The 45235-nt window shown below is 67.7% G+C and carries 29 protein-coding genes, 3 tRNA genes and 3 pseudogenes (1 of these 35 running past the window's edge); 16 read left to right on the top strand and 19 right to left on the bottom strand.

Annotation, left to right across the window (positions count from 1 at the left end; translation table 11 throughout):
* From dnaN to CQY20_RS12390, 9 genes and pseudogenes are all read left to right on the top strand, one after another.
* A protein-coding gene (dnaN, locus tag CQY20_RS12345) for a DNA polymerase III subunit beta (RefSeq protein ID WP_174814704.1) crosses the window boundary here: on the top strand, nt 1-640 show its 3' portion. 554 nt of this gene lie to the left of the window's left edge; the window shows 640 of its 1194 coding nt (coding positions 555-1194); the start codon falls outside the window, past its left edge; the stop codon is at nt 638-640.
* 74 nt (nt 641-714) lie between these two features.
* Nucleotides 715-1611, top strand: a pseudogene (gene gnd, locus CQY20_RS12350) (phosphogluconate dehydrogenase (NAD(+)-dependent, decarboxylating)); the annotation flags it as partial.
* Between the two features lie 39 nt (nt 1612-1650).
* Nucleotides 1651-2796 (top strand): DNA replication/repair protein RecF, encoded by a 1146-nt coding sequence (gene recF / locus CQY20_RS12355; protein ID WP_097940378.1) that lies wholly within the window; start codon nt 1651-1653, stop codon nt 2794-2796.
* The gene (locus tag CQY20_RS12360; protein WP_097940379.1) at nt 2796-3380 is read left to right on the top strand and encodes a DUF721 family protein; all 585 of its coding nucleotides are present in this window, start codon (nt 2796-2798) and stop codon (nt 3378-3380) included. The genes recF and CQY20_RS12360 overlap by 1 nt, the downstream gene beginning before the upstream one ends.
* A 229-nt stretch (nt 3381-3609) precedes the next feature.
* Nucleotides 3610-5664, top strand: a complete 2055-nt coding sequence (gyrB, locus tag CQY20_RS12365; RefSeq protein ID WP_097940380.1) for a DNA topoisomerase (ATP-hydrolyzing) subunit B — start codon at nt 3610-3612, stop codon at nt 5662-5664.
* Nucleotides 5665-5711: 47 nt separating this feature from the next.
* A complete protein-coding gene (gyrA, locus tag CQY20_RS12370; RefSeq protein ID WP_097940381.1) occupies nt 5712-8216 on the top strand; it encodes a DNA gyrase subunit A in 2505 nt (834 codons plus the stop codon).
* 19 nt (nt 8217-8235) lie between these two features.
* Nucleotides 8236-9117 (top strand): DUF3566 domain-containing protein, encoded by an 882-nt coding sequence (locus CQY20_RS12375; RefSeq protein ID WP_097940382.1) that lies wholly within the window; start codon nt 8236-8238, stop codon nt 9115-9117.
* 59 nt (nt 9118-9176) lie between these two features.
* Nucleotides 9177-9250: transfer RNA gene (locus CQY20_RS12380), tRNA-Ile, on the top strand.
* Between the two features lie 122 nt (nt 9251-9372).
* Nucleotides 9373-9445: transfer RNA gene (locus tag CQY20_RS12390), tRNA-Ala, on the top strand.
* 130 nt (nt 9446-9575) lie between these two features.
* Here the strand turns inward: CQY20_RS12390 and cwsA are convergent.
* Entirely contained in the window at nt 9576-10010 is a 435-nt protein-coding gene (gene cwsA / locus CQY20_RS12395) for a cell wall synthesis protein CwsA (RefSeq protein ID WP_097940384.1), read from the bottom strand.
* Nucleotides 10011-10109: 99 nt separating this feature from the next.
* On the opposite strand from cwsA, the gene CQY20_RS12400 reads away from it, so the two are divergent.
* Nucleotides 10110-10655 (top strand): peptidylprolyl isomerase, encoded by a 546-nt coding sequence (locus CQY20_RS12400; protein WP_174814703.1) that lies wholly within the window; start codon nt 10110-10112, stop codon nt 10653-10655.
* Between the two features lie 15 nt (nt 10656-10670).
* Here the strand turns inward: CQY20_RS12400 and CQY20_RS12405 are convergent, their stop codons facing one another.
* Both CQY20_RS12405 and crgA read right to left on the bottom strand, forming a co-directional pair.
* Nucleotides 10671-11099, bottom strand: a complete 429-nt coding sequence (locus tag CQY20_RS12405) for a PH domain-containing protein (RefSeq protein ID WP_097940385.1) — start codon at nt 11097-11099, stop codon at nt 10671-10673.
* A 155-nt stretch (nt 11100-11254) separates the two neighbouring features.
* Nucleotides 11255-11518, bottom strand: a complete 264-nt coding sequence (gene crgA, locus CQY20_RS12410) for a cell division protein CrgA (protein WP_097940386.1) — start codon at nt 11516-11518, stop codon at nt 11255-11257.
* A gap of 106 nt (nt 11519-11624) precedes the next feature.
* Here crgA and CQY20_RS12415 point away from each other — a divergent pair, with 106 nt between their 5' ends.
* Nucleotides 11625-12395, top strand: a complete 771-nt coding sequence (locus CQY20_RS12415; protein ID WP_097940387.1) for a DUF881 domain-containing protein — start codon at nt 11625-11627, stop codon at nt 12393-12395.
* A gap of 53 nt (nt 12396-12448) precedes the next feature.
* Nucleotides 12449-13123: an aminodeoxychorismate/anthranilate synthase component II gene (locus CQY20_RS12420; protein ID WP_097940388.1), complete on the top strand. Its 675-nt coding sequence runs from the start codon at nt 12449-12451 to the stop codon at nt 13121-13123.
* Here the strand turns inward: CQY20_RS12420 and pknB are convergent.
* The 7 genes from pknB to CQY20_RS12460 all read right to left on the bottom strand — a co-directional run bounded on the left by pknB (nt 13101) and on the right by CQY20_RS12460 (nt 22969).
* Entirely contained in the window at nt 13101-14972 is a 1872-nt protein-coding gene (gene pknB, locus CQY20_RS12425; protein WP_097940389.1) for a Stk1 family PASTA domain-containing Ser/Thr kinase, read from the bottom strand. The two genes, CQY20_RS12420 and pknB, sit on opposite strands and share 23 nt — an antisense overlap.
* Entirely contained in the window at nt 14969-16273 is a 1305-nt protein-coding gene (locus CQY20_RS12430; RefSeq protein ID WP_097940390.1) for a protein kinase domain-containing protein, read from the bottom strand. Before CQY20_RS12430 ends, pknB begins: the two co-directional genes overlap by 4 nt.
* On the bottom strand, nt 16270-17745 hold the full coding sequence (pbpA, locus tag CQY20_RS12435; RefSeq protein WP_097940391.1) for a D,D-transpeptidase PbpA: 1476 nt from the start codon (nt 17743-17745) through the stop codon (nt 16270-16272). Before pbpA ends, CQY20_RS12430 begins: the two co-directional genes overlap by 4 nt.
* Nucleotides 17742-19154 (bottom strand): peptidoglycan glycosyltransferase RodA, encoded by a 1413-nt coding sequence (locus CQY20_RS12440; protein ID WP_097940392.1) that lies wholly within the window; start codon nt 19152-19154, stop codon nt 17742-17744. Before CQY20_RS12440 ends, pbpA begins: the two co-directional genes overlap by 4 nt.
* On the bottom strand, nt 19151-20650 hold the full coding sequence (locus CQY20_RS12445) for a PP2C family protein-serine/threonine phosphatase (RefSeq protein WP_097940393.1): 1500 nt from the start codon (nt 20648-20650) through the stop codon (nt 19151-19153). The genes CQY20_RS12440 and CQY20_RS12445 overlap by 4 nt, the downstream gene beginning before the upstream one ends.
* A gap of 52 nt (nt 20651-20702) precedes the next feature.
* On the bottom strand, nt 20703-21170 hold the full coding sequence (locus CQY20_RS12450) for an FHA domain-containing protein FhaB/FipA (protein WP_097940394.1): 468 nt from the start codon (nt 21168-21170) through the stop codon (nt 20703-20705).
* A gap of 332 nt (nt 21171-21502) precedes the next feature.
* Entirely contained in the window at nt 21503-22969 is a 1467-nt protein-coding gene (locus tag CQY20_RS12460; protein WP_097940396.1) for an FHA domain-containing protein, read from the bottom strand.
* Between the two features lie 226 nt (nt 22970-23195).
* Here CQY20_RS12460 and CQY20_RS12465 point away from each other — a divergent pair.
* Nucleotides 23196-23281: transfer RNA gene (locus tag CQY20_RS12465), tRNA-Leu, on the top strand.
* Nucleotides 23282-23449: 168 nt separating this feature from the next.
* Here the strand turns inward: CQY20_RS12465 and CQY20_RS34485 are convergent.
* Entirely contained in the window at nt 23450-23758 is a 309-nt protein-coding gene (locus CQY20_RS34485; RefSeq protein ID WP_133119066.1) for a hypothetical protein, read from the bottom strand.
* A gap of 84 nt (nt 23759-23842) precedes the next feature.
* On the opposite strand from CQY20_RS34485, the pseudogene CQY20_RS12470 reads away from it, so the two are divergent.
* Nucleotides 23843-25167: pseudogene (locus tag CQY20_RS12470) on the top strand (ISL3 family transposase).
* Between the two features lie 244 nt (nt 25168-25411).
* On the opposite strand, the gene CQY20_RS12475 reads toward CQY20_RS12470, so the two are convergent.
* The 7 genes from CQY20_RS12475 to CQY20_RS12505 form a co-directional block, all read right to left on the bottom strand.
* A complete protein-coding gene (locus tag CQY20_RS12475) occupies nt 25412-27502 on the bottom strand; it encodes a UvrD-helicase domain-containing protein (protein ID WP_097940397.1) in 2091 nt (696 codons plus the stop codon).
* A gap of 16 nt (nt 27503-27518) precedes the next feature.
* Nucleotides 27519-31613, bottom strand: a complete 4095-nt coding sequence (locus CQY20_RS12480; RefSeq protein ID WP_097940398.1) for an Eco57I restriction-modification methylase domain-containing protein — start codon at nt 31611-31613, stop codon at nt 27519-27521.
* Nucleotides 31610-34498, bottom strand: coding sequence for a DUF8741 domain-containing protein (locus CQY20_RS12485; RefSeq protein ID WP_097940399.1), 2889 nt, complete (start codon nt 34496-34498; stop codon nt 31610-31612). Before CQY20_RS12485 ends, CQY20_RS12480 begins: the two co-directional genes overlap by 4 nt.
* Complete coding sequence (locus tag CQY20_RS12490) at nt 34495-39630, bottom strand: DEAD/DEAH box helicase (RefSeq protein ID WP_097940400.1); 5136 nt, start codon at nt 39628-39630, stop codon at nt 34495-34497. The genes CQY20_RS12485 and CQY20_RS12490 overlap by 4 nt, the downstream gene beginning before the upstream one ends.
* An 85-nt stretch (nt 39631-39715) precedes the next feature.
* Nucleotides 39716-40945 (bottom strand): DUF6880 family protein, encoded by a 1230-nt coding sequence (locus tag CQY20_RS12495; protein WP_234816217.1) that lies wholly within the window; start codon nt 40943-40945, stop codon nt 39716-39718.
* Nucleotides 40946-41187: 242 nt separating this feature from the next.
* On the bottom strand, nt 41188-41343 hold the full coding sequence (locus CQY20_RS34490) for a hypothetical protein (RefSeq protein ID WP_163700186.1): 156 nt from the start codon (nt 41341-41343) through the stop codon (nt 41188-41190).
* Nucleotides 41344-41611: 268 nt separating this feature from the next.
* Nucleotides 41612-42436, bottom strand: coding sequence for a hypothetical protein (locus tag CQY20_RS12505; RefSeq protein WP_097940402.1), 825 nt, complete (start codon nt 42434-42436; stop codon nt 41612-41614).
* Nucleotides 42437-42617: 181 nt separating this feature from the next.
* Between CQY20_RS12505 and CQY20_RS12510 the strand changes: the two genes are divergently transcribed.
* Both CQY20_RS12510 and CQY20_RS12515 read left to right on the top strand, forming a co-directional pair.
* Complete coding sequence (locus CQY20_RS12510) at nt 42618-44012, top strand: ATP-binding protein (protein ID WP_097940403.1); 1395 nt, start codon at nt 42618-42620, stop codon at nt 44010-44012.
* Nucleotides 44009-44608 (top strand): hypothetical protein, encoded by a 600-nt coding sequence (locus tag CQY20_RS12515; RefSeq protein WP_097940404.1) that lies wholly within the window; start codon nt 44009-44011, stop codon nt 44606-44608. The genes CQY20_RS12510 and CQY20_RS12515 overlap by 4 nt, the downstream gene beginning before the upstream one ends.
* A 453-nt stretch (nt 44609-45061) precedes the next feature.
* On the opposite strand, the pseudogene CQY20_RS36200 reads toward CQY20_RS12515, so the two are convergent.
* Nucleotides 45062-45145 (bottom strand): annotated as a pseudogene (locus tag CQY20_RS36200) (antitoxin VbhA family protein); the annotation flags it as partial.
* Between the last annotated feature and the right edge of the window lie 90 nt (nt 45146-45235).

Consider the following 45235-nt stretch of genomic DNA (forward strand, 5'->3'; position numbering starts at 1 on the left):
GGTTCGCGAGTTGACATGGTCGACGGAGGCCACCGATGTCGAGGCCGCGGTGCTGGTCCCGGCCAAGACATTGGCCGAAGCCGCCAAGACCGGCAGCGGCACAGGCGATGTGCATCTGGCACTCGGCGCCGGCTCGGCGGTCGGAAAAGAGGGCCTGCTCGGCATCCGCAGCGACGGGAAGCGCTCCACCACTCGACTCCTCGACGCCGAATTCCCGAAGTTCCGCCAGCTGCTGCCCACCGAGCACACCGCCGTCGCCACGCTCGGCGTCGCCGAGTTGACCGAAGCGATCAAGCGCGTGGCCCTGGTCGCCGACCGGGGGGCCCAGGTGCGGATGGAGTTCTCTGAGGACGTGCTCAAGCTGTCGGCTGGCGCCGACGACGTGGGCCGCGCCGAGGAAGAGCTGCCGGTGACGTTCGCCGGCGAGCCGTTGACCATCGCCTTCAACCCGAATTACCTGACCGACGGGTTGGGGTCGCTGCACTCCGAACGGGTGACGTTCGGCTTCACGACCCCTAGCCGCCCGGCCGTGCTGCGCCCGGCGCGCGACGAGGATGTCATCACCGGTGCGACGGGCCCGTTCCCCGCCGCCCAGACCGACTACGTGTACCTGTTGATGCCGGTGCGGTTGCCCGGCTGACCGGTTCCGTGCGCGTTGGAACCGCTCTAGACCCGATTTAGACCACAGAGGAAACCCGCAGAAGAAAGAGGAACTGCATGCAATTGGGGTTGGTCGGCCTGGGCAAGATGGGTTTCAACATGCGCGAACGCCTGCGTGAGGGCGGACATGAAGTCATCGGATATGACCCTCGACCCGAGGTCACCGACGTCCCCACGCTGACGGCTCTTGCCGAGGCCTTGAAACCGCCGCGAGTGGTCTGGGTGATGGTGCCGTCGGGTCCGATCACCGACACGACCATCAAGGAGCTGTCGCAGGTACTGTCGGAGGGCGACCTGGTCATCGACGGCGGCAACTCGCGTTACACCGAAGACGGCCCGCACGCGAAAATGTTGGGCGAGAAGGGAATTGCCTTCATCGACGCCGGGGTGTCAGGTGGTGTCTGGGGTCTGAAGGAAGGCTACGGCTTGATGGTCGGCGGCGCCGACGCCGACGTCGAACGCGCGATGCCGATCTTCGACACCCTGCGGCCGCCGGGGCCGCGAGAGGACGGCTTCGTGCACGCCGGTCCGGTGGGGGCGGGGCATTTCGCCAAGATGGTGCACAACGGCGTCGAGTACGCGCTGATGTCGGCCTACGGCGAGGGTTACGAGCTGCTGGCGGCCGAAGAGCTCATCAAGGACCCGCAGGCGGTGTATCAGGCATGGACCAACGGCACCGTCGTGCGGTCCTGGCTGCAGCAGCTGCTGGCAAAGGCGCTCAAGGAAGACCCCGGGTTTTCGCAGATCAGCGGCTACACCGAGGACTCCGGGGAGGGCCGCTGGACGGTCGAGGAAGCGATCCGGCTGCGCGTACCGGTACCGGGCATCGCCGCGTCGCTGTTCGCCCGGTTCCTGTCCCGCCAGGACGACTCGCCCACGATGAAAGCCGTCTCGGCGCTGCGCAACCAGTTCGGCGGGCACGCGGTGAAGCGGATCAGCGAATCCGGCTAGCTCCCCTATCGGAGCACGGCACTCGACAAGAAGGCATTTGTGTACGTCCGGCATCTGAGCTTGCAGGATTTCCGGTCCTGGGCGCGGGTCGACATGGACCTCGAGCCAGGACGCACCGTATTCGTCGGACCCAACGGCTTCGGTAAGACCAATCTCGTTGAGGCGCTGTGGTATTCGGCTACCCTCGGGTCACATCGGGTGGCCACCGATGCGCCGCTCCTGCGGGCCGGTGCCGACCGATCCATCATTTCCACGATCGTGGTGAACGACGGTCGTGAACTGGCTGTCGACCTCGAAGTGGTTGTGGGCCGGGCCAACAAGGCCCGATTGAACCGGTCGCCGGTGCGCAGCGCGCGCGAAATCCTCGGTGTGCTCCGCGCCGTGATGTTCGCACCCGAGGACTTGGCGTTGGTGCGCGGCGATCCGGGCGAACGACGCCGCTATCTTGACGAGCTCGCGACCACTCGGCGGCCGAGGATCGCCGGGGTACGTGCCGATTACGACAAGGTGGTGCGGCAGCGCACCGCGCTGTTGAAGACGGCGACCGGCGCGCGGCACCGCGGCGACCGTAGCGTCGCCGACACCCTCGACGTGTGGGACGGTCATCTCGCCGCCTACGGTGCGCAGTTGATTGCAGCCCGGGTGGAACTGGTCAACGAACTCCATCCCGAGGTCGAGAAGGCCTATCAATTGTTGGCCCCGGCGTCGCGTCCGGCGTCCATTCAGTACCGAAGCAAGGTCGAGCAGGTCGACGGACGGACCGAAACGGTCGAGTTCTACGAGGCGGCCCTGCTCGATGCACTGGCCGGTCGCCGCGACGCAGAAATCGAGCGCGGCGTGTGTTTGGTGGGGCCGCACCGCGACGACCTCGAGTTGCGGCTCGGCGATCAAGTCGCGAAAGGCTTTGCCAGCCATGGTGAATCGTGGTCGATGGCGTTGGCGCTGCGGCTGGCGGCCTATGAGTTGTTGCGCTCCGAGGGTAGCGAGCCCGTTCTGCTGCTCGACGACGTCTTCGCCGAACTGGACTCATCGCGGCGGCGCGCGCTGGCGGGTGTAGCCGCCTCGGCCGAGCAGGTATTGGTGACGGCCGCGGTGCCCGACGACATTCCCGACGGTTGGGATGCGCGCAGAATCGAAATCTCGATGCGCGACGACGACAGTGGTCGAATTTCGGTGGTGGCGTGATGACAGAACCCGACTCCCCCGACCCGTTTGGCTCACCGGACGTCGAAAGCCTGGCGCCGCCGGACCATCTGGCCGGGCTGCCCGGCATGGATCTGGTGCGCCGGACGCTGGAGGAGGCGCGCGGCGTGGCCCGCAGCCAGGGCAAGGACGTCGGCCGCGGCCGCCCCTCCCCCATGCCGCGGCGGGTGGCCGGGCGTCGACGGAGCTGGTCGGGCCCTGGACCCGACTCGCGAGACCCTCAACCGCTCGGCGCGGCGACCCGGGAGCTGGCGAAGCTGCGCGGCTGGTCCGGGCGGGTGGCCCAGGGAACGGTATTCGGGCAGTGGCGAGCGGTGGTCGGCGAGCAGATCGCCGCGCACGCCCGCCCGACCACGCTGCGCGACGGGGTGCTCAGTGTCTCGGCCGAATCCACGGCGTGGGCCACGCAGCTGCGGATGGTGCAGTCGCAGCTGCTGGCGAAAATCGCCTCGGCCGTCGGCGACGGCGTCGTGACATCCTTGAAGATCACCGGCCCGGTGGCGCCCTCATGGCGCAAGGGCCGCTACCACATCGCCGGCCGGGGGCCGCGTGACACGTATGGATAGATATCCAGACGATTGGCTCAGAGCCGCCTGGAAGCGATCAGTACGCTTCCCAAGCGTCATCAGGCACCCCGGATCGAGAAATTCCCCAGGCGGGTCAAATAGATGTGTAGAAACGCGGCCTCAGAATCGGTCCTAACGCAACTTGCCGGTAGACTGGACGAGTGACTTGCCGGCGGTACCGACACCGCCAGAGCACCAACCCCGCTGAGAGTAAGGATGCTGGCGAATCGTGCCTGCCGCTAAGAAGAGTGCGCCTGCCACTAAAGGCTCAAAGAAAAAGGAATACGGCGCTTCAGCCATTACCGTCCTGGAGGGTTTGGAAGCTGTCCGCAAGCGCCCGGGCATGTATATCGGCTCGACGGGCGAACGCGGTCTGCACCACCTGATCTGGGAGGTCGTGGACAACGCCATCGACGAAGCGATGGCCGGCTACGCGACCAGGGTCGACGTCCGCATCCTCGAAGACGGCGGTGTTGAGGTCCGCGACGACGGGCGCGGCATCCCGGTGGAAATGCACGCCAGCGGCGCCCCCACCGTCGACGTGGTCATGACCCAGCTGCACGCCGGCGGCAAGTTCGGCGGCGAGAACAGCGGATATGCCGTCAGCGGCGGCCTGCACGGCGTCGGCGTTTCCGTGGTGAACGCGCTGTCCACCCGGCTGGAAGTCGACATCTGCCGCGACGGCTACGAGTGGTTCCAGACCTACGACCACGCCGTGCCGGGAACCATCAAGCAGGGCGAAGCCACCAACAAGACCGGTACCACGGTGCGGTTCTGGGCGGACCCGGAGGTCTTCGAGACCACGAACTACGACTTCGAGACCGTCGCGCGCCGCCTGCAGGAGCACGCATTCCTCAACAAGGGCCTGACCATCACCCTGAGCGATGAGCGAGTCAGCGCCGAGGAGGCCGACGCCGACGTCGCCGGCGACACGGCGGAGGCGCCGAAGTCAGCCGAGGAGAAGGCCGCCGAAGCCGCGGGCCCGGCGAAGACGAAGAACCGCACGTTCCACTACCCCGGCGGCCTGGTCGACTTCGTCCGGCACATCAACCGGACCAAGACGCCGATCCACCAGAGCATCATCGACTTCTCCGGCAAGGCCGACAACCACGAGGTCGAGGTGGCGATGCAGTGGAACGCCGGCTACTCGGAGTCGGTGCACACGTTCGCCAACACCATCAACACCCACGAGGGCGGCACCCACGAAGAGGGCTTCCGCGCGGCCTTGACCAGCGTGGTGAACAAGTACGCCAAGGACAAGAAGCTGCTCAAGGACAAGGATCCGAACCTGACCGGCGACGACATCCGCGAAGGTTTGGCCGCGGTCATCTCGGTGAAGGTGGCCGAGCCGCAGTTCGAGGGTCAGACCAAAACCAAACTCGGCAACACCGAGGTGAAGTCGTTCGTCCAGAAGATCTGCAATGAGCAGCTCAGCCACTGGTTCGAGGCCAACCCCGCCGAGGCGAAAACCGTTGTGAACAAAGCGGTGTCGTCGGCACAGGCCCGTCTTGCCGCGCGCAAGGCGCGTGAACTGGTTCGACGCAAGAGCGCGACCGACATCGGCGGGTTGCCCGGCAAGCTGGCCGACTGCCGCTCCACCGATCCGCGCAAGTCGGAACTGTATGTGGTGGAGGGTGACTCGGCAGGCGGCTCGGCCAAGAGCGGCCGCGACTCGATGTTCCAGGCGATCCTGCCGTTGCGCGGCAAGATCATCAACGTCGAGAAGGCCCGCATCGACCGGGTGCTGAAGAACACCGAAGTCCAGGCGATCATCACCGCGCTGGGCACCGGCATTCACGACGAGTTCGACATCAGCAAGCTGCGCTATCACAAGATCGTGTTGATGGCCGACGCCGACGTCGACGGCCAGCACATCTCGACGCTGCTGTTGACGCTGCTGTTCCGGTTCATGAAGCCGCTGATCGAAAACGGCCACGTGTTCCTCGCCCAGCCGCCGCTGTACAAGTTGAAGTGGCAACGCGCCGAGCCGGAGTTCGCTTACTCCGACCGCGAGCGCGACGCGCTGCTGGAGGCAGGACGCAAGGCGGGCAAGAAGATCAACGTCGACGACGGCATCCAGCGATACAAGGGCCTCGGCGAGATGGACGCCAAGGAGCTGTGGGAGACCACCATGGATCCGTCGGTGCGGGTGCTGCGCCAGGTCACGCTCGATGACGCTGCCGCCGCCGACGAGTTGTTCTCGATCCTGATGGGCGAGGACGTCGAGGCTCGCCGCAGCTTCATCACGCGCAACGCCAAAGACGTTCGCTTCCTGGACGTTTAACCGCTTTAGGCTTTCACGCTGAATACGCTGATTAGGACTGAAACCACATGACTGATACCACGTTGCCACCCGGCGACGAAGCAGGAGACCGCATCGAACCTGTTGATATTCAACAGGAGATGCAGCGCAGCTACATCGACTACGCGATGAGCGTGATCGTGGGCCGCGCGCTGCCCGAGGTTCGTGACGGCCTCAAACCCGTGCACCGCCGCGTGCTGTACGCGATGTATGACTCGGGTTTCCGGCCCGACCGCAGCCACGCGAAATCCGCACGCTCCGTTGCCGAAACGATGGGCAACTACCACCCGCACGGCGACGCGTCGATCTACGACACGCTGGTTCGCATGGCGCAGCCGTGGTCGATGCGCTATCCGCTGGTCGACGGGCAGGGCAACTTCGGCTCGCCGGGCAACGACCCGCCGGCGGCCATGCGCTACACCGAGGCTCGTCTGACGCCGCTGGCGATGGAGATGTTGCGTGAAATCGACGAGGAGACAGTCGATTTCATCCCCAACTACGACGGCCGGGTGCAAGAGCCCACCGTGCTGCCCAGCCGGTTCCCCAACCTGCTGGCCAACGGTTCGGGCGGCATCGCGGTCGGCATGGCGACCAACATCCCGCCGCACAACCTGCGCGAGCTGGCCGACGCCGTCTACTGGTGTCTGGACAACTTCGACGCCGACGAGGAAGCCACGCTCAAGGCCGTCACCGAACGCGTCAAGGGCCCGGACTTCCCGACGGCGGGGTTGATCGTCGGCTCGCAGGGCATCCACGACACCTACACCACCGGCCGCGGTTCGATCCGGATGCGCGGCGTGGTGGAGATCGAGGAGGACAGCCGCGGCCGTACCGGCATCGTCATCACCGAACTGCCGTATCAGGTCAACCACGACAACTTCATCACCTCGATCGCCGAGCAGGTCCGCGATGGGAAGCTGTCCGGGATCGCCAATATCGAGGATCAGTCCAGCGACCGGGTGGGCCTGCGCATCGTCGTCGAGCTCAAGCGCGACGCGGTCGCCAAGGTGGTGCTGAACAACCTCTACAAGCACACCCAGCTGCAGACCAGCTTCGGCGCCAACATGCTGGCCATCGTCGACGGCGTGCCGCGCACGCTGCGGCTCGACCAGCTGATCCGGCATTACGTCAACCATCAGCTCGATGTCATCGTCCGGCGCACCCGCTACCGGCTGCGTAAGGCCAACGAGCGGGCCCACATCTTGCGCGGTCTGGTCAAGGCGCTCGACGCGCTCGACGAGGTCATTGCGCTGATCCGGGCGTCGGAAACCGTCGACGTCGCGCGGCAGGGCTTGATCGAGCTGCTCGATATCGACGAGATCCAGGCCCAGGCCATCCTCGACATGCAGCTGCGCAGGCTGGCCGCCCTGGAACGTCAGAAGATCGTCGACGACCTGGCCAAGATCGAGGCCGAGATCGCCGATCTCGAGGACATCCTGGCCAAGCCGGAGCGCCAGCGCGCCATCGTCCGCGACGAGCTCAAGGAGATCGTCGACAAGCACGGCGATGACCGGCGCACCAAGATCGTGGCCGCCGACGGTGAGGTCAGCGACGAGGACCTGATCGCCCGCGAGAACGTCGTCGTCACGATCACCGAGACCGGCTACGCCAAGCGGACGAAGACCGACCTGTACCGCAGCCAGAAGCGCGGCGGCAAGGGCGTGCAGGGTGCGGGCCTCAAGCAGGACGACATCGTCAATCACTTCTTCGTCTGCTCGACCCACGACTGGATCCTGTTCTTCACCACGCAGGGCCGGGTGTACCGGGCGAAGGCCTACGACCTGCCGGAGGCGTCGCGCACGGCACGCGGCCAGCACGTGGCCAACCTGCTGGCGTTCCAGCCGGAGGAGCGGATCGCGCAGGTCATCCAGATCCGCAGCTACGAGGACGCGCCGTACCTGGTGCTGGCCACCCGCAAGGGACTGGTCAAGAAGTCGCGGCTCACCGACTTCGACTCGAACCGCTCCGGCGGAATCGTGGCGGTGAACCTGCGCGACGGCGACGAACTCGTCGGCGCGGTGCTGTGCTCGGCCGAGGACGACCTGCTGCTGGTGTCGGCCAAGGGCCAGTCGATCCGCTTCTCGGCAACCGACGAGGCGCTGCGGCCGATGGGCCGCGCCACCTCCGGTGTGCAGGGGATGCGGTTCAACGCAGACGACTACCTGCTGTCACTCAACGTCGTGCGGCCGGACACGTATCTGCTGGTCGCGACGTCGGGTGGGTACGCGAAGCGCACCGCGATCGACGAGTATCCGGTGCAGGGTCGCGGCGGCAAAGGGGTGTTGACAATCCAGTACGACAAGCGGCGTGGCAATCTAGTTGGTGCGCTGGTTGTCGATGACGAGACCGAGCTGTACGCGATCACGTCGGGTGGTGGCGTCATCCGCACCGCGGCGCGCCAGGTTCGCAAGGCCGGACGGCAGACCAAGGGCGTTCGGTTGATGAACCTGGGAGAGGGCGACACACTGGTTGCGATTGCGCGCAACGCAGAGGAGAGCGACGCCGAGGCCGCTGAGCAGGGCCAGGCGACGTGATCGACGGTAAGGAGCCGCAGTGACTTCACCGAACGAGGCCGGCTATCCGCGCTCGGCCGACGGTAGCGCCAACGGCTCCCTACCCGACGACTCCGAGACCGGCTCGCTGGGCAATGCGGTAGGACGCGGGGAGGCGCCGCCCTGGCAGCGCGGCCCCGCGGCCAGGGCGCAGCAGCAGGGCGCGAGGCCGCCGCGGGAGCAGGCCCGCCCCGAACCGCACCGCGGCCCGGGACAGTCCGGACACGCTCCCGGCGACCGCCTCAACCGGTTCATCTCCGGTGGCGGGGGTGGTGCGTCATCGGCTCAAGACGGTGCCGAGCAGGCGCCGCTGCCGCGCAACGAGTCGCCGCGCAACGAGTCGCCGCGTAACGAGCAGCCACGGCCGGAGCCGCCGGTCGCCGAGGCCTACGCCAGCGAGCTGCCGGACCTGTCGGGTCCGACGCCTCGCCCGCAGCGCAAGAGCACGCCGGATCGCGAGCCGGTCGGCCGGCTGTCGCCTGCGGGCCGTGTCCAGGTCGCCAGCCGCACGCATACCGGGCCGGTGCGGGCCAGCATGCAGATTCGCCGAATCGACCCGTGGAGCGCGCTGAAGGTGTCGCTGGTGCTGTCGGTGGCGCTGTTCTTCGTGTGGATGATCGCCGTGGCGTTCCTGTATCTCGTCCTCGGCGGAATGGGCGTGTGGAGCAAGCTCAACAGCAACGTCGGCGACCTGCTGACCAGCGCCAGCGGCCAGGCCGGCGGCGAGCTGGTGTCCAGCGGCACGATCTTCGGCGGCGCTGCGTTGATCGGTTTGGTGAACATCGTGCTGCTGACGGCGATGGCCACCGTCGGGGTGTTCATTTACAACCTGACGACCGATCTGGTCGGCGGTATCGAGGTGACGCTGGCCGACCGCGACTGATCCGGTTTGGGTCGAGGGTCCTGATTACGGTAATCTCGTCGCTCGGCCATATGCGTTACGGGCCTATAGCTCAGGCGGTTAGAGCGCTTCGCTGATAACGAAGAGGTCGGAGGTTCGAGTCCTCCTAGGCCCACGGAAAGGGTCACCATGAGGCTGGTGTTTCTGGTCGTCGCGGTGGCGCTGGTGGTGCTGGTAGCGCGGTCGCGACGCGGCGTCGAGGTATGGCACACCGCCGCCGATTATCCTTCCTGACACGGGGCCTTAGCTCAGTTGGTAGAGCGCTGCCTTTGCAAGGCAGAAGTCAGGGGTTCGAATCCCCTAGGCTCCACAAATCGAATTAGCCGACGCGGGTCTGCGTCGCGGGTGTCTGGCGCGCGGTTTCTGCGTTTACGGTTGTGATTCGGCGCGGGACTTGCGACCCTGCTCGCAGAAACCGCAACCGCCTATCCCCTACTCCCCTACGGCCGCGGCGTGACTTCCACACTCGGCGGGCGGGGCGACGGGTCCGGCTGCATCGACCGCCGGACGATCGAAAAGGCAACGGCCCCAACGCCTAACACCACGGCGCCGGCGGTGATCAGAAGCAACGGCCGGGGCCGCCGCTTCGGCTTGCGCGCGTCGGCGAGCGCCTGCGGCAGGTTGGCCAACACCTCCTGCGCCGCAGCGATTTCCTGCGACAGTGTGTCACCGGCCTCGGCGACTTCCTTGGCCACTTCCCTGGCCAGCCGGCTCTTCTCCAGCCGCTCACGGACGCTGCTGGCGGCCGAATTGGCGCCGCGCCAGCCGAGGCCGACCGTCCCCAGCGTCACGTCGACAGGACCGACGGCGGTGTACTTCAGTCCGCGAGTCAACCGTTGCCCTGGGGTCAGCCGTTCGTCCGTCTTCGTGCCCATTTCCACCTCTCTCGCGCTGTCTCGCCGACCTGTCTACGGTCGCCGTCCAGCCTGCCATCAACGGCAATGCCACGGTGCCCGGTTGGCGGTCAACGGAGCGTGGCAGACTGGCATCTCGTGACGAGCCCCATTCAGACAGCGACCGCGACCCTGCACACCAATCGTGGTGACATCAAGATCGCGTTGTTCGGAAACCATGCCCCCAAGACCGTCGCCAACTTCGTCGGGCTTGCGCAGGGCACCAAGGACTACAGCACCGAGAACGCCTCGGGCGGGACGTCCGGGCCGTTCTACGACGGGGCCATCTTCCACCGGGTGATCGACGGCTTCATGATCCAGGGCGGGGACCCGACCGGTACCGGTCGCGGCGGGCCCGGATACCAGTTCGAGGACGAGTTCCATCCCGAGCTCCAGTTCGACAAGCCCTACGTGCTGGCGATGGCCAATGCGGGTCCCGGCACCAACGGCTCGCAGTTCTTCATCACGGTCGGCAAGACGCCGCACCTGAACCGCAGGCACACCATTTTCGGTGAGGTCATCGACCCCGAGTCGCAGAAGGTGGTCGACGCGATCGCGAGCACCGCGACCGATCGCAGCGACCGGCCGACGGATCCCGTGGTGATCGACTCGATCACGATCACCTAGGCCGTGTCGGCCCCTCTACGGCGCGGCTGAGCGGCCGGCCAGCCCGGCCGCGGTCAGCGCGTCCAACACATCCAGGGGATCGGTACCGAGATCCCAACGGGTGAGCACGAAGAGCCGATCGTTGGCTGTATCGATCTCGAGCAGGCGCACTTTCCGCCCGATTCGGCGGAATTCAGTGATCCTGATGATCTTGATATCGGCCTTCTCCAGACGGTTGGTACGCAGCGGTCCGCGGATCTGAAGACCGCCGTTGCTGATTGCCAACTTCGGCCGTGCGCGCCACGAAACGAGTGCAAACACCAGCAGTCCGGCAGCGGCAATGATCGTGAAAACGCGCCCGGGAGGGTCTGTGACTAGGGTCACAGCGGCGACAGCCATCATAAGCCCGAATATGCCGCACGCGGCGATCCCCAGCGGAGATGGGCTCCATTCAGTTTGCTGCACGCGTATTCCACATGCTCTTACCACAGCTAATGAGGTTATCCACAAGTGCTATCCCCAATGGGGATGAATCACAACGATGTGATTGGTTGAGCATCAAGTTGCCAAACGGGTAACGCGCGGAGTCCCCATTGAATTCATCAGCACTGATACGACGGTCACCGCCAGCGCATAGTTAGCAACAGACCGGTGATCATGAAAGCAAAGGCGATCGCGTAGTTCCAGGGCCCCAACTCGAGCAGGAACGGAATCGACGAGGCCGCGAGCTGGAAGACCAGCAGCCACGCCAGCCCGATCACCATCAAGCTCAAGAACAGCACCACGAACCAGACGCTTGACGGCCCGGCTTTCACCTTCACAGGTGTCCGGCTCACCGGGTTGATGGTGAAGTCGTTCTTCTTACGGACCTTGGACTTGGGCATGGGTACCTTCACAAACAGTCGGCGCCACGGGTGCGACGATGAAGCAGGATGTACTTACGAGGTTAACGCAGGTTGCGCGCAGGTCAGAATCAGCAGGGAGTAGCCGATGGACCAGGACGGCGGTCCCGAGCAAAGGCGTAGGCCCAGCGCCTGGCGCTTCGGCGTCCCAGTGGTGTGCCTATTGGCGGGGCTGTTGTTGGCCGCCACCCACGGGGTCTCCGGCGGCGACGAGATCCGACGCAGCGACGCGCCCCGTCTGGTCGATCTTGTTCGCGAATCCCAGCAGTCGGTGGACCGTCTCACCGCCCAGCGCGACGGCCTGGTCAACCAGATCGACACCCATCACGGCGGCTCGCCGGGCGCCGACGCCGCGCTCACCGCGATCCAGAACCGCAACGCCCGCCTGGCCGCCGACGCCGGACTGGACCCGATCCGCGGCCCCGGCCTTGTCGTGACGCTCACCGACGCGCAGCGCGACGCCCACGGCCGCTTCCCCCGCGATGCCACCCCCGACGACCTGGTCGTGCACCAGCAGGACATCCAGGGCGTCCTCAACGCGCTGTGGAACGGCGGCGCCGAGGGCATCCAGATGCAGGACCAGCGCATCATCGGCACCTCCGCGCCGCGCTGCGTCGGAAACACGCTGCTGCTCAACGGTCGCACGTACAGCCCGCCCTACGTCATCACCGCCGTCGGAGACCCGGCCAAAATGCAGGCGGCGTTGGCGGCCGAGCCGTCGGTCACGATCTACAAGCAGTACGTCGTGCGGTTCGGGCTGGGCTATTCGGAGGAGCCCCGCGCCTCGGTCGACATCGTCGGACACACCGAGCCGGTCCGCATGCAGTTCGCCAAGCCGGCGGGCCCGATCGGCTACTGACGCCGGCGCAACTCGCTCAGTAAGTCTCCAGACGCGCCTAGTAACCTGGCCTGATGCAAATCCTGGTCGTCGACAACTACGACAGCTTCGTGTTCAACCTGGTCCAGTACCTGGGCCAACTCGGGGTGAACGCGCAGGTCTGGCGTAACGACGACGACCGCCTCGCCACCGACGCCGACATCGCCGACGCCGCCGAACGCTTCGACGGCGTGCTGCTCAGCCCCGGCCCCGGCACACCGGAACGCGCCGGCGCCTCCGTCGCGCTGGTGAAGGCCTGCGCGGCCGCGCGGACGCCGCTGCTCGGCGTGTGCCTCGGGCACCAGGCGATCGGCGTGGCCTTCGGCGGCACCGTGGACCGCGCGCCGGAGCTTCTGCACGGCAAGACCAGCACCGTGTTTCACGCGAATGTCGGTGTGCTGAAAGGCCTTCCGGATCCGTTCACCGCGACGCGCTACCACTCGCTGACGATCCTGCCCGAGACGATGCCCGCCGAACTGGAAGTCACGGCGCGCACCGAGGGCGGCGTCGTCATGGGTGTGCGGCACGTGTCGCTGGCCATTCACGGCGTGCAGTTCCACCCGGAGTCGATCCTCACCGAGGGTGGTCACCGCATGTTGGCCAACTGGCTCGGCTACTGCGGCGCGGCGCCGGACGAGTCGTTGGTGCGCGCGCTGGAAGCCGAGGTCGCCGATACGGTGCGAGCGGCTACGCAGCGAAACTCAGCGTGATCGTCGCGTCGAAATTCACCGTCGTGCCCGGCGGCGGGCTTTGAGTCACCACCGCGTTGGTGCGCTGACCGCTGTCGCGGACATCGGGACCCTTGTCCAGGAAGCCTGTCCAGCCCAGCGCCCGTAGCCGCGGTTCGGCCTCGGTCCAGAACTGCCCGCGCAGGTCGGGCATGGTGAACTGATTGCCCCGCGACACCTGGATCTGCACCGCGGTGTCCAGCGGGACCGTCTGGCCCGTCGCAGGCACCGTTCCGATCACCTGGCCCGCGGGCTGCGGGCTGTCCACCTCGACCGGCACGGACCTGGTGAAGCCGCTGGCGTTGAGCACCTGCTGGGCCGACTCGACGGTCTGGCCCTTCACGTCGGGTATCTGCTTGCTCTCCGGGCCCGACCCGATCACGATCGTCACCTCATTGGTGATCGCCGAGGTCTGATTGGCCGGCGGGATGGTGCCGACGACCCGGTCCTTGAGCTGCGGCGTGGACGGCGACGGCGCCTGCTTGAACTTCCCGAAACCGGCGTCGGTCAGCTTCTTGACGGCCTCGGCGTAGGTCAGCGACGACACGTCGGGAATCTCCCGCTGCTCCGGCCCGGTCGACACGTTGATGGTGATCTCGTCGCCGGCGTCCACTTCGGTGTTGGCGCTCGGCTCGGTGTCGATCACGTGGCCGGGCTCGACGGTCGAATCCGGCCGCTGCTGGGTGCGGGTCCTGAAGCCGGCGTTCTGCAGCGTCACGACCGCGTCGGCGGACGTCTGGCCGCGCACGTCGGGCACCTGCACGGCGCGGGTGTCGCCGCCGATCATGTTGATCGCGACGGTGACGACCACCGTCAGCACCGCCAGCATGGCGACGGCGATCAACCAGCGGCCGACGGACTGGCCGCGTTCCCGTTCGGCGTACGCCGACTGGTGCAGCGCCATCTGCTCGGTCGCCGGGATCGGGTTCGACGGTGTGGATGCCAGCAGCGACGTGCGCTCGGCGTCGGTCAGCACCTTCGGCGCCTCGGGCGTCTCGCCGCTGTGCACCCGGATCAGGTCGGCGCGCATCTCCGCAGCGGTCTGATAGCGGTTATCCGGGTTCTTCGCCAGCGACTTGAGCACCACCGCGTCGAGTTCCGGCGAAATGCCTTCCTTGCGCTGCGACGGTGGAATCGGATCCTCGCGGACGTGCTGATAGGCGACGGCGACGGGCGAGTCACCGATGAAAGGCGGCTCGCCGGTGAGGATCTCGTACAGCACGCAGCCCAGCGAGTAGACGTCGGAGCGAGCGTCGACCTTCTCGCCGCGGGCCTGCTCGGGCGACAGGTACTGCGCGGTGCCGATCACCGCGGCGGTCTGCGTCACGCTGTTGGCGTCGGCCAGCGCGCGGGCGATGCCGAAGTCCATCACCTTCACCGCGCCGGTTTTGCTGATCATGATGTTCGCCGGCTTGACGTCGCGGTGGATGATGCCGTGCTGGTGGCTGAAGTTCAGCGCTTGGCAGGCGTCGGCGATGACCTCGATGGCTCGCTTGGCCTCCATCGGGCCGTCGTTGTGCACGATGTCGCGCAGCGTCACGCCGTCGACGTACTCCATCACGATGTACGGCAGCGGGCCATTGGGCGTCTCGGCCTCGCCGGTGTCGTACACCGCCACGATCGCGGGATGGTTCAGCGCGGCGGCGTTCTGGGCTTCGCGACGGAACCGCAGGTAGAAGGTGGGGTCGCGGGCTAGGTCGGCGCGCAGCACCTTGACCGCCACGTCTCGGTGCAGGCGCACATCGCGCGCGAGATGGACTTCGGACATGCCTCCGAAGCCGAGAATTTCGCCGAGTTCGTAGCGGTCGGACAGGTGCTGCGGGGTCGTCATTCCAATGTCTGTTCTAAATACGATGGCGGCACCCGCTCGGGCGCGGGCGGCGCACTGGCGCCGAATCGGTGTAGCCCGATTTGCTCTCCACGATGACCGATCGACCCCTCATCGGTCCAGCCGGGCACTCTGACCAGCGGTGGAGCGCCATACGGAGTTGTCTGGGTGACGGTGTCGGTCACCGTCGGCGGCGGGGATTCCCTGTCCTTCTTGTCCTGTGCGTTCAAGACGATCAATATCGCGATGGCGATCGCCAGCGCGCCGAGAACACCGGCCGCCCACAGCAGGGCCCGCTGACCGGAGGAGAACGTGCGCCGCGGCGGCGGCGGTCGGTGGCCGCCTGTGGTGGGTCGGGCGCGGGCGGCGGTGGCGGGGCTGCGCGCGGTCATGGCGGCACTGGTCGCCGCGCCAACGGCGGTCGGCGCCGCTCGCCCGAGGGTCGGTGCCGCGTTGGGGCGCGGCGGACGGCGACCGGCGCGCACGGCCGCAACCGCGTCGGCGAACGGTCCGCCGGACCGGTACCGCATGCCCGGGTTCTTCACCAGCGTGATCTCGATCAGCTCGCGCACATTGGGCGGCAGATCGGCGGGCAACGGCGGAGGCGTCTCCTTGATGTGCTTCATCGCGACCGTCAGAGCACCGTCACCGGTGAACGGCCGCTTGCCCGAAACCGCTTCGTAGCCAACGACTCCCAGCGAGTAGACGTCGCTGGCCGCGGTGGCGTCGTGGCCCAGCGCCTGCTCCGGCGCGATGTACTGGGCGGTGCCCATCACCATGCCGGTCTGCGTGACGGGGGCGGCGTCGACGGCCTTCGCGATGCCGAAGTCGGTGAGTTTGACCTGCCCGGTGGGCGTGATCAGGATGTTGCCCGGTTTGACGTCACGGTGCACCAACCCCGCGCTGTGCGCCACCTGCAAGGCGCGGCCGGTCTGCTCGAGCATGTCCAGCGCGTGCCGCAGCGACAGCCTGCCGGTGCGTTTGAGCACCGAGTTCAACGGCTCGCCGTTGATGAGCTCCATCACCAGGTAGGCGGTGCGGCCCTCGCCGTCCATGTCGGTCTCGCCGTAGTCGTAGACGCTGGCGATGCCGGGATGGTTGAGCATCGCGACCGTGCGGGCCTCGGCGCGGAAGCGTTCCACGAACTCGGGGTCGGAGGAGAACTCCTGCTTGAGCACCTTCACCGCGACGCGGCGCCCGAGTCGGGAGTCGACGGCCTCCCACACCTGGCCCATGCCGCCGGTGGCGATCAGCCGCTGCAGCCGGTACCGGCCGGACAGGGTCACACCAACGCGCGGGCTCATGATCCCTCCCGCAATGCCGCGGCGATCGTGGCCCGGCCGATGGGCGCTGCGACCGCGCCGCCGGTGGCCGAGAGCCGGTTACCGCCGTTCTCCACCAGCACCGCGACTGCGACCTTGGGGGCGCGGGCCGGGGCAAACGCGATGTACCACGCGTGCGGCGGGGTGTTGCGCGGGTCAGTCCCGTGCTCCGCGGTGCCTGTCTTCGATGCGATCTGCACGCCGGCGATGGCTCCCTTCTGCTGCGTCATCTGCTCGGCGCCGACCATCAAGTCCGTTAGTGTATCGGCGACCTGCGTAGACACGGCACGCCGCTGCTCGTGGGGCACGGTCGTCGCGATATTGGACAGGTCAGGGCCCTTGAGACTCTCGACGAGGTAGGGCTGCATCGCCACCCCGCCGTTGGCGATGGTGGCAGCTACCTGAGCGTTCTGCAGCGGGGTGAGCGCGACGTCCTTCTGCCCGATGCTGGACATGCCGAGCGCGGCGGCGTCACCGATCGGGCCGACGGTCGACTCCGCCACCTGCAGCGGAATCGGCGGCGGGGTGCTGTCCAGGCCGAACGCTGCGGCGGTGCTGCGCAGCGCGTCGGCTCCGGTGTCGAGGCCCAGCTGGACGAACGCCGTGTTGCACGACCGCGCGAACGCCTCCCGCAGCGACGCGGTGGGTCCGTGACCGCAGGGCGTGCCGCCGAAGTTCTCCAGTGTCGCGGTGCTGTCCGGCAGTGGGATTCGCGCCACCGACGGCAGCGGGGTGTCCGGCGTCGCGCCCGACTGCAGGGCCGCGGCCGTGGTGATCACCTTGAACGTCGAGCCCGGCGGGTAGGTCTCCGAAATCGCCCGGTTCAGCAGCGGGTTTCCGGGGTTGTCGCGCAGCTGCTGCCACGCCTCGCCCTGCTTCTCGACGTCGTGGCTGGCCAGCAGATTCGGGTCGTAGGACGGCGACGACACCATCGCCAGGATCTTGCCCGTCGACGGCTCCAGCGCGACGACGGCGCCGGAACACGGCCCGTTGCAGCCCTCCTCCATGGCCTTCCACGCCGCCTCCTGCACCTGCGGGTTGATCGTGGTCGCCACGTTGCCGCCGCGCGGGTCGCGGCCGGTGAAGAAGTCGGCCAGCCGGCGGCCGAACAGCCGCTCGTCGGAGCCGTTGAGGATGGCGTCCTCGGCGCGTTCCAGGCCCGTGCTGGAGAACCGCAGTGAGTAGAAGCCGGTGACCGGCGCGTACGTCAGCGGGTTGGGGTACACCCGCAGGAACCGGAAGCGGCCGTCGGTGGACACCGAATAGGCCAGCAGCTGCCCGCCCGCCGAGATCTGGCCGCGCTGGCGGGAGTACTCGTCGAGCAGCACGCGCTGGTTGCGGGGGTCGGCGCGCAGACCGTCGGCGGTGAAAACCTGGGTGAGCGTGGCGTTGGCCAACAGCAGCACGACCAACACCATGATCATGACCGAGATGCGGCGCAGGGAGTTGTTCATACGCGCTCGATCACCTCGGTGCTGGCCGCCGCGATCGGGGTGTTGTTCGACGGCTTGGTGAGCGGTCGGCGGGCGGAATGCGAGATCCGGATCAGGATCGCCAGCAGCACATAGTTGGCCAGCAGCGACGACCCGCCGTAGGACATCCAGGGGGTGGTCAGCCCGGTGAGCGGGATCAACTTGGTGACGCCGCCGACGACGATGAACAACTGGATCGCCAGGGTGGACGCCAGCCCGGCGGCCAGCAGCTTGCCGAAGCTGTCCCGCACCGCGATCGCGGTGCGCAGCCCGCGGATGACGACGATCGTGTACAGCATCAGCACCGCGGCCAGGCCGACCAGGCCGAGTTCCTCACCGACGGCGGCGATGATGAAGTCGGTCGACGCCGCGGGCACCGTGCCGGGCTGACCGTTGCCGAGCCCGGTGCCGAAGATGCCGCCGGTGGCGAAGCTGAACAGCGACTGCACCATCTGATAGCCGGCGCCGTCTGGGTCGGCGAACGGGTCCAGCCAGGTCTGCACCCGCAGCCGGACGTGGTCGAAGATGTAGTACGCCGCAACGCTTCCCGCCGCGAAGAGCGCCAGCCCGATGACCACCCAGCTGAACCGGTCGGTGGCGATATACACCAGGATCAGAAATGACGCGTACAGCAAGAGCGAAGTGCCGAGGTCTTTCTCGAACACCATGACGCCGACCGAGATGATCCAGGCGGCCAGCAGCGGCGCCAGGTCGCGTGGCCGCGGCAGGTCCATGCCCAGCACGTGCTTGCCCGCGCTGGTGAACACGTTGCGCTTGGCCACCAGCACCGCCGCGAAGAACACCAGCAGCAGGATCTTGGAGAACTCGGCGGGCTGAATTGAGAAGCCCGGCAGCCGAATCCAGATCTTCGCGCCGTTCTGCTCGGAGATGGATCTGGGCAGCACGGCGGGAATCGCCAGCAGTACCAGCCCTGCGGCGCCACACAAGTAGCCGTAGCGCGCCAGCATCCGGTGGTCGCGAAGGAAGACCACGACGAGCGAAAAGGCGATCACCCCGACCAGCGTCCACAGCATCTGCTGGTTGGCGCTGGGCCCGTTCATGGGACCGGTGGTGACGTCGTTCGCGGCGAGGTCGAGCCGGTGAATCATCACCAGCCCCAACCCATTTAGCAGTGCGACGACGGGCAGCAGCAGCGGGTCGGCGTAGGGCGCGAAGCGTCGGATGGTCAGGTGCGCGCCGCCGAACAGCGCAATGTAGGCCAGCGTGTAGGACGCCAGATCCCAACTCAGCGCCTGCTCCTGGTTGGCCTCGACGATGAGTAGCGCCACCGTGGTGATCAGGGTGGCGAACCCCAGCAGGAGCAGTTCGGCGTTCCGCCGGGTGGGCAACGGCGGCAGAACGGTGACGGCTGGCTGGGGCTGCGTCGTCATGACACAGTCCGGCAGGTCTTACCCGGCTCGGGCGGGGGCGGCGGCAGCGCGGTCGCCGTCGGCGCAGGCGTCGGCGAAGCGGGCGGCTCCGGGGCCGGGCCGGGCAGCGGTCCGCGCGGCGGGGGATTGTCCTCCCCGGGGTTGCCCGAAGCATTCGGCACACCCGGGGCGGGGCCAGGCGGAGGTGGTGGCGGTGGCGCGGCCGTCGTCGTCGGTTTCGGTTTGGGCTTAGGGCATATCGGCAGCACCGAGCTGCGGGCGAGTTCCTCCATCTGCCCGATGGCGTTGTCCAACGAACCCGACGGCAGCCCCGCGACCACCTGTGCGCGCTCCGACGGGCGCATGTCGTTGACGTTGAGCATCCGGCAGTTCAGGTTGTCGCGAGCCTGGTCGGCGGCTATGAGCGACAAGTCGTTTCGGTCGTTGAGGCAGCCGAGCAGATACGGCTCCTGCAGCGCGATCCCGAGAAACGAACCCTGCACGCCGCGCATGATCGACACCGTGCCGTCGTGCTCGGTGACGTAATAGTTGTTGCGGACGATCTCGCGGCCGACGGCTAGACCGGCCAGCACCAGCAGCACAAGCAGGGCGGCGGCGATAAACATCTTGCGCTTCGACCGCTGCGGCTTGGGCAGCTCTTCCGGTTGCGGCACAACGCGTTTGGCCTCGTTGCGGCGCGGGTTGAACGCGGAGGCGCGACCGGCGGAGGTGTCGGGCGGGGCGCCCTGGTCGTCGTCTCCGGACACCGCGCCGGCCAGAATGGGTTGGGTCTGGCCGTAGTCGTCGTCGATGACGTCGGCGACGACGACGGTGACGTTGTCCGGGCCGCCGCCGCGCAGCGCCAATTCGATGAGCCGGTCGGCGCTTTCGGCCACATCCGGGATCTGCAACGCCTCCAGGATGGTGTCCTGGCTGACCGGGTCGGACAGCCCGTCGGAGCACAGCAGATAGCGGTCGCCGGCGCGGGCTTCCCGCATGATCAGCGTCGGCTCGACCTCGTGTCCGGTGAGCGCGCGCATGATGAGCGACCGCTGCGGGTGGCTGTGCGCCTCTTCGGCGGTGATTCGGCCCTCGTCGACGAGGGTCTGGACGAAGGTGTCGTCCTTGGTGATCTGGGTGAGCTCGCCGTCGCGCAGCAGGTAGCCGCGGGAGTCGCCGATGTGCACCAGGCCAAGTCTGTTGCCGTCGAACAGGATTGCCGTGAGCGTGGTGCCCATGCCCTCGAGTTCGGGGTCGGCCTCGACGTGCGCCGCGATCGCCGCGTTGCCCTCGCGGACGGCCTCCTCGAGTTTGGACAGCAGGTCGCCGCCGGGCTCGTCGTCGTCGAGGTGGGCCAGCGCGGCGATCACCAACTGCGACGCCACCTCGCCGGCGGCGTGACCGCCCATGCCGTCGGCAAGCGCCAGTAGCCGCGCGCCTGCATAAACAGAGTCCTCGTTGTTGGCTCGGACCAGGCCGCGGTCACTGCGCGCTGCGTAGCGAAGCACGAGCGTCATACCGCTCTCCTCCTAGCCTTTCGGCCGGGGATGCCCCCATGATGACGCGGCGTCACGGGCGCAGCTCGATCACCGTTTTGCCGATACGAACCGGCGTGCCCAATGGAACGCGTACCGCGGTAGTCACCTTCGCCCTGTCAAGGTATGTGCCGTTGGTCGATCCTAGGTCTTCCACATACCACTCCGAGCCTCGTGGCGACAGCCGGGCGTGCCGGGTCGACGCGTAGTCATCGGTGAGGACCAACGTGGAGTCGTCGGCCCGGCCGATCAGTATCGGCTGGGTGCCCAGGGGGATGCGGGTACCGGCCAGGGCACCGTCGGTGACCACCAGGGTGCGGGCGACGTGACGCTTCTGCCGCGACGGCAGCAACGAGCCGCGCAGCGGCAGCCCGCGTCGCACCATCACCGTGCCAGGCGGAGCGTAGATATCTGTGCGCAGGATCCGCAGCACCGACCAGATGAACAGCCACAGCAGCAGCAGGAAACCGACACGCGTCAGCTGCAGCACTATTCCCTGCATCCGACGTCCTCTCCGTACCCGCCCCGGTTCAGTCGCGCCGACAATACTTCCCGTGCTGTGTCCGCTTCGCCCCTGGCGTGCGCGGCATGTCCATCCCGTACGTGCGCGGTGCTCGTGCTGCTCCTCACGTCCGCGGTGCCGCTTTCGCTCCTCACGTGCGCGGTGCCGCTTTCGCTCCTCACGTCCGCGGTGCCGCTTTCGCTCCTCACGTCCGCGGTGCTGGTTCTGCTCCTTACGTGCGCGGTGACCATCGGCAACGTCACGATACTTGGACAGCCTGCAGCAGGAGGGCTAAGCCGACAGCTTGTGCCCGTGCTGTAACCGGCGCCGCCTCAGTGCACGCGGACGATGATCTCGGAGTGCCCGAGCCGGATCACGTCGCCGTCAGCCAACTGCCATTCCTGCACCGGCGCGTTGTTCACCGTGGTGCCATTGGTGGAGTTGAGGTCCGTCAGCAGCGCGACCTGACCGTCCCACCGGATCTCCAGATGACGACGGGAGACGCCGGTGTCGGGCAGCCGGAACTGGGCGTCCTGGCCGCGTCCGATCACATTGCTGCCCTCGCGCAGCTGGTAGGTCCGGCCGCTGCCGTCGTCGAGTTGAAGCGTGACGGTCGCGCCGCTGGACGGGTAGTCGGGCTGCCCGTAGCCGGCGCCGTAAGTCGCCGGTGCGTTGGCCGGAGGACCGTAGTCGTACCCACCGGCCGCGGGCTCGCCGTAGCCCTGATCGGCGTAGCCGCCCGCAGCCGGGGGCTCGCCGTAGCGGCCGTAGTCGGGTTGGCCGTAGTCCTGGCGGCCGTACTGCCCGCCGCCGTAGCCCTGGTCCGGATAGCCGGCGCCCTGGTCAGGGTAGCCACCCTGGTCCGGGTAGCCGCCACCGGGCGGACGGCCGTAATCATCCTGACGCGGCGGGGCGGGCGGGCGACCGTAGTCGGCACCGCCGTAGTCGCCGCCGTAGCCGGGCGCGGGGCCTGCTGGCGGCGGCGGGTAACCGCCGGGAGCCGGACGGTAGCCGCCCTGCTCCGGGTAGCCGCCCTGCGGAGGCGGGCCGTAGCCGCCTGCGGGGGGACGCTGCTCGTACTGCTGCGGAGGGGGCGGGTAGCCGCCCTGGTCGGGGTAGCCGGCGCCTTGATCGGGGTAGCCGCCGCCCTGCTCCGGGTAGCCGCCCTGGTCGGGGTAGCCGGGCCGCTGGCCGTAGCCCTGATCGGCCGGTGGCGGGTAGCCCCGCTGATCCGGCGGGTATTGGCCGCGTGGATCCTGACCGCCTTCGCGGTCCTCGGGGCGCCCGTAACGGTCGTCGTAGTACTCGTCGGGCCGCCCCTGTCCCTGGTTTCCGCGGTAACTCGGGTTGTCGGTCATCGGTTGTACTCCTGGTTCTGCGGTGTACGCGCGGTCTCGTAGTGCTGGGGCGGATTCGCCGGTGGTGGAGTCGGGATTGACCGCACCACGAGCGCGAAACTGTCCAGTGTGCAGGTTCGCTGACTGCTCGAATCTAACGACCACATCACCATACGTTTGCCATCCCTGCTCATGGATGTAGCCCTCCAAGTGCCTGGCGAAAGTGGTCGATGTCAGGTCTGGGTCGGCGCTTACCTTCTGATAGTCGGGCACGCTGAGGGTAATGATGTATTCGTTGGGTGCCAATAGCCTGCCCCCGGCCAGCTTGCGCACACCGGCGTAGGCCTCGCGTTGCAGTAACGCCTCAACCTCTTGCGGCACAATCGATCCGCCGAATACCCGCGCGAAGGCGTCGCCCACGGTCGACTCAAGCTTGCGCTCGATGCGGTCAACGAGACCCATCTGTCCGCCTGCCTTACTCGCCGTAGTACGTCATTTCCTCACCAGATGTCCGGTCACCTGTGTGTCGCGCAACCACACCTGTCACATTGCATGGTATCGGGCCGTAAGAGGTATGCGGGACCAACAGAACTCTGAGAATCCTCCCGCCGCTGGTGGCGAGCGTCCGGCCGTGATCGGTACGGTTGTGAGTCGGGGCCGCTTCAGTGATAGGCTCCCCCGGTTGTTGGGGCGAGTGGCGGAATGGCAGACGCGCTGGCTTCAGGTGCCAGTGTCCTTCGGGACGTGGGGGTTCAAGTCCCCCTTCGCCCACCAAGAGCGGTTCTACGAACTGTTGACACAATGGTCACGAACTCAAAAGGGTTCGTGACCATTGTGTTTGGCGGCTCGTACGTCAGTTGTGCCATGAATCGACTTTTTTGGGGACGCGATCCAGCAAGTCCCCAAACAGCGAGTCGATTTATGTGCGCGGGAAGCTCCCCCCTAACCGGTGAGCAGCTTGCCGCCCGCCCCGCCGAGAGCGGCAATCGCGATCTGCGCCGCAGCCGTGTTCAGTCCTTGGGCTACCTGCTTCAACCTACTGCGCTCCGCGGGGGGCCGGGATTCGTCTTCCCCCGCGGTCTCCAGCGCGTCGATTAGTCGATCAAGCAGGGCCTTCGGCGAGGGCCGGTGTCCGGCGACGCGAACAGCTTCGCCGCTGGCTGGGCAACCCGGAGAATGTCGCCGCTGGCAGTTTTCCGGCTCTTCCGGAAATGGAGTGCAGGTGAGGGTGGCGGTCAGCGGTGATTTCATGTCGTGTCGGTGAACTGAAACGGGCCCCGGTCGGCAGATGATGCAGGTTCTCACACCATTGCAGACCTGCCCCCGGGGAGCCCTGTGCCTGACTCTACGTCGCCTTCTGCTGCTGTTGTCGCCGACACGATCGTGCGGACCGTCGAACTTGGCGTGACGATCACCGACGCCGCGATCGATGGCGATGTCACCGTGGTGTTCTGCAATCTGCTCGACGACGGTCAGCGCCGGTGTCCGGGCTGCGGCACCGACGGGGTGTATCGCGACACCGTGATCCGGGCGGTGACCGATCTACCGGTGGCCGGGCACCCGCTTCGGCTGCGGGTACGGGTGCCGCGCTATCGGTGCGTGGCGACCGATTGCCAGCGGGAGGTGTTCTCCCACAACACCGATCGCCTGGCCCGGCGGGGCGCAAGTACGACTCGACGCTGTGCCCGCTACATCTGCCGGCGGCTGATGATCGACCGGGCGACGGTGGCCGCGGTGGCCCGGGAACTGGGCTTGTCCTGGGACACCGTCAACACCATCGCCACCGACGCCACCCAGATGATCGTGGCCACCGACACCACCCGCCTGGCTGGGGTCCGGGTGATCGGTGTCGACGAGCACCGCTGGTCACACACCCGCCGCTGCGGTGAAGATGGCTACATCACCGTCATCATCGACTTGACCCCGGTGCTGGACGGCACCGGCCGCGCCCGGCTGCTGGACCTGGTCCCCGGGCGCTCGGCGGCGGCGTTGAAGACCTGGCTGGCCGACCAGAGCCCAGCATTTCGCGATCAGGTCGAGGTGGTGGCGATGGATGGCTTTACCGGCTACAAGAACGCCGCGGCCGATCAGCTGCCCGAGGCCACCCCGGTGCTGGACCCCTTCCACGTCGTGGCGTTGGCCGGTGACAAGCTCGACCTGTGCCGCCAGCGCATCCAACAACAGACGTGTGGGCACCGCGGCCGCACAGGCGATCCGCTCTACGGTGTCCGTCGCATCCTGCGGACCCGATGGCCACTGCTGAGTGCGCGGCGAAAAGCCAAGCTGGAGGCTGTGTTCGCCGACGCCAACCACCTTCCCGTCGAGATCTGCTGGGGCTTCTACCAACGCATCATCGCGGCCTACGCACACCCCGACCGCCGCCGCGGCAAGGCCATGATGACCGCGATCATCACCGCACTGCGCACCGGCGTACCCGAGGCTCTCGAGGAGCTGGCCCAGCTGGGGCGCACCCTGTGGCGACGCCGCGCCGACGTGCTGGCCTACTTCGACCACCACGCCTCCAACGGCCCCACCGAGGCCATCAACGCCGCCTGGAAGCCCTGCGCCGCAACGCCCTCGGATTCCGAAACCTCACCCACTACCGACTGCGCTCACTGCTGCACTGCGGCAACCTCGCCCAACGAATCGATGCACTCTGATTCCGGAAGAGCCGGTTTTCCTGTCCCTTGCCGAAGAATGGCTCGGTGTTGAGTGCGCGGAGCGCGCGCTGAACAGTCTTAGGTATTGTGTCGGTCCCTTGCCGAACAATTCGGTCACGTTCACCCATTTCGGGTCACCGGCCATCTTGGTCGGCGCGTATTGCTGAAACTCGGGTAAAAGAACGACACCAGAATCGATTTCGTCGAGCAACGTGGACAACCGGGTCACGGCAATTCCTCCTGCCTAGTTTTCGAGAGCGGTCAGAAACGGGCTCGCCTCGCCGGGCCAGGTGACCAGCAGCTGCTCGCGGGCGCGAGTGCAGGCGACGAAGAGCAAGCAGCGTTCCCGTTCCAGGTCCTGGTCGTGGGTCTTTTTGTCGTCTTCGACGGGTGTGACGGCGCTGGCGGCGGGCACCTGATCGGCGCTGACCCCGGCCACGGCCACACAGCGGAACTCCAATCCCTTCATCCGGTGCATGGTGCCGATCCGCACCGCGTCGTCGTCATCGGTGGCCTTGGCCAAGTCGACAGTGTCGATGCCCGCGTTGTGCAGGGCGCGCTGGATTTTCGATGTCACCCATTTAGACCGCACCGCGATGCCGATCTCCGACGGCGCGACCCCGCCGTCGATCCAGTCGGTGACCGTTGCGGCGATGAATGCGGCCTCGGCGTCTGCGCTGGCGTGTCCGCGCAACACCGGCGGCGGCCCGTGCACCGAGGAGCGGCAGCCGGCGATGGAGTCCAGTCCGCCTTCCATGTCGTCGATCGCTTCGCCGCGCAGCAGGCCCAGGCTCCAGCCGAGGATTTCGGCGGTGGTGCGGTAGTTGATGCTCAGCCGCGACGAGCGGCCGGCGATGTTGATGCCGACCTCGCGCAGGCTGACCCGGTTGGCGTAGATGCGTTGATGGGTGTCACCGGCGATGAAGATGTCGTCGGGTTCTTCGGCCACCGCGGCGCGCAGCAGCCGCCACTGGTCGGGGCTGAGGTCCTGGGCTTCGTCGACGATGATGTGGCGGAACGGTTTCTCGTCCGACGCCTGCAGCAGCCGGGTCGCCTCGCGGCGGACGGTTTCATGGGTCCAGACGCCTTGGCGGGTGAGGGTGTCCTCGAACTCGCTGATCGCCTGCCACACCTGCGCCCGCTGGGTCGCGCCGAGCGCTCGGCCACGGCCGCTGCGTTTGGCGGCCAGGTATTCGTCGGCGCTGCCGATGCGGCGGGCCAGCACCACCTGCCGCCATTCCTCGGCCAGAAACACCGGGGTGAATTTCAGTTGCAGTTCGTCGATCAGCCCGGCCCACAACGCTTTCTCGTCGTCGGTGCTCAACAGGTGCGGTGCGCCGTGGGTTTTGCGGAAGACGCGATGGGCGATGCGGTCGACGTGGGAGACCTCGATGCGCGCGGCGATCTTGTCGTCGGCGAGCATGTCGATCCCGGTTTGCAGCGTGTCCGACAGTGTCGAGGTGAACGTGGTGACCAAGACCTTGCCCTCGCCCCGGCGGGCCAGCGCGGTCGCCCGGTGCAGCGCGACCACGGTTTTGCCGGTGCCCGGTCCGCCGGTCACCCGCGCCGGTCCGTTGTTGTTGGCGTCGACGACGGCGCGCTGGCTGGGGTGCAGGTACACCCGCCAGGTGGCCAGCGGGTAGGCGAACACGTCCATCAGCTCATCGGGTCCGGTGACCACCACGACGCGCTCGCGGCTGCGCAGGATCGCGGCGTCGATGTCGTCGGTGTCGACGGGTTCGGCGAGGATCTGCGCGCCCAAATCCTGCCACACCTCGTCGGGGGTGAACCCGGCGGCCAGCCCGCACAGCACATCCCATTGTGTCTCGGGTAGAAAGGTTTTCGCGGCGTCGAGCTGTGCGGGGTCGGTGACGGTGCGGGCGAACGCGCGGACCTGCTCGTCGACGCCGAGGGTGGCCAGTTCGCCGTCGCTGACATGGTTGAAGATCGGGGTGCTGGCGGTTTTGGCGGCTTCGGCGCGCTCGGGGATCTGGCGGTCCAGTTCGGCTTCGTCGCGGATCTCGATGCCGCCGGTCGCGGAGTTGACCGAGACGTTGCTGCGCGCCGCCCACGCGTAGGCGTCGTCGTGCGGCAGCACTTTGAGCAGCGTGTAGACGTCGCCGGTAACGGGGGCGAGCACGATGCCGCGCCAGGACTGGTCGATGCGGATGGAGCGGAACCGCGGATTGCGGGCGTTGGCGATCTTCTCCAAATGCAGGCCGGTGTGGGTGGCGGCCTCGAATTCGTCGAACACCTCGGTGACCCGGTGGTAGACGGGCTTGGCGAGCCTGCCCAGGTCTTTGAGGAATCCCTTGTCGATGGCGAGTGTCGGCATGGCTTTTCTCGTCGGTTCAGTGGTGGCGGGGTCCGTGCCCGGCGGGCGGGTCGGCCAGCGGCGCCCAGCCGGTGCCGCCGCGGGAAGCTGCGTCGGCCATCCGGTCGTAGGCCTGCAGGACAAGGCGTTTGGTGCGGTACTCGCCGAGGTCGCGCTCTTCGTACTTGCGCACGACGGGAAACGAGTCCAGCACATGCTCGGCCTCGCCGCGGGTCAGGCCGTAGATGTGCAGGAACGCCGCGTCCAGGTCGGCGCGCAGCAGCGCGCGCCGCTGCGGATCCCAGCGAAACGGCGGCCCGTCGTCGCCGAGGTCCTGCGCGTACGGCCGCAGCCGGTGCGAGGTGTAGGACAACTCGAGAACATATGGCGTGAGCCAGGTTCGCAGTGTTTCGCCGGACTGCCACGGCGCGGGTCTGGCGAAGTGATCCGGGTGCGGGCAGGCCAGCTGTTTGACGATGAAGTACTTCATCGACGCGCTGCTGAGCTTCTGCCGCGCGATGTAATCGAACATGAGGCTAGACCACGTGGCGTGAAGCAGGCCGGCTGATACCGGGTGCACGGGTTTCGCGAGAAGGAACTTGTCGCCGACTGCCGAGGCCGGCAGCACGGACGGCACGAATGTCCGCGAGTCGCTGGCGCGGGCGATGTCGCGCCAGCCGAGCAGCCACTGCCGGTCCCACCGATCGTTGAGTTTGGCGTCGACTTCGGACCTGCGCACCCAGTAGCGGGCCAGTGGTTCGGCGTTGGGGTCGTCGTGCTCTTTGTCGGTCAGCCGCGGCAGCGCGCCGACGTTGAGCTGCGCCTGCGTCGCACCCTGGTAGGTGGAGAACCGGTGGTCGAAGTGGCTGAGCATCTTCGCCTCGTACAGCGGCACATACTCGATGCCGTCACGGGTGTAGGACCAGCCGTCGAAGTCGGCGTCGGCCAAATCGTCGGCGGTGTGGAACAACCCGGAATCGGACGCCATGTTGAACAGGCCCTGGCTGAATGACAGTCCCCAGGGGTTGCCGTCGGGGTCGTCGTCGCGGATCAGCACCGGGTGCCGCGCATAGATGCCCAGGGTGATGTCGGCGTCGACGCGGCTGCGGAACATCGGCAGGGTCCCCGTGTTCGGGTTCAGCGCCAGCACCTCCTCGGCCGCCAGGTCGAAGCGGCGCTCCGGCACATCGGAGATGTGGCGGTTGAGGAACGCAAACCTGGTGCGCCGCACCGCGCGCGCCGCCCCCGTCATCGCCGTCACCGCGAACCGGACGCGATGATCGACGTCGCGGAAGATTTTGGCTTCGTTCTCGAAGTCGTAGAACGCGTACAGCCGGTGGCTTTCCAGGGTGTCGGCGAAGAACGGGGCGGTGGTCTTGTCGGTGGCCAACCCGGTGGGGCTGATGAGCCCGGCCGCGCCGTCGGCGGCCACGATGGTGCGCATGGTTTCGGCGAACACGCTGTAGGTGTTGATCTTGCCTTGTGCGGTCAGCGGGAAGCGGCCGCAGCGCACCAGGTGAGTGGTCGCGTCCGACAGACGGCGCGCACACTGGTAAAGCGCGAACAACTCGGGCTCGGTGTCGGCGAGCGCGTCGATCATCTTCTTACGGACCGTGGCGTTACTCGCGCCCTCGATGTCGGTGCGACCGATATTGCCGAAGAACTGCTTGTCCTCGATTTGAAGCGCCTCCCACGGCGGGTTGCCGACCACGCAGGAGAACCCGCCCGTCCAGCCGGTCTGCGGGTCGGCGCTGCCGTCGCCGCCGACGGTGAAGATGCCGGGAAACTCCAAGTGCCAGTGAAAAAACCGGTACTGGCGGGCCAGCTGGTCGATCTGGGCGACGACGGTGCCGGGCACCGTCTCGGGATGCTCGGCCAGCGCGGTCACGGTGGCGTGGGTGATGCCCTGCCCCGACGTGGCGGCCCCGGTCTTGGGTTGCACGAACGCCGCGCACCACGCGTCGGCCACCCGTTTGGCCGCGACCAGATCGGGATCGGTCTGCAGGCGCCGCCAGGCGTCGGCGCGGGCGCGCAGCGCCGCCACCGTCGCGGCGGTGCCGGTGTCGGCGTCGCGGGCGGCCTTGGTGAAACTGGTGGTCTCGACGTTCAGCGTCTCGGCGCCGAAGCTCAGGGTCAGCTGATCGGCATCGGCGCGGCGTTCGGACTTGTTGCGGGCCTTCAGTTTCGCCGTCCACGACTTGTCGTCGTCGCCGAGCGCGACGAACGCCGAGTCGGGGATGTTGTGGCGCAATAACTCCGGGGTGGTGCCCAGCAGCGCGTTGCCGACGCGGAAGTGGGCGTCGAGAAACGGGAACGGGCGCTGCGGGTCGAACGCCTCCAGCCACAGCGCCACCTTGGTGATCTCGATGGCCAGGTCGTTGAGGTCCACCCCGTACACGCAGTGTTCGATGACGTCGGCGGTGGCCGCGCGCAGCGCCGCCGGGGGCGGTTCGGTGTCGCCGCTGCGCACCGTGGCCAGCGCGGCGGCGACCCGGCGGGCCGCCGCGACCACGAAATGCCCGCTGCCGCAGGCCGGGTCGAGCACGGTCAGGTTCAGCAGCGCCTGTTCGGGATCGGCGGCGCGCATCGCCTCGTCGATCAGCGGGTCGAGGGTCTCGTCGAGCACCAGCGCGATCAGCTCTGATGGCGTGTAGTACGAGCCGGACTTCTTGCGTTCGTTGCCGGTGGCCACCTCCAGGGTGAACGCCCGCGCGTCGGGGTCATAGCGCGGGGTGTAGGCCAGCAGCCCCTCGTACAGGCCGCCGAGTTCCTCGCTGTCGAGGTTGCGGTAGTCCACCGGCCGCGTCAGCCCGGTCACCGGGTCGTCGATCTGGGACAGCGCCCGCACCGCGGCCAGCAGTGCCCGGTTGGGCAGTTTCGCATCGGCGATAAGTCCCAGCGCGTCACGCGAAAACAACTGTGCGCCAAGCCCGTTGAGACCCAACACAGGCAGCCCGTCGCCGGCCAGCGCGTCGGTGACGATCAAATGCGCTTCCCACAGGTCGGTGTGCCAGCCGCCGATCGGCGCCCCGGCCAGCCGGCGCAGCCGCGCGGTGGAGAAGAAGTCCGCGTAGCGGCGGCGGGCGGATTCGTCGGCGTCCGGCGGGTGCAGCAATCCGCGATCCTCCACCACGAACAGCACGATGAGCCGGTAGGCGATGCGCAGCAGCGCGCGCTGCAGGTCGCGGTCGGCGTCGGCGGCGGCGGCCAGCGCGTCACGCAGCGCGGTGTTGGCCGGGTGCGCGACGAACCCGGTGCCCAGCTCGCGTAGCGCCGCGGCGACCCCGTGCTGCAGGTTCAGCAGCGCCCGCGCCCCGTCGTCGATGGCGGTGGCCCGCCAGCGTTCCAGCCAGCAGTTGTCCAGTTTCGGCTCGGCCGCTACCGCGTCGGCGTCGGAGTCATCTTTCTCGGCAACGGTTTTGGCCGATGCCTCGTCCAGCCGGGGGGCGAAGCGGCTGGCATGCACGGTCAGAAACAGCAGCCGGAAGTCGGCGTAAAGCTGATCGGTGAAGATCGCGTCGAGGTCGAATTCGACGAACGACTGGCGGGTCAGGCTCGACGCGTCACGCAGCAGCCGCAGCTGGTGCCCGTTGGACAACACCCCCCACAGCGCGCGGTCCTCGCGGTTGAGGTAGTCCTGCAGCATCGCCTGCGGCGCGCGGGCGGCAACCCCGGCGGTGCGGGTGTCCAGGTCCACCCCCGCACCCACCAGATGCAGCGGCACCCACACCGCCGGATGCGCGGCGTCGGGCCAGGCCACCCGGTGTGAGACCGGGAAGCGCGGGGCCGTCGTCTCACCCAGCCCGGGCGGCACCGCCAGCCCGCCGCTGACGACATCCGGTCGGCCCCAACCCAATTCGTACAGCAGCGGCAGCAGCCAGCGGTCGCGGGTGAGTTTGGTGGCGGCGTCCCCTGCGGGCAGCCGGTCCAGCGCCCCGCGCCAGGACCGGTGCGCGGCCAGCATCGCCTCCCAGGCGCGCGCGATCGCGCCGTTGACCGTCATACCCGGCGGCAGCTGGTAGGCCTCGGCGCTCTGGCCGGGCATGCGCAGTTCGTTGGCGCGCGGCAGCGCCTCGGCGGGCAGCGCGGTGCCGACGGTGCGCACCGCGCGGAACACGCTCAGCGCGGTCATCGCGCACCCCCGGCAGGCAGATACACATACACCCCGAGTACATCGGCGGGCGGCAGAAACCGCACCGCGGGTGCGCGCCCGGCGGCCTTGGTCGCACTGCGCACCGCCTGATGCCCGGCCACCAGATCGGCCGCCGCCTCGGCGCCCGTGCCGCCCAGATACTCGGCGAGCGCGGGTAACCGGCCCAGCGCGCGGCCCAGCTGGGCGCGGGCCAGCGCGTCGTCGACGTTGCCCGACGGCGACAGCGTCAGCAGCGCATCCACCCGATCCGGCGGCAGCCAGCTCAACTCGTCGCCGGTCGCGGTGAACGCCAAAAACCGCGCGTCCTCGGCGACCTCGGTGACGGTGCCCGCCGCGCCGGCCAGGGTGATCTCCAGCCGGTAGCGCACCATCAGCAGCGTGGTCACCTTGTCCACCCCGGCGGTGCGCATCACCCCCGCGCGCCGGGCCGGGCGGGCCGCGGCGTCGAGCCGGGCATCCAGCGCGGCGTCGAGCACGTAGCGCGACAGCGCGTCGACCGTCGGGTCGGTGCGGGTCAGCACCGCGTGCCCGGTGGGCACCGGCAGTGAGCGGTGAAAGTGCAGCCGACCGTCCCGGGGAAGGGGCAGCTGGTCGCGCACCGCGGCGGGCAGGGCGTCGACGGTGGCGGTGAACCCGTCTGCGGTGTCGGTCACCGCCGCCCCGAGCAGCGACAGCGCTGTGCGGGTGAAGGTTTCGATGTCGGCGGGCCCGCCGAGGGCGCGGCGCACCTCGGCCAGCGCGTCGACGACGGTGTCGGGTTTGAGGCCGGCCTGGCGGAACCGCGACCGCGAGGCCTTCTCCCGTTCGGCGGCGTTGGTCCACTGCACCTCGACCTGTTCGGCCAGCGACGCGGACGTGGCCGCGGCGAAGTCGAGGGTGAGCTGTTCGGCCTGCCGGCCGCGCAGCAGCAGCGACTCCCAGATCGCCTTCATCACCGTGGTCGAGTCGACCGGGATGGGCACCGAGACACCGATGCTGCGTTTGATGTTCTCGTGGCGGCGGATCAGCACCTGCAGCACGATGCCGTCGATGCCGTTGTCCTCGCCGTAGTAGGTGACGGTGCGCACGGTGCGGGCCTGCTGGCCGAACCGGTCGACGCGGCCCTCGCGCTGTTCGTGGCGGGTCGGGTTCCACGCCAGGTCGTAGTGCACGACGGCGGTGAACCCGTCCTGCAGGTTGATGCCCTCCGACAGGCAGTCGGTGGCGATGAGCAGGCGCGGTCCGTCGTGGGCGCTCAGTGCGTCGACGCGGGCTTCGCGGTCTTCGGGCGGCAGCGTGCCGGTGACCGCGTCGATGCGCAGGCCTTCGACCTTGGCCAGTGCCGCGGTGAGGTGCTCGGCCAGGTAGTCGGCGGTGGGAATGTAGCGGCAGAACACGATCGGGTGATAGCCCTGCGCCAGCAGGTCCTTGAGCAGCGGGATCAAGCGCTTGAGTTTGGCGTCGGTGCGTGGACCCTTCAGCGCGGCGGCCTGTGCGGCCAACTCACGCAACCGTTTTCGTGCTCTGCTGTCGGGTTCGTCGGGGTCGGTGGTGTCGGCGCCGACGGCGACGTCTTCGGCTTCGGCGGCGTCGTCGAGGTCGGTGTCGAGCACCCGGGGCTCGGCGTAGCTGTCCACCGCGCCGGTGCCGTCGGTGTTGTCGATGGCGGCGACGGCTGAGCGGTTGAGCAGCGTCTGCTCGGCCGCTGCCGGGCTGGACGCCAGGCAGCGCAGCAGCGCGATCGCCGACCACCACCGCACCCGCTGACGCACCGCCGACAGCGACGGGTCGGCCACCTGCTCGCGCACGTAGTCCATCACGTCGTCGAACAGTTGCCGGTAGCCTGCGGTGAGTTTGTAGGCGGCTTCGGTGGTTTCCCGCTCCGGGAACGGGGTATCCTCCCGAAACTCACCGGCCAGATATTCGCGGATGTCAGCGCGCTGACGCTGAATCATGAAGCGGGCCAACAGCTTACGGTCATCTTCGCGGTCGCGGCCAGACAAGTCGGCGGGCAGCGCGCCGAGGCGGTCATCGAGCAGGCCGATCAACGCCTGCCAGGCGGCGTCGTCGCCGCTGTGCGGGGTGGCGGTCAGCAGCACCAGGTGGCGCGCCCGGTCGTCGGCCAGCCTGCGCAGCAGCGCATACCGCAGATGCGCCTGACTGTTGGCGGCCGCCGACGCCGGTGCCACACAGGTGTGGGCCTCGTCGACGATCACCAATTCCGGGCAGTGCACACCGAATTCGTCGCGGCGGCTCTTCTGTTTGATGAAGTCGGTGGAGATCACCAGATACCGGTGGTGCTCGTAGACGTTCGAGCCGAACGGCACACTGCGGGAGAGCCGGTTGACCGTGGACGGCAGCAGCAGTTGGGCGTCGATGCCGAACTTGTGCCGCAGCTCGCTCTGCCACTGCGGGGCCAGCTGCGGTGAGCACAGCACCGCCAGCCGCTGCGCCTCCCCGGTGGCCAACAGCTCGGCGGCGATCAGCCCCGCCTCAACGGTCTTGCCGATCCCGACACCGTCGGCGATCAGCAGCCGGGTGACATCTTGGTTGGCCGCCATCATCAGCGGCACCAGCTGATAGTTGCGCGGCGTGACGGCCAGCCGGGCGAACGACCGGAACGGGCCGGCGCCCGCGGTGAACGACAGCCGCAGCGCGTCGCGCAGCAGCCGGGCCCGGCTGGCGTCGCCGCGATCGTCGACAGTCGGTGGGGCGAAGGTGGCCGCACTGAATTGGTCGACACCGGGCAGCAGTACGGTGGTTTCCTGCTCGTGCCCGCCCAGCGGGCGGACCAGCAGGGTGTGCTCGGGCGAGCCGGGCAGCACCAGCCAGTCGCGGCCGCGGGCGGTGACCAGAGCTCCGGGCGGATAGTCGACGGTGGTCATGACTGAGCCTTCGGTCGGCCGAACACGTCGGTGTGTTGCTCAATGACGTTGAGCCAGTTGCTATCTGCGTCCTGGTGATGGAACCGCAGCACCAGCCAACCCGCCTCGTCCTCGAGTTTGGCCCGGGCTGCCTCGTCCTTCTGCTGCTGGTGGGCCGCGTCGTGCACCGGCCCGTCGATGAACACCGCGACGTCCATCCCGTCGGTGTGGTAGGCAAAGTCGGGCCGCACGTACAGGCCCTCGACGATCTGCTGGGCTTCGTCGGGCAGGCGCAGGCCGTGGCGCTCCAGCAGCGCCAGGAACTTCCGTTCCAACTCGGTGTCGCACGCCTCGGCCAGCCGCTGCAGGTGCTCGGCGCGTTCCTCACCGCCTGCGCCCACCGCGACACTTGCAGTGGCCAGGCGGCGCAGGAGATCCAGCACGCAGTGCCGGTCCAGGTGCTGATGCTCCCACTGGTTGCTGTAGGACAGCAGGCAGTCGTAGCAGGCCTGGGCGCAGTCTTCGACCGCGTGCGGGGCGCGGTGCCGATCCGCGCCGGTGTCGGGGTCGAAATGCAGGATCTCCAACGCTTTTCGCGCCACCGCCCGCAGCTGACCGTCCTCGGTGGCCAGCCGCCGCAGCACACCGGCACCGCCCTCGGCGGCTTCGAAGAACAGCAGCCGCGACCAGGCGTGCTCGCCGCTGGTGCCGGGCAAGGCCTCCACCGCCAGTTCGGCGTCCTCCAACTGATAGAGCGCCTCGATGCCACGTTTGAGCGCATACATCGCCGCCCGGCGCTCATCGGTGCCGATCGACGGATCGAAGTGCAGCAGCAGCGCGTTGCGGTGATCTTCCACATGCGGGATCACCCGTTGATACCGCGGAGCCTCGCCGTGCACATTGTTGGCCAGGTCGGCCTCCTTGCCCCAGCGGCCCTCGACGGTGTCGAGCACGTAGCCGCGCACGTCCTTGTCCTTGCGGCGGCGCAGACCGACATTCATCCGGCGGATCAGCGCGGTGTCGCCGTAGGTCATGGTGCCCAGTTCGTGGCCGTCGGCGATGATGGTGGCGGTCAGCTGCCCGGCCCGAACACCGTGCGGCACAAAGCGAATGGTCGTCACGATCTCGTGCCCGGCACGCTGCCGCTCCTCTTCGTCGGCGCTGATCCGGTCGCGGCGGCGGGTCTTGACCGACAGCAGCCGCATCAGATTGGCCATGGTGGCCTCCGGTGCGAAGGGCGCCCCGCAGTGCTGGCACAGGTCCGGGGCCGTCGACTCGTGCAGATACCCGCACGCCGCGCAGCGTTTGATCTCGGTGACGTGCACGCCGCTGCCGTCGTCACGGGCGGGCAAGCTGACCCGGTTGACCTCGTAGCGCGCGCCCTCGTGATAGATGAACGCGCCGGGACCGAACTCGCTGATCGCCACGAAGCGGGGACGTTGGATGAAGTCGCCCTCCCCGCCGCTGCGGGTGCGCCGCTCGGCCGGGATGAACGCCGACAGCGGCAGCCGGGGAAACGAGTAGCCGGGCAGAAAGCCCTCCGAGGCGAAGTAGCGATATGTGTAGAAGTCGCCCTGGGCGATGTCGTCGACCTGGCCCTTGAGCAGGTCCAGCGCCGCGCGGGCCTCCGAGATCCGGCCGCGGGCACGCTGTTTGGCCGCCTCCGAGGCGCCGATGGTCTTGAGGATCTGGTTGGCCATGTCCAGCTCGGTCTGCGCCTCGCGATAGAGCCCACGCCAGCGGTCGGCGGCGCGGTCGAACCGGACCGGCGCCTGCTCGACGGTGTCGGCGATCCAGGTGTCGGTCCACCACGGCGCAGCGGTGACCTCGGTGGTGGCCGAGAGCACCGCGGTGGCGGCGGCCACGGCGGCGGCCCGGCTCGACGGCGATTCGATGGCGGCACGCACTTCGGGGCGCAGCGGCTGGCCGGGCTGGTCGATGTCGAGCAGGTCCACCATGCTGGCCTTGAGGTCCAGCCCACAGTGCACCAGCCAGACCGAATGGACGTGGGCGCGCACCAGATCCTGGTTGCCCAGTTCCAGCCGCGGCGGCGCCACCGCACCGGCCACCATGTCCTGACTGCGCCGAAAATAGTAGGCGTCGTGGGCGTTGCCGGTCGCGCAGTAGGTGAGCGCGATCGCCGGTTGCCCAGAACGCCCGGCCCGACCCGAACGCTGCGCATAGTTGGCTGGGGTGGGCGGAACATTGCGCATACCAACGACATTGAGGCTCTTGATGTCGACACCGAGTTCCATCGTGGGCGAGCAGTACAGCACCGGCAGCCGGGCTGCACCGAACTCCTCCTCGCGCCGTTGGCGTTTGGACGCCTCCACCTGGGCGGTGTGTTCGCGGGCCTGTAGCCCGGCCAGCAAGCCGGCCGTCTCGGCATACAGCGCGCGGAAGTACGGGTTGACCCGGCCTTCGGTCAGATTGCTGCGAATGGGGTCCGGTGCGCGATGCTCGCCGCTGCCGGGATGCCACGCGATCAGGTCGGCGCGCAGCTGATAACCCGTGGGGCGCTTGGGAACCGCGATACGCACCAAGATGCCGGCACCGGTTATGACCTCCATCAGATGTTCGATGATGGCCTGCGCGTCGGCGGTCTTGAGCGGGTGGGCGAAGCCGGGAAAGCGGTTGGGCCGACGCAGCCACCGCCCGTAGGCACCCAGCCCGGACAGATACAAATCGGCGCCGACGCCGGGCAGGCTTTTCGGGCGACCCCCCGGATAGGCGACGCCGCTGTAGGTGCCCGCCTCGTCGCCGATCGCCCACGGGTCCTTCAACCACTGCTGGCTGGCCCGGCGCACCGCGTCGAACTTGTCCTCGGTGAGAAACTCGGTGTCGATGCACAGGTTGCGGCGCAGCTCGTCGAGCAGCACCGTCATGACGTGTCGGCGGGTCTCGGCGGTGGCACCGGCCAGTGGCTCACCGCAGGCCGCCCACTTGTCGTCGTCGGCGGCCAGCTGGTCGACACCGTCGTAGGTCAACTGCAGCTGGCCAGTCTGTTCGAGATTCGGCATCGTGATGCGCCAGCCGCGCCGCAGATCCGCCCACAACCGGTAGGCCACCACATCCCGCAGCGCCCGCGCGATCCGCTTGCGCGGGATCGGCTCGTCGGCGGAGTCCTCGTCACGGGCGAACACCTTCAGTGTCGACCCACCCAGCGCCTTGACCACCTCCGGCCCCAGGTTCTCGTCGGTGAGCGGGCCGCCCGTGGTGTCCCGATGGTGTGCGGCGGCGCGGTAGAGCGCGGCGCGGATCAGCGCGACGAGCACGAAGTCGTTGAAATGTCCGGCCTGCAGGCTGGCATCCTGGCGATTGTCGCTGAACGCCAAGAACTTTCGCGCATCGTCATCGAGGTCGGTGGCACCGCGCAACGCACGCACGATCGACTGTGACAACACCGTCACCGCGCTGGCGCGGCCTTCGGTGCCCAGGCTGGCGACCCGGGAGAACTGGGACTGGCGGGCGCTTTCGTAGCTGGTTTTGCATGTCGGGCAGAAGTCGAGGCGCTCGAAGAACGCCGCCGGGATGCCGTCGTCGGTGACGGTGCCGAACTCGTCGACCCGAACGGGGCTGGGCAGCTTGGTGATTCGGGCCTTGTCCAACCCCTGGCCGCTGGCGGTGGGCACCAGCCAGTCTTCGGGAACCAGCTCGAGCACCGCGGGGTCCTGCGGGTCGGGCCACATCTCGGCGGTGAGCAGCAGCAGCCCGTCGGTGCCGGCGTCGTCGACCAGATCGGAATTGGGGATGCGCGGGCTGAAGCTCTCACCGCCACGTTCACGGTTGACGACCAGGTACTCCTGGCCGCACTCACGGCAGAACGCCAGCGGATACAGCGGCTGGCCGGTGGGCCGGTTGGGCGCGCTGCGCTGATATTGGGTGGTGAGGAAGCGTTGGGCCGGTGGCTCCAGCGTGGTGTAGACGGTGTCGCCCTTGCCGATGAACTGGTGCAGTTTGAAGGCGAACAACGCCCGGCCCTGCGGGTCACGGGCGCGGGAGCCGGCCAGCAGCAGCTCGCGCAGTTTCTCGCGGCAGACGTCGGTGTCGACGCCGGTCTGCACATGTAGCTGCTCGGCGGCGTCGCTGAGTTTGGCCGGCGGGCGGCGGGCCAGGTTGCCCTCGTCGTCGCGGTGCAGGCCGAAGTGCTGTTCGGTCCACACCGCAAGTGGGTCGGTGCGCAGCGCCTCCCATGTCGTCGGGCACGGCTGGGCCAGCCGCGCGCTCAGCGCTGCCGGATCGGCTTCGCCGGTCGTGGCGCGGCGCAGCGTTTCACCGACGATGTTGCTCGCGGCGATCGGCACCCCGAAGATCCGGGTCGCCAGCCCGGCAACCTGCTGGCGTTGCTCGTCCTTGGTGCCCGGACCGGCCAGCGTCGCGCTGGTGCCGACGCACTGGATGTCGCCGCTGCCGACGGCGTTGCGCAGCCGCCGCACCAGCATCGCGACGTCGGCGCCCTGGCGTCCGCGATAGGTGTGCAGCTCGTCGAGCACCAGAAACGACAGGTTGGCCGCGCTGCTGATCAGCGCCGTGCGTTCGCGCGGCCGGGTCAGCATCAGCTCTAGCATCACGTAGTTGGTCAGCAGGATGTCCGGCGGCGACGCGAGGGTCTTCTCACGTTCGTCCTTGTCTTCTTGTCCGGTGTAGCGGGCGAAGCTGACCTTCGGGTTGGTGGCGCCGAGGAACTTCTCCAACTCGTTGCGCTGACTGTTGGCCAATGCGTTCATCGGGTAGACGACGACGGCCCGCACCCCCTGCCCGGAGCCGTCCCGCAGTACGCGGTCGACGATCGGCACGATGTAGGACATCGACTTACCCGAGCCGGTGCCGGTGGTCAGTACGTAGGACTGGCCGCGGTGGGCGATCTCGAACGCGTCGGCTTGGTGGCGGTGAAAGGTGATCTCGGTGCCGGTCTGGTCGCGGAAGATGCCGGTTGTTTCGGGGTGCAGAATGTCACGCTGCACCAGGTCGCTGACGCTCCCGCCGGGCTCGAACGCCGGGTTGAGCGCCAGCCATGGCTCGGGCCACAGCAGACCGTCGGCGATCTCCTGTTCCACTTTCGAACGGATCTGCTCGTCGCGGATCTCCAAAAAGCCCTTGACGAAGTTTTCGTAGTCGGTCAGAACCTCGTCGAGGACACCGAACGCGTCCACCTCGCCCTCCCCGTCACAGCCGTATCACTTAAGAACAGGTGACCATATCGTCGGACCCCGACAAAAGGGGTCCGATCGCAATGGGTTACGGCAACCCGGCCCGGTCGAACTCCTGCTGCAGGCGCGGACGGCGGCGGTGCCGTTCGCGCTGCGCGGCGATGAACGCGTCGATACTCGCGGCTTCCGGTGACCCGGCGGCCAGCGTGCGCATCTTCTTCAGCCGTCGCGCGGCGGAGCGATAGTTGCGCGCGTCGGCGTCGATCAGCTCACGGTCGACCAGCCGCGTGTAGACCGGCAACACGGCCAGCGGGTCGCGTTTTTCGTACGCATTGGCCAGATCGCTCCACGTGCGGTCGTCATCGAGGCCGAGGTCGTGCGCCAGCGCCCAGGCGTAGGAAATGTCCTTGAGGTACAGCTGCGCGAACTGCACCGCATCGCGAGGGCGCAAGGCCAGGGCCGCCATGACCTCGTCGCGATAGTCCGGCCAGGCCGGCCCGGCGTCCTGGTAGAGCCGACCCGCCGTGCTCGACGACGGCCACCGCCGAAACACCCAAACCCGGGCGGCGAGCAATTCGTCGGGCCGATGTTCGGCCAGCAGGTCGCACCAATAGTCGGCGGCCCGGCGTGCCTGGTGACCGTGGTCGAAATCGGCGGCCTGGTTGGCCCAGTCGATCGCCGCGTCGACCTCACCGATCTCCATCAACGCGACCGCGGTGTCGTGCAGCCATGCCGCGACCCGCCGATCGCGGGCATGGGTGCGGATGATCGCCTCGACGTCGCGGTCGTAGACGGCCAGGCGCTGCGCGTTGTGGTCGAGGGTGAACCACTCGTGCGCGTGGGGCGACGACCAGCGCTCGTCCTCGGACGGGCGCGGCCCGAGCCCGGCGGCCCGTGCGTCAAGTGCGGCGCGATAGGCCGCCATGCCCTCGGCGCCGAGGGCAGGCGCATAGTCGACCGGGTCGAGGGTGAAGTAGTCGCAGTCATTGTCGAACTGGAACTTCACCATCCAGTCGACCAGCTTGCGGGCAGCCACCCGGGCACGCTCCGCGAGCACCGGGTGCAGCGCCAGCAGGTCTCGGCAGGCGTCGCCGATGATCCCGCTGGAGTCGTCGGCGCGCATGATCACCTTCAGCGCCGATGTGATGGCGCGCTGCGTCACGGTGAACACCTCGGCGGGACCGTGTGTGTCGGCGGCCTGGCGGAGCATCGCCACTGCGTCATGCATCTGTGCGCCATGCGCGTTGGCCACATTCCACCGCCACACATCGGCGCGGGTGCGTATCAGCGGCAGCACGGCATCAGCGAGAGCAGTCACGACATCATCATGGGGTATGCGTGTTGAACTTCTCACCAGCCCGGGTTGCCCTCATGCGGCGTCGGTTCGGCGAATGCTCGAACAGTGTCTGAGCGAGATCGGTGCTTCGCACGATGCTCTCATCGAGCGAGTCGGCAGCTATTCGTCACCGACGGTGCTCATCGACGGGACTGACGTCATGAACTGTTCCACCGACGTGTCGGTGCAGGCGTGTCGGTTGGATCTGCCGACCAAAGATCGCATCATGGCCGCGCTGCAAAACGCGGGATCGCGGCCACCAGGTCGACACTGCACGTCGACACGCCGTGGACGTAGGCCACCATGATCCGCGCGTGCAGTGTCTTGTCGATGCGGCGGCGCCGCTCGACGCCGCTACCGTAGAGCTGGACAAGTCGCATTATGCCCGCACAGTTTGCGTTTCCCAAGTTGCTGTGTTTCCCCGCCGCGGCTTCTGCCGGAGCGTTGTTGCGAGCTTCCACGCGACCTCAGGCAAGACCGGTTTCCAGACTAGAGGCCGAGGGCTGCGTCGGCGGCATCGCGTAGCTAGGCGCGGCGTTCCCATTGCTGGTCGCAAGGGCGAGTAACTCAGTTGGCACCAGGGCGCTGAGCTACGGCAGCAATAGGGAACGCGCGCATTTACGTCGATGGGAATCAAACACAGAGACCCTAGGTGGCGGCTAAGCGGGCTCCACAGTTGGCGCACCATCGTGCTGCGGTGCCGATGAGGCTGCTGATCGCGTCGAGTTTGTCGCGATGATGGGTGCATCCGGTTCGAGTGAGGTGGTCGCGGATGGTGGTGACGATGAAATGGGCGCGTTCGGCGGGGGTGGTTCCGTAGCCGTCGGTGTTGACGGTGCCGGACGCGATGATGTCGCCACGTTCCAGATCCTGCTGTCGGTAGGAGGTGGTGCCGTCGACGTTGTGGCCGTCGACAATCCGCACGGATCGGCCGGTGGGTCGGAGGTCGATTTCGAGGTCCCAGTCTCCGCCGCGTTCACGAAAGTAGAAGCTGTGTCCGTCGACGGTGCCGCGCCATTGCTCGGGTGCCCAACCGCCATGGCTATGGACGACTACGCCCGGCTGCTGGGCGAGCCAGGCCTGCAGATTTTCTTCGGCAGCCTCGTCGGCGGCGCGAATCTGGAGGCCTTGCAGGGATTGCCAGTACTCACCAATCGCGCTGAGCAACTGTCGAAATGATCCGCGCTGTTGAGCGCACGTGCGGGTGCAATTGCAGTCGAAGCCAAAGTCGTGAAGAGAGCTGCTGGGCAGTTGCGGATGACAAGAACATCGGTACAGCTCACCGGTCTCGATGTCGCGCCACTCAGTCAACACGGCCAAGGCAACCTCTGCCACGGCCCCGGAATCTGCGATGCCGTGCCCGCCAAGTACCTCCGCCAAATACGCGCGGTAGCGAGAACGCGCATGACCGCGGGCACGCTCGCTGCGCTCCCGGTGCTCGGCCGCCCTCGGCGGATGCTGGTCGTCGTTCACGAGGAGTCAGGATGACACCGCAGCGACGGCGGTGTCGCGCGATTTCCGTGCCGCCACGTCCCGGTGTGAGCAGGTGCGGGCTCATCGTGTGGCAGAGTCCGGAGAAAAGGGGTTGTCAGTTTCGCTGTGGGGTGAGATTCTGTACGACTTTGCTCCATTCCGCCGACCCCCGCCTGAAGCGATGACTCTCACCGAAAACGCAGCGCCCCAAACGCCCGCCCACGTCATGAGTGGACGCGGTGCCCGTCGTGTCCCGATCACCGATGTCGGCGCCTACCTCGACGAGCTACCCGACGACACCCGCACCGGGCTTCGTGCACTCGGGGAGCTGCTTGTCGGGGTGACGCATCGGCCGGCGCGGGCGGAATCGGCCGACCGGTTCACCGCCCGCTGCCTCGGCGTCCCCGACGCGGGACACCTCGTCGATGAGGACCGCGACCTCAATCCGGTGTCCCGGCTGACCACCGCGGTCGCGCTGACCGAGTGGATCACCGCCCACGCCGACGCGGTCGAGATCGGGCCGGGGGAGCATTCCCGGCCACCTAAGTGGACCCAAACCGAGATCGGCGACCAGACCTACCGCCACCCCCAATGCCTGCGTGTGCACTTCCCAGCCGGCACCCTGCTTCCCAACACGGGCTGCGTGATCGGTATCGAGGCACGACAGACGGTGATGCGCTCACCGGAAGTCAGCGCCTTCGTCACTCCCGAGCACCAGGATGCCGTTCGTGCGGTGCTGGATCGGTTGGCCGACCGCGCCAACCAGCTCAACCCCTACCGCGGACGAGCCCTGCGCGCCAGCTACACCAGCGGCCTACACCTGACAGTCACTCAGCTATCCAGCACGTTGACCCGCGATTCGGTGGTCGTCGATGAGCAGGTGTGGCGCGAGATCGATCTCGGCCTGACCGCGGTGCGTGATCGCCACGAACTGCTCAACATCCACGGCCTCGGTGCCCGCCGCGGGGTGCTGCTGTGCGGCCCGCCGGGCACCGGCAAGTCCGCCGTCTCGGCGGTGATCGCCGCCGAAGTCGTCGGCGATTTCACCGTCATCTATGTCGAAGCCAAGGCCGGTGAACAACTCCTGAGCGCCGTCGTCGAGGAAGCTCAACGCCTCGGCGGCCCGATCCTGCTGATCCTTGAAGACGTTGATCTGTGGTGCCGCGACCGAAACGCCGGCGGCGGTGGGCTTTCAGAATTGCTGCAGGCGATGGACATCGCAGCCGACGCCCGCATCCTGACGCTCGCGTCGACCAACGATCCGGCCACCCTGGACAAGGCCGCGATCCGCACGGGGCGCTTCGACGCCATCGTCGACGTCGGCTACCACACCCGTAATGATGCCGCCCGCATCCTCACCGCGCTCGTGGCCGGTCTGCCCGGCGCCGAACACATCGACGCCCACGCAGTGGCCACTGCGCTCCCAGAGCACACCAGCGGCAGCGACCTCCGTGAGGTGGTGCGTCGCGCGGTCCTGTCCGCAGACGACTCCGGATTGCTTACCACCGCGGGACTACTGGCTGAGGTGGGCAGTGGCCGCTATCGCGCCACCCCAGCCGAGGGGATGTACCTGTGACGGCCTCTGGCGACGATGACCGGATTCCGGAGTTGACTGAAGCGGAGAAGATCCGTTGGCGCGCTGCAGAATCCGACCTCACCGCGATGAGTGAGGCGCTGAACAACGGCACCGCCACACCCGACGATGTCGACGGTGCCTTCGCCCGCCTCATGGCACTGGACATCGACCACCACAAGCACCGCAACGCCCTGCACATCCCACCCGACGCCGGAGAGCTCGCAGTCGAGATCGAGGCCATCCTGCGGCGCATCCCGGACGGATGGGGTCGCTGGCTGAGCGTCGACGCCGGCTGGTACCCACTTGTGATCGCCACCGACAAACAGCTGGCCCGACTCGACCCCCACTATCGGGTTCATCAGATCAAAGAGAAGTTCGGCACCCTGCGCTACTACTGCTGGCTCAGCAACGACGACGCGAGCTCGGAACTGTTCGACGCCATGTACGCCATCACCGACGACGCCGAACGCGCCTCCGCCATCATCTGCGAACGATGCGGACAACCCGGCATCCTTCACCAGAGCCGCCGAGTCCGGGTCAAAACCCTCTGCACCACCTGCGCCGACCACCTCGGATACACACCACACGCTCACTAGCGACGGTGGCCCAAAGTGGGGCAACGCACCCATTCTGAGACAAGAGTTCGGACGACTCGACGTGCGGTATTCGCCTCCCCGTATGCGTCCGAGGCAGTCGCGGGACAGCTTCTTCGACATCCGTGTCGGCTTGAACGTAGTGGTCGGGCTTTGTCGGCCCGCGGTACCGTCGGCTCAGCTACTTGGTTCACGGAGGTGCGGTGATGGCTCAACGAACACCCAAGAAGGTGGTCGTGTCCGAAGCGGCCGTCAAGAACGCCGGCGTCCGCGCCACGAAAGCCTCAGCCAAGCTGGAGGGCAGAGTCATCCCGGTCGACCATCGTCGCTCTGCTGCAGTCAAGGCCTACCTCGAGAAGCAGCAGCCGCCGAAGCGCAAATTGCTGCAACCAGCTCGGCGGGCTGTTCGCGCCCACTCGGTTACATGTGGTGCCTACCACGCACAACCGAGCAGGCTCAGCGCATGTAACGGTGCTGTACACGGGCCAGCAGCTCGGCTGCGGTAATTGTGCCGCGCACATAAGCGTCCTGATCTGCGCGGGTGGCATCGGTGCCTTACCTTTCTTGAAGGGTGTTTGGGGTCGTCGGCCTTAGGCTTCGAATCACCCAGGGATGTCGGGTATGGCTTTC

Source organism: Mycolicibacterium agri (genome assembly GCF_002553505.1).
Taxonomy (GTDB): Bacteria; Actinomycetota; Actinomycetes; order Mycobacteriales; family Mycobacteriaceae; genus Mycobacterium; species Mycobacterium agri.

Bases quoted from the DNA above. Each gene is read 5' to 3' on its own strand.
- CQY20_RS12510 (WP_097940403.1), top strand. From the start codon at position 42,618: ATGACTCTCACCGAAAACGCAGCGCCCCAAACGCCCGCCCACGTCATG.
- CQY20_RS34490 (WP_163700186.1), bottom strand. From the start codon at position 41,343: ATGCGACTTGTCCAGCTCTACGGTAGCGGCGTCGAGCGGCGCCGCCGC.
- CQY20_RS12460 (WP_097940396.1), bottom strand. From the start codon at position 22,969: ATGGGTCTCGTTGACCGCATCGAGCGCAAGCTTGAGTCGACCGTGGGC.
- gyrA (WP_097940381.1), top strand. From the start codon at position 5,712: ATGACTGATACCACGTTGCCACCCGGCGACGAAGCAGGAGACCGCATC.
- CQY20_RS12450 (WP_097940394.1), bottom strand. From the start codon at position 21,170: ATGCAGGGAATAGTGCTGCAGCTGACGCGTGTCGGTTTCCTGCTGCTG.
- pknB (WP_097940389.1), bottom strand. From the start codon at position 14,972: ATGACGACCCCGCAGCACCTGTCCGACCGCTACGAACTCGGCGAAATT.
- CQY20_RS12445 (WP_097940393.1), bottom strand. From the start codon at position 20,650: ATGACGCTCGTGCTTCGCTACGCAGCGCGCAGTGACCGCGGCCTGGTC.
- CQY20_RS12440 (WP_097940392.1), bottom strand. From the start codon at position 19,154: ATGACGACGCAGCCCCAGCCAGCCGTCACCGTTCTGCCGCCGTTGCCC.
- CQY20_RS12485 (WP_097940399.1), bottom strand. From the start codon at position 34,498: ATGACCACCGTCGACTATCCGCCCGGAGCTCTGGTCACCGCCCGCGGC.
- CQY20_RS34485 (WP_133119066.1), bottom strand. From the start codon at position 23,758: ATGAAATCACCGCTGACCGCCACCCTCACCTGCACTCCATTTCCGGAA.
- CQY20_RS12360 (WP_097940379.1), top strand. From the start codon at position 2,796: ATGACAGAACCCGACTCCCCCGACCCGTTTGGCTCACCGGACGTCGAA.
- CQY20_RS12420 (WP_097940388.1), top strand. From the start codon at position 12,449: ATGCAAATCCTGGTCGTCGACAACTACGACAGCTTCGTGTTCAACCTG.
- crgA (WP_097940386.1), bottom strand. From the start codon at position 11,518: ATGCCCAAGTCCAAGGTCCGTAAGAAGAACGACTTCACCATCAACCCG.
- CQY20_RS12475 (WP_097940397.1), bottom strand. From the start codon at position 27,502: ATGCCGACACTCGCCATCGACAAGGGATTCCTCAAAGACCTGGGCAGG.
- pbpA (WP_097940391.1), bottom strand. From the start codon at position 17,745: ATGAACAACTCCCTGCGCCGCATCTCGGTCATGATCATGGTGTTGGTC.
- CQY20_RS12415 (WP_097940387.1), top strand. From the start codon at position 11,625: ATGGACCAGGACGGCGGTCCCGAGCAAAGGCGTAGGCCCAGCGCCTGG.
- CQY20_RS12430 (WP_097940390.1), bottom strand. From the start codon at position 16,273: ATGAGCCCGCGCGTTGGTGTGACCCTGTCCGGCCGGTACCGGCTGCAG.
- cwsA (WP_097940384.1), bottom strand. From the start codon at position 10,010: ATGGGCACGAAGACGGACGAACGGCTGACCCCAGGGCAACGGTTGACT.
- CQY20_RS12480 (WP_097940398.1), bottom strand. From the start codon at position 31,613: ATGACCGCGCTGAGCGTGTTCCGCGCGGTGCGCACCGTCGGCACCGCG.